51 protein-coding genes (2 of these 51 only partly in view) are annotated in these 56,108 nt (G+C 70.3%); 18 read left to right on the forward strand and 33 right to left on the reverse strand.

Annotated elements, in window-relative coordinates; translation table 11 throughout:
- Window positions 1-822: the 3' portion of an amidohydrolase family protein gene (locus ACIQI8_RS10165; protein ID WP_402346959.1), read on the forward strand. It extends 486 nt beyond the left edge of the window; only the last 822 of its 1,308 coding nucleotides appear in the window; its start codon lies beyond the left edge, outside the window; it ends in the stop codon at window positions 820-822.
- A 72-nt stretch (window positions 823-894) separates the two neighbouring features.
- Window positions 895-2,352: a peptidoglycan D,D-transpeptidase FtsI family protein gene (locus ACIQI8_RS10170; protein ID WP_402346961.1), complete on the forward strand. Its 1,458-nt coding sequence runs from the start codon at window positions 895-897 to the stop codon at window positions 2,350-2,352.
- Between the two features lie 33 nt (window positions 2,353-2,385).
- Here ACIQI8_RS10170 and ACIQI8_RS10175 read toward each other — a convergent pair whose 3' ends face one another.
- The gene (locus tag ACIQI8_RS10175; RefSeq protein ID WP_402346963.1) at window positions 2,386-3,837 is read right to left on the reverse strand and encodes an NCS2 family permease; all 1,452 of its coding nucleotides are present in this window, start codon (window positions 3,835-3,837) and stop codon (window positions 2,386-2,388) included.
- Window positions 3,838-4,031: 194 nt separating this feature from the next.
- Here ACIQI8_RS10175 and ACIQI8_RS10180 point away from each other — a divergent pair, with 194 nt between their 5' ends.
- The 3 genes from ACIQI8_RS10180 to ACIQI8_RS10190 all read left to right on the forward strand — a co-directional run bounded on the left by ACIQI8_RS10180 (window position 4,032) and on the right by ACIQI8_RS10190 (window position 8,000).
- Complete coding sequence (locus ACIQI8_RS10180; protein WP_402346965.1) at window positions 4,032-4,598, forward strand: SigE family RNA polymerase sigma factor; 567 nt, start codon at window positions 4,032-4,034, stop codon at window positions 4,596-4,598.
- Window positions 4,595-5,443 (forward strand): hypothetical protein, encoded by an 849-nt coding sequence (locus ACIQI8_RS10185; protein ID WP_402346967.1) that lies wholly within the window; start codon window positions 4,595-4,597, stop codon window positions 5,441-5,443. The genes ACIQI8_RS10180 and ACIQI8_RS10185 overlap by 4 nt, the downstream gene beginning before the upstream one ends.
- Before the next feature lie 331 nt (window positions 5,444-5,774).
- Window positions 5,775-8,000 carry a family 43 glycosylhydrolase gene (locus tag ACIQI8_RS10190; RefSeq protein WP_402346969.1) on the forward strand — a complete coding sequence of 742 codons (2,226 nt, stop codon included), beginning with the start codon at window positions 5,775-5,777 and terminating at the stop codon, window positions 7,998-8,000.
- On the opposite strand, the gene ACIQI8_RS10195 is transcribed toward ACIQI8_RS10190, so the two are convergent.
- From ACIQI8_RS10195 to ACIQI8_RS10265, 15 genes are all read right to left on the reverse strand, one after another.
- Window positions 7,993-8,790: an HAD family acid phosphatase gene (locus ACIQI8_RS10195; protein WP_402346971.1), complete on the reverse strand. Its 798-nt coding sequence runs from the start codon at window positions 8,788-8,790 to the stop codon at window positions 7,993-7,995. The genes ACIQI8_RS10190 and ACIQI8_RS10195 overlap by 8 nt on opposite strands.
- 79 nt (window positions 8,791-8,869) lie before the next feature.
- Window positions 8,870-9,982, reverse strand: coding sequence for a pectate lyase (locus tag ACIQI8_RS10200; protein ID WP_402346973.1), 1,113 nt, complete (start codon window positions 9,980-9,982; stop codon window positions 8,870-8,872).
- 58 nt (window positions 9,983-10,040) lie between these two features.
- Window positions 10,041-11,105, reverse strand: a complete 1,065-nt coding sequence (locus tag ACIQI8_RS10205; RefSeq protein ID WP_402346974.1) for a pectinesterase family protein — start codon at window positions 11,103-11,105, stop codon at window positions 10,041-10,043.
- Window position 11,106: 1 nt separating this feature from the next.
- Window positions 11,107-12,231: a pectinesterase family protein gene (locus ACIQI8_RS10210; RefSeq protein WP_402346976.1), complete on the reverse strand. Its 1,125-nt coding sequence runs from the start codon at window positions 12,229-12,231 to the stop codon at window positions 11,107-11,109.
- Between the two features lie 114 nt (window positions 12,232-12,345).
- Entirely contained in the window at window positions 12,346-13,638 is a 1,293-nt protein-coding gene (locus ACIQI8_RS10215; RefSeq protein WP_402346978.1) for a polysaccharide lyase family 1 protein, read from the reverse strand.
- 47 nt (window positions 13,639-13,685) lie between these two features.
- The gene (locus ACIQI8_RS10220) at window positions 13,686-14,456 is read right to left on the reverse strand and encodes a rhamnogalacturonan acetylesterase (protein WP_402346980.1); all 771 of its coding nucleotides are present in this window, start codon (window positions 14,454-14,456) and stop codon (window positions 13,686-13,688) included.
- Between the two features lie 94 nt (window positions 14,457-14,550).
- A complete protein-coding gene (locus ACIQI8_RS10225) occupies window positions 14,551-15,888 on the reverse strand; it encodes an ABC transporter substrate-binding protein (RefSeq protein ID WP_402346982.1) in 1,338 nt (445 codons plus the stop codon).
- Window positions 15,889-15,987: 99 nt separating this feature from the next.
- On the reverse strand, window positions 15,988-17,496 hold the full coding sequence (locus ACIQI8_RS10230; protein WP_402346984.1) for a family 43 glycosylhydrolase: 1,509 nt from the start codon (window positions 17,494-17,496) through the stop codon (window positions 15,988-15,990).
- Window positions 17,493-18,338, reverse strand: coding sequence for a PmoA family protein (locus ACIQI8_RS10235; RefSeq protein ID WP_402346986.1), 846 nt, complete (start codon window positions 18,336-18,338; stop codon window positions 17,493-17,495). The genes ACIQI8_RS10230 and ACIQI8_RS10235 overlap by 4 nt, the downstream gene beginning before the upstream one ends.
- Entirely contained in the window at window positions 18,335-19,489 is a 1,155-nt protein-coding gene (locus ACIQI8_RS10240) for a Gfo/Idh/MocA family protein (RefSeq protein WP_402346988.1), read from the reverse strand. Before ACIQI8_RS10240 ends, ACIQI8_RS10235 begins: the two co-directional genes overlap by 4 nt.
- A gap of 49 nt (window positions 19,490-19,538) precedes the next feature.
- Complete coding sequence (locus ACIQI8_RS10245; protein ID WP_402346990.1) at window positions 19,539-20,423, reverse strand: carbohydrate ABC transporter permease; 885 nt, start codon at window positions 20,421-20,423, stop codon at window positions 19,539-19,541.
- On the reverse strand, window positions 20,420-21,355 hold the full coding sequence (locus ACIQI8_RS10250) for a carbohydrate ABC transporter permease (protein ID WP_402346992.1): 936 nt from the start codon (window positions 21,353-21,355) through the stop codon (window positions 20,420-20,422). The genes ACIQI8_RS10245 and ACIQI8_RS10250 overlap by 4 nt, the downstream gene beginning before the upstream one ends.
- 92 nt (window positions 21,356-21,447) lie before the next feature.
- Window positions 21,448-23,196, reverse strand: coding sequence for an L-arabinonate dehydratase (gene araD / locus ACIQI8_RS10255; protein WP_402346994.1), 1,749 nt, complete (start codon window positions 23,194-23,196; stop codon window positions 21,448-21,450).
- Window positions 23,193-24,101, reverse strand: coding sequence for a dihydrodipicolinate synthase family protein (locus ACIQI8_RS10260; RefSeq protein WP_402346995.1), 909 nt, complete (start codon window positions 24,099-24,101; stop codon window positions 23,193-23,195). Before ACIQI8_RS10260 ends, araD begins: the two co-directional genes overlap by 4 nt.
- Window positions 24,098-24,766 carry a GntR family transcriptional regulator gene (locus ACIQI8_RS10265; RefSeq protein WP_402346997.1) on the reverse strand — a complete coding sequence of 223 codons (669 nt, stop codon included), beginning with the start codon at window positions 24,764-24,766 and terminating at the stop codon, window positions 24,098-24,100. The genes ACIQI8_RS10260 and ACIQI8_RS10265 overlap by 4 nt, the downstream gene beginning before the upstream one ends.
- A 161-nt stretch (window positions 24,767-24,927) precedes the next feature.
- On the opposite strand from ACIQI8_RS10265, the gene ACIQI8_RS10270 reads away from it, so the two are divergent.
- Window positions 24,928-25,587 (forward strand): hypothetical protein, encoded by a 660-nt coding sequence (locus ACIQI8_RS10270; RefSeq protein ID WP_402346999.1) that lies wholly within the window; start codon window positions 24,928-24,930, stop codon window positions 25,585-25,587.
- Window positions 25,588-25,731: 144 nt separating this feature from the next.
- Here ACIQI8_RS10270 and ACIQI8_RS10275 read toward each other — a convergent pair whose 3' ends face one another.
- The gene (locus ACIQI8_RS10275) at window positions 25,732-26,319 is read right to left on the reverse strand and encodes a TIGR03086 family metal-binding protein (protein ID WP_402347001.1); all 588 of its coding nucleotides are present in this window, start codon (window positions 26,317-26,319) and stop codon (window positions 25,732-25,734) included.
- 180 nt (window positions 26,320-26,499) lie between these two features.
- Here ACIQI8_RS10275 and ACIQI8_RS10280 point away from each other — a divergent pair, with 180 nt between their 5' ends.
- A complete protein-coding gene (locus ACIQI8_RS10280) occupies window positions 26,500-27,735 on the forward strand; it encodes an MFS transporter (RefSeq protein ID WP_402347003.1) in 1,236 nt (411 codons plus the stop codon).
- A gap of 1 nt (window position 27,736) precedes the next feature.
- On the opposite strand, the gene ACIQI8_RS10285 is transcribed toward ACIQI8_RS10280, so the two are convergent.
- A complete protein-coding gene (locus tag ACIQI8_RS10285; protein WP_402347005.1) occupies window positions 27,737-28,903 on the reverse strand; it encodes a hypothetical protein in 1,167 nt (388 codons plus the stop codon).
- Window positions 28,900-29,841 (reverse strand): 5-dehydro-4-deoxyglucarate dehydratase, encoded by a 942-nt coding sequence (locus tag ACIQI8_RS10290; protein ID WP_402347007.1) that lies wholly within the window; start codon window positions 29,839-29,841, stop codon window positions 28,900-28,902. The genes ACIQI8_RS10285 and ACIQI8_RS10290 overlap by 4 nt, the downstream gene beginning before the upstream one ends.
- 243 nt (window positions 29,842-30,084) lie before the next feature.
- Here ACIQI8_RS10290 and ACIQI8_RS10295 point away from each other — a divergent pair, with 243 nt between their 5' ends.
- Complete coding sequence (locus tag ACIQI8_RS10295; RefSeq protein WP_402347009.1) at window positions 30,085-30,909, forward strand: NAD-dependent epimerase/dehydratase family protein; 825 nt, start codon at window positions 30,085-30,087, stop codon at window positions 30,907-30,909.
- A 19-nt stretch (window positions 30,910-30,928) separates the two neighbouring features.
- Here ACIQI8_RS10295 and ACIQI8_RS10300 read toward each other — a convergent pair whose 3' ends face one another.
- Entirely contained in the window at window positions 30,929-31,564 is a 636-nt protein-coding gene (locus tag ACIQI8_RS10300; RefSeq protein WP_402347011.1) for a TetR/AcrR family transcriptional regulator, read from the reverse strand.
- Window positions 31,565-31,666: 102 nt separating this feature from the next.
- Here ACIQI8_RS10300 and ACIQI8_RS10305 point away from each other — a divergent pair, with 102 nt between their 5' ends.
- The 7 genes from ACIQI8_RS10305 to ACIQI8_RS10335 all read left to right on the forward strand — a co-directional run bounded on the left by ACIQI8_RS10305 (window position 31,667) and on the right by ACIQI8_RS10335 (window position 38,985).
- Complete coding sequence (locus tag ACIQI8_RS10305) at window positions 31,667-32,353, forward strand: O-methyltransferase (protein ID WP_402347013.1); 687 nt, start codon at window positions 31,667-31,669, stop codon at window positions 32,351-32,353.
- Between the two features lie 273 nt (window positions 32,354-32,626).
- On the forward strand, window positions 32,627-33,397 hold the full coding sequence (locus ACIQI8_RS10310; RefSeq protein WP_402347015.1) for a DeoR/GlpR family DNA-binding transcription regulator: 771 nt from the start codon (window positions 32,627-32,629) through the stop codon (window positions 33,395-33,397).
- A 123-nt stretch (window positions 33,398-33,520) separates the two neighbouring features.
- Entirely contained in the window at window positions 33,521-34,894 is a 1,374-nt protein-coding gene (locus ACIQI8_RS10315) for an ABC transporter substrate-binding protein (RefSeq protein WP_402347017.1), read from the forward strand.
- Entirely contained in the window at window positions 34,891-35,829 is a 939-nt protein-coding gene (locus ACIQI8_RS10320) for a carbohydrate ABC transporter permease (RefSeq protein ID WP_402347019.1), read from the forward strand. Before ACIQI8_RS10315 ends, ACIQI8_RS10320 begins: the two co-directional genes overlap by 4 nt.
- Window positions 35,826-36,674, forward strand: a complete 849-nt coding sequence (locus ACIQI8_RS10325) for a carbohydrate ABC transporter permease (protein WP_402347021.1) — start codon at window positions 35,826-35,828, stop codon at window positions 36,672-36,674. The genes ACIQI8_RS10320 and ACIQI8_RS10325 overlap by 4 nt, the downstream gene beginning before the upstream one ends.
- Window positions 36,671-37,660, forward strand: a complete 990-nt coding sequence (locus ACIQI8_RS10330; RefSeq protein WP_402347023.1) for a zinc-dependent alcohol dehydrogenase family protein — start codon at window positions 36,671-36,673, stop codon at window positions 37,658-37,660. Before ACIQI8_RS10325 ends, ACIQI8_RS10330 begins: the two co-directional genes overlap by 4 nt.
- 116 nt (window positions 37,661-37,776) lie before the next feature.
- Window positions 37,777-38,985 (forward strand): TerD family protein, encoded by a 1,209-nt coding sequence (locus ACIQI8_RS10335; RefSeq protein WP_402350342.1) that lies wholly within the window; start codon window positions 37,777-37,779, stop codon window positions 38,983-38,985.
- Window positions 38,986-39,034: 49 nt separating this feature from the next.
- Here the strand turns inward: ACIQI8_RS10335 and ACIQI8_RS10340 are convergent, their stop codons facing one another.
- Window positions 39,035-39,613: a TetR/AcrR family transcriptional regulator gene (locus ACIQI8_RS10340; RefSeq protein ID WP_402347025.1), complete on the reverse strand. Its 579-nt coding sequence runs from the start codon at window positions 39,611-39,613 to the stop codon at window positions 39,035-39,037.
- A 153-nt stretch (window positions 39,614-39,766) separates the two neighbouring features.
- On the opposite strand from ACIQI8_RS10340, the gene ACIQI8_RS10345 reads away from it, so the two are divergent.
- Window positions 39,767-41,212, forward strand: coding sequence for an MFS transporter (locus ACIQI8_RS10345; protein WP_402347027.1), 1,446 nt, complete (start codon window positions 39,767-39,769; stop codon window positions 41,210-41,212).
- Here the strand turns inward: ACIQI8_RS10345 and ACIQI8_RS10350 are convergent.
- From ACIQI8_RS10350 to ACIQI8_RS10370, 5 genes are all read right to left on the reverse strand, one after another.
- On the reverse strand, window positions 41,209-42,225 hold the full coding sequence (locus ACIQI8_RS10350) for a 1-aminocyclopropane-1-carboxylate deaminase (protein ID WP_402347029.1): 1,017 nt from the start codon (window positions 42,223-42,225) through the stop codon (window positions 41,209-41,211). The genes ACIQI8_RS10345 and ACIQI8_RS10350 overlap by 4 nt on opposite strands.
- A 13-nt stretch (window positions 42,226-42,238) precedes the next feature.
- Complete coding sequence (locus ACIQI8_RS10355) at window positions 42,239-42,895, reverse strand: GntR family transcriptional regulator (RefSeq protein ID WP_402347031.1); 657 nt, start codon at window positions 42,893-42,895, stop codon at window positions 42,239-42,241.
- A 126-nt stretch (window positions 42,896-43,021) separates the two neighbouring features.
- A complete protein-coding gene (locus ACIQI8_RS10360; protein WP_402347033.1) occupies window positions 43,022-44,602 on the reverse strand; it encodes a TROVE domain-containing protein in 1,581 nt (526 codons plus the stop codon).
- A gap of 353 nt (window positions 44,603-44,955) precedes the next feature.
- Entirely contained in the window at window positions 44,956-46,416 is a 1,461-nt protein-coding gene (locus ACIQI8_RS10365; RefSeq protein ID WP_402347035.1) for an alkaline phosphatase PhoX, read from the reverse strand.
- A 378-nt stretch (window positions 46,417-46,794) separates the two neighbouring features.
- A complete protein-coding gene (locus ACIQI8_RS10370) occupies window positions 46,795-48,222 on the reverse strand; it encodes a hypothetical protein (RefSeq protein WP_402347037.1) in 1,428 nt (475 codons plus the stop codon).
- Between the two features lie 278 nt (window positions 48,223-48,500).
- Here ACIQI8_RS10370 and ACIQI8_RS10375 point away from each other — a divergent pair, with 278 nt between their 5' ends.
- Window positions 48,501-50,327 (forward strand): endonuclease/exonuclease/phosphatase family protein, encoded by a 1,827-nt coding sequence (locus tag ACIQI8_RS10375; protein WP_402347039.1) that lies wholly within the window; start codon window positions 48,501-48,503, stop codon window positions 50,325-50,327.
- A gap of 40 nt (window positions 50,328-50,367) precedes the next feature.
- On the opposite strand, the gene ACIQI8_RS10380 is transcribed toward ACIQI8_RS10375, so the two are convergent.
- The 5 genes from ACIQI8_RS10380 to ACIQI8_RS10400 all read right to left on the reverse strand — a co-directional run bounded on the left by ACIQI8_RS10380 (window position 50,368) and on the right by ACIQI8_RS10400 (window position 53,389).
- Window positions 50,368-51,096: an SRPBCC domain-containing protein gene (locus tag ACIQI8_RS10380; protein ID WP_402347041.1), complete on the reverse strand. Its 729-nt coding sequence runs from the start codon at window positions 51,094-51,096 to the stop codon at window positions 50,368-50,370.
- 3 nt (window positions 51,097-51,099) lie between these two features.
- Window positions 51,100-51,696 carry an ArsR/SmtB family transcription factor gene (locus tag ACIQI8_RS10385; RefSeq protein ID WP_402347043.1) on the reverse strand — a complete coding sequence of 199 codons (597 nt, stop codon included), beginning with the start codon at window positions 51,694-51,696 and terminating at the stop codon, window positions 51,100-51,102.
- Between the two features lie 103 nt (window positions 51,697-51,799).
- Window positions 51,800-52,504 carry an antibiotic biosynthesis monooxygenase family protein gene (locus tag ACIQI8_RS10390; RefSeq protein ID WP_402347045.1) on the reverse strand — a complete coding sequence of 235 codons (705 nt, stop codon included), beginning with the start codon at window positions 52,502-52,504 and terminating at the stop codon, window positions 51,800-51,802.
- Window positions 52,505-52,553: 49 nt separating this feature from the next.
- Window positions 52,554-53,249, reverse strand: coding sequence for a hypothetical protein (locus tag ACIQI8_RS10395; RefSeq protein ID WP_402347046.1), 696 nt, complete (start codon window positions 53,247-53,249; stop codon window positions 52,554-52,556).
- Window positions 53,246-53,389: a hypothetical protein gene (locus tag ACIQI8_RS10400; RefSeq protein WP_402347048.1), complete on the reverse strand. Its 144-nt coding sequence runs from the start codon at window positions 53,387-53,389 to the stop codon at window positions 53,246-53,248. Before ACIQI8_RS10400 ends, ACIQI8_RS10395 begins: the two co-directional genes overlap by 4 nt.
- A 174-nt stretch (window positions 53,390-53,563) precedes the next feature.
- Here ACIQI8_RS10400 and dapA point away from each other — a divergent pair, with 174 nt between their 5' ends.
- Window positions 53,564-54,469: a 4-hydroxy-tetrahydrodipicolinate synthase gene (dapA, locus tag ACIQI8_RS10405; protein WP_402347050.1), complete on the forward strand. Its 906-nt coding sequence runs from the start codon at window positions 53,564-53,566 to the stop codon at window positions 54,467-54,469.
- Window positions 54,470-54,479: 10 nt separating this feature from the next.
- Here dapA and ACIQI8_RS10410 read toward each other — a convergent pair whose 3' ends face one another.
- Together ACIQI8_RS10410 and ACIQI8_RS10415 are read right to left on the reverse strand one after the other, a co-directional pair.
- Window positions 54,480-55,685 (reverse strand): YncE family protein, encoded by a 1,206-nt coding sequence (locus ACIQI8_RS10410; protein ID WP_402347052.1) that lies wholly within the window; start codon window positions 55,683-55,685, stop codon window positions 54,480-54,482.
- Window positions 55,682-56,108 carry the 3' portion of a SigE family RNA polymerase sigma factor gene (locus ACIQI8_RS10415; RefSeq protein WP_402347054.1) on the reverse strand. Its footprint extends 137 nt past the window's final position, so 427 of the gene's 564 nt are visible here — the last part of the coding sequence; the start codon falls outside the window, past its right edge; the stop codon is at window positions 55,682-55,684. Before ACIQI8_RS10415 ends, ACIQI8_RS10410 begins: the two co-directional genes overlap by 4 nt.

Genomic DNA, 56,108 nt, shown 5'->3' on the forward strand with positions numbered 1-56,108 from the left:
GCCGACATCCGCCGCGTTCGCAACGACCTGCCCGGCGACGGTCCGGTCACCATGGCGCTGGGGCTGCGCGGCGCCGACGACACCGGCATGGACACCGTCGCCCGGGAGCTGAAGCTGGCGGCCGAACTCGGCCTGCGCACCAGCCTGCACGTCGACGGAGACGGCGCGAGCGGCGGCGACGGCACACGGCACCCGGTCGCCGATCTGCACGAGCACGGCCTGCTGCGGGACACCACCACGTTCGTGCACGCCAACGGGCTCGGCGACGAAGAGCTGCGCATGCTCGCCGACGCGGGGGCCTCGGTGTCGATCAGCCCGGACGTCGAACTGAAGATGGGCTTCGGCTGGCCGATGACCGGCCGGGTACTGGCCGCGGGCCTGCGCCCGACGCTGTCCGTCGACGACGTCCCGTCGGTCGGCGGCGACCTGTTCTCCACGATGCGTACGGCCCTCGCCGTGCAGCGCGGTCTGGACGGCGGCCTGCGCTGCCGGGACCTGCTGGAGTTCACCACCGTCGACGCCGCCCGCTCCTGCGGTCTGGACACCCGCACGGGCAGCCTCACCCCCGGCAAGGACGCCGACGTCATCCTGCTGCGCACCGACGACCTGACCGTCTTCCCGGTCACCGACCCGATCGGCACGATCGTCAGCGCCGGCCACCCCGGACTGGTCGACACCGTCCTCGTCGCCGGCCGCGTGGTCAAGCGCGACGGCGTCCTGGTGGGCGTGGACCTGCCGGCTTTCCGGACCCGGCTGCTCGACTCCCGCGACCGCGTCGCGGCCGCCGCCGGCATCCCCCTGGACGGTACGTGGCGCCCGTAACAACCTGAGAAAGATGAGAAATACGGTCGGAGGGGAACGATTCGCCCGCTCCCGCTCGTCCTCCACAGCAGCATGAACAGGACGATCAGGCGAACGTCCGTCTTCGTGCTGCTCCTGGTGTTCGCCCTGCTGGTCAGGGCGACCTGGGTGCAGTTCTACGACGGCCAGGCGCTCGCGGACGACAAGGACAACCGGCGCAACGCGATCGAGACGTACGCGGACCCGCTCGGGAACATCATCGTGGGCGGGGACTCGATCACCGGCTCCGCGCGGACCAAGGGCGGAGACCTCGCGTACAAGCGGACGTACAAGGACGGCTCGCTGTACGCGGCGGTGACGGGGTACGCCTCGCAGGCCTACGCGCCGACGCAGTTGGAGGGGATCTACCAGGATCTCCTCAACGGCACGGACACCCGGCTGAAGACCGTGATGGACACGGTCACCGGCCAGCGGGCCGCCCCGGGCAACGTGGTCACGACGATCGACCCGGACGTGCAGAAGGCCGCGTACGACGCGCTCGGCGACAAGAAGGGCGCCGCCGTCGCGATCGATCCGAAGACCGGAAAGATCCTGGCGGTCGTGTCGACACCGTCGTACGACCCGACCTCGCTGACCGATGCCAACACGGCCGGGACGGCGTGGAAGAAGCTGAACGCGGACCCGGACAAGCCACTGACCAACCGCGCGCTGCGGCAACCGCTGCCGCCCGGTTCGACGTTCAAGCTGGTCGTGGCGGCGGCCGCGCTGGAGGACGGTCTGTACCCGAACGTGGACACGAAGACCGACAGCGAGGATCCGTACACGCTGCCGGGCACGACCAGGGTCCTGGCGAACGAGAACACGTCCGCGCCCTGCGAGAACGCCACCATCCGCACCGCGCTGCGCTACTCCTGCAACAACGTCTTCGCGAAGATGGCCGTCGATCTCGGCCAGGACAAACTGCGGGCGATGGCCGAGAAGTTCGGCTTCAACGACGACCAACTGGACGTCCCCGTACGGGCGTACACCAGCGTCTACCCCTCCGACATGGACAAGTCGTCCACGGCCCTGACGGGCATCGGCCAGTTCGACGTGACGGCGACGCCGCTCCAGATGGCCATGGTGTCGGCCGCGATCGCCAACGGCGGCAAGCTCGTCTCGCCGCACATGGTCTCGCAGATCACCGACAGCGGCGGTGACGTGCTGGAGAACTACGACGACAGCACCGATACGAAGCAGATCGTCAGCTCCACCACCGCCGAGCAGCTGCAGTCGGCGATGCAGACGGTCGTCGAGGACGGCACGGGGACGAACGCGCGGATCGACGGCGTCACCGTGGGCGGCAAGACGGGCACGGCCCAGCACGGCGAGAACAACAGCCAGACGCCGTACGCCTGGTTCACCTCGTACGGCAAGTCCGACTCGGGCGGCAAGGAGGTCGCCGTGGCGGTCGTCGTCGAGCAGTCCGACGCGGCCCGCTCGGAGGTCAGCGGAAACGGGCTCGCCGCCCCCGTGGCCAAGGCCGTGATGGAGGCGGCGCTCAAGAACTGACCTGCCCGTAGGGCTGCTTCACGCCGACCGGCGCTACTTCACGCCCAGGATCTGCTCCACCGGATCGATCGCGAAGTACACCAGGAACAGGGCCGAGACGCCCCACAGCAGCCAGTGCACCTCCTTGGCCTTGCCGAGGACCGCCTTGATGAGGACGTAGGCGAGGAAGCCCGCGCCGATGCCGTCCGTGATGGAGTACGTGAACGGCATCGCGGCGATGGTCAGGAACGCCGGGATGGCGATCTCGTACTTGTCCCAGTCGATGTGCTTGACGTGGGTCATCATCAGGAAGCCCACGGCGATCAGCGCGGGGGCCGCGGCCTGCAGCGGGACGATCGTGAGCAGCGGTGTGAGGAAGAGCGCGAGACCGAACAGGCCGCCGGTGATCAGGTTGGCGAAGCCGGTGCGGGCGCCCTCGCCGACGCCGGCCGCGGACTCGATGTAGGCGGTGTTGGAGGACGCGGAGCCGAGGCCGCCGGCCACCGCCGCCGCGCCGTCGATGAACAGCACGCGCCCGATGCCGGGCACCTTGCCGTCGTCGTCGAGCAGTCCGGCCTCCGCGCTGATGCCGACGATCGTGCCCATGGCGTCGAAGAAGTCCGACAGGACCAGGGTGAAGACGAGCAGGACGGCGGTGATGACGCCGGCCTGCGCGAAGCCGCCGAACAGGCTGAAGTGACCGACGAGTCCGAAGTCGGGGGTGTCGACGATCTTGTCGGGGACCTTGGGTGTGGTCAGGCCCCAACTCTTGATGTCGGCGATCTCGTTGATGATGATCGCGACGATCGTCATGGTGACGATGCTGATCAGGATCGCGCCCTTCACCTTGCGCGCGATGAGCGCGATGGTGAGCAGCACGCCCACGCAGAACACCAGCACCGGCCAGCCGGTGAGCCGGCCGACCGCGCCCAACTGCACCGGCACGGTGGTGTTCGCGGCGTCCGGGATCCGGCTGACGAACCCGGCGTCGACGAAGCCGATGAAGGCGATGAACAGGCCGATGCCGACACCGATGGCCTGCTTGAGCTGTTGCGGGATGGCGTTCATGATCGCCTCGCGCAGCCCGGTGAGGACCAGGACGCAGATCAGGATGCCTTCGAGGACGACGAGGCCCATCGCGTCGTCCCAGCTCATCAGCGGGGCCAACTGGAAGGCGACGACGGCGTTGAGGCCGAGTCCGGCGGCGATGGCGAGCGGGAGGTTGCCGCCGACGCCCATGATGATCGTCATCACACAGGCCACCAGGGCGGTGGCGGTGACCAGTTGACCGGTGTCGAGCTGGTGGCCGAACTTGTCCTTCGCGCTGCCGAGGATGATCGGGTTGAGGACGAGGATGTAGGCCATCGTGAAGAAGGTGGCGAAACCGCCGCGAACCTCGCGGCCGAAGCTGGATCCCCGTTCGGAGATCCGGAAGTACCTGTCGACGCTGTTCCCGGGTGGTGGTGCGGCACTCGGCCGGTCGGCCACCTGCTGCGCTTCGGACATGGCGGAACTCCTCGTTGCCTGATGATCTGTGTGCGGATGCTGGCTGGATTGTTCCCGCGTCCCACCTGTTACAGGTTTTCTCCGTGTTACGGAATCAAAGTTGCGCAAGTGGCGTCATGGAAGCGGTTACCATCGCGTGTCAGCGCCATGACACACGAAGATCGTCAGGGTATACACCGCCAGAAGAGGTCACCGTGGGGACAGTCGTCGACGACGCGGCCTCCGCGGAGTTCCACGCCTTCTTCGAACGGCACTACGCCGAATTCGCCCGTCTGGCCCACCTGTTGACCGGCGAGGCCGACGCCGCCGACGATCTCGCGGCGGACGCGCTGCTCGCCCTGTGGCACCGCTGGGACCGGGTCCGCGCCGCCGACCACCCGGTGGCGTACGCCCGTGGGGTCGTCGCCAACCTGGCCAGGTCCCGGATCCGCGGCGCGGTGCGCGAGCGCCGGCGGATCTCCCTGTTCTGGTCGCAGCGCGCGGAACAGACCGAGAACCCCGATGTGGCCGGCGTCGTCGATGTCCAGGAGGCGCTGCGCAGACTGCCGTTCCGCAAGCGGGCGTGCGTGGTGCTGCGGCACGCGTTCGACCTCTCGGAGAAGGACACCGCGCTCGCGCTCGGGGTGTCCGTGGGTACGGTGAAGAGCCAGACGTCCAAGGGGATGGCCGAGCTGCAGCGACTGCTGGGCGCGCGGGACGTGCCACAGAAGGTGCAGGCGGCGATGGTGCGCGGCGGCGAGAGCGGAGGACGGGCGCGATGAGGCAGCGGGACGTGCACGACGAGCTGCGCGCCCGGCTGCACGAGGCGGCCGAGGCGCACGAGCCGGACCGGGCGGGCATGCTGGCCCGGATCGAGCGGGGCATGAGCGAGCGGGACCGCCCGGGCCACCGGTCGACCCGCCCGCCGGTGTGGAGTTGGGCGCGGGTGGTGGGCGCGACGGCCGCGGTGGCCGGCCTGCTGGCGGTCGGCGGGTACGCGGTGGCGTCCGCGGTGAAGGACGACGCCGCTCCGCAGCAGCGGGAGACGGTCACGGTCTCGCCGACGCCCACGCCGTCGCCCGACGCCACGAGCCGGGTGCCCGTGCCGCCGGTGAAGCAGACGCCGAGCGGGCCGTCGCAGTCGCACCGGGCGAGCGGTACCCCTTCTCCCACGCCCACTTCCTCCTCCCCCGTGCTGCCGGACACGGCCGGCGAGAGCGACGGCCCGGTGCGGTCGGACGGCTCGGTGGACCCGCACAGCAACGACTTCTGGGCGCAGAGCGACATCACGCTCAGGACCTCCGCGCAACTGACCTCGCTCACCGTGCGGTTGAAGGTCGCGCAGACCGGTGGGGTGTCGACGACGGGTTCCTGGCGGTCGCTGCCGGAACAGGACTTCACCGTGACGGTCGCCGAGCGGGGCGGCTTCCTCGTCTACACCTGGGTGCTCAAGGAGGGGCGTACGGTCCCCAAGGGCGAGTGGGTGTTCGCCGGGCAGTACAACCACGAGCGCGGCGACCGTGATGCGAAGGACGACGCTTACACGGTCGAGGGCACGGCCTCGGGCCAACTGCGGTCCGTGGGCGGCGACTTCGCGAGTCATTCGAGTGATGAGGGCGACTCGTGAGAACTTCCGGGAACGACGCAACCTTTGACAGGTTCTGGGCATCTGATAACACGTAGACACGCACAACTGAGCGAATCTGCTACATCCCTCGCCCATAAGAGGGACAGTGGACCTGCTGACCTGAGCCCCCCTCGGTCAGCAGCAGAGCGCCCCGCCGGTGACGACCGGCGGGGCGCTCGACCTTTCCGGGGTGTCTCGCCGCACCGAAAGCAACCGAAACTTTCGCCGCCCCGCTTCCCCCGTCTACCGATTGACGTGCTGTTTCCCACTGGTGACACTCCCAGGGCGCGCAACACCCAACAGAAACCCCCACACTCAGACAGGATTGCCGATGCGTCCCAGAGCCGTGGTCGTCGCCTGCCTCACCCTCCTGCTCGCCCTGTTCACCGCGCCGCCCGGCAGCGCCCACTCAGGAGCCCCGTCCGTGAACCACCCCAAGTACGCCGGCTACCTCTTCGCCTACTTCACCGGCGAGGGCACCGCCGACGGCGAACAGATCCGCTACGCCCTCAGCCGGGGCAACGACCCCCTTCACTGGCGCGAGTTGAACCAGGGCAAGCCGGTCCTGACCTCGACGATCGGCGAGAAGGGCCTGCGCGACCCGTTCGTGATCCGCTCCCCCAAGGGCGACAAGTTCTTCCTGATCGCCACCGACCTGCGCATGTACCAGAGCAGCAGCGGCAGTTGGGACGACGTCCAGCGGCACGGCAGCAAGTCGATCATGATCTGGGAGTCCACCGACCTGGTCCACTGGACCGACCAGCGCCTGGTGAAGGTGGCCCCGGACAGCGCGGGCAACACCTGGGCGCCGGAGGCCTATTGGGACGACTCGCTCGGTGCGTACGTCGTCTTCTGGGCGTCGAAGCTGTACGCCGACGACGACCCCGGGCACACGGGGTCGACGTACAACAAGATGCTCTACGCGACCACGAAGGACTTCCGCACCTTCAGCGAGCCGAAGGTCTGGGACGACCCCGGTTACTCGGTGATCGACTCGACGGTCGTGAAGTACAGGGACACCTACTACCGCTACACCAAGGACGAGCGCGATCCGTCCTCCAGCTCGCCCTGCTCGAAGTTCATCACCGGCGAGAAGTCGACGAGCCTGACCTCGACCTCGTACGACTTCGTCGCCGACTGCATCGGCAGCGGTGCGATCGACCGCGGTGAGGGTCCGACGGTGTTCAAGTCCAACACCGAGAAGAAGTGGTACCTGTTCATCGACGAGTACGGCGGTCGCGGGTACGTCCCCTTCGAGACCACCGACCTCGACTCCGGCAACTGGACGCCGTCCACCGACTACCAGTTGCCCGCGAGTCCCCGGCACGGCACGGTGCTTCCGGTGACGCGGAAGGAGTACGACCGGCTGCTCGCCGCCTACCCGAGCACGCCGACGTCGATCGTGGACGCGACGGCCAAGGGCCAGAAGGGCTACGCCGTCGTCACCGAGAGCGCCTCGAAGGTCGTGCTGCCGATGCGGCCCGGCGCCGAACTCGGTCGCCTCGCGCCGGAGTTCGCCGTCGGCGAGGGCGCGCGGATCAGCCCCAGGTCCGGCACCCGGCGCGACTTCCGGGGGCCGCAGCGGTACACGGTGACGGCCGCCGACGGCACGAGCCGGGTCTGGACGGTGGAGGCGGTGCCGACCAGGAGCCCGTCCCTGCCGGGCTTCAACGCCGACCCCGATGTGCACTATCTCGACGGCCAGTACTGGATCTACCCGACGACGGACGGCAACCAGGGCTGGAGCAGCACGAGTTTCAAGGCGTACTCGTCGCGGGACCTGGTCCACTGGAAGGACCACGGGGTCATCCTCGACCTCGGCCCGGACGTGTCGTGGGCGGACAAGTACGCGTGGGCGCCGGCGATCGCCGAGCGTGACGGCACGTACTACTTCTACTTCTGCGCCGAGCAGCAGATCGGGGTCGCGGTCGCCGACTCACCGGCGGGCCCGTTCAAGGACGCGCTGGGCAAACCCCTGGTGGCCAAGGGCGGTTCGCTGAGCGGCCAGATGATCGACCCGGCCGTCTTCACGGACGACGACGGGACGTCGTATCTCTACTGGGGCAACGGCCACGGATACGTGGTCCCGCTGAACGCCGACATGACGTCGTACGACCCGGCAAAGGTGAAGGACATCACCACGGACAACTTCCGCGAGGGCTCCTTCGTGGTGAAGCGCAAGGGCACGTACTACTTCATGTGGTCCGAGGACGACACCCGCAGCGAGAACTACCACGTGGCCTACGCGACGGGACCGTCCCCGCTCGGCCCGTGGACCAAGCGGGGGACGATCCTGTCGAAGCGACCCGAGTACGGCATCCTCGGCACCGGTCACCACTCGGTGGTGAACGCCCCCGGCACGGACGACTGGTACATCGTCTACCACCGGTTCGGCATCAACGGGCCAGGGAAGGCGGGCGGCGACGGTATGCACCGGGAGACCACGATCGACCGTCTGGAGTTCGCCCCGGACGGGACGATCAAGCCGGTGGTGCCGACCCTGGAGTCGGTCCGGCCGGTGCGCCCGGTCGACCGACCCGCGGCTGACCTCAGCTGACGAAGTACGTCGGGTTCGGGATCTTGTACGTCTTGTCGGCGTAGCCGCCGTCGAGGTCCGAGTACTGGTCGCCGAAGTTGGCGACGATCTCGTACCCGAGGTCCTTCTCGATGTGCTTGCGGGTGCCGGACTTGTACTGCACGGTGGTGCAGGTCCAGGCACCCGGCGTGGCACAACCGCTCAGGTACGACGGCGGGTTGGCCGTGTTCTTGAGGAACATGTGGTCGGCGTCGAGGTTCACATCGGCGCCGATCTTCTTCAGGTTGTCGACGGCCGCGGTGCGCTGCGCCTCGCTCAGACCCGAGTTGTAGAAGACCTCGACGCCCTTGGACTTCGCGTACGTCACCAGCTCCGCGCTGCCGAAGACGCCCGGGCGGTCGGCCTTGTTGACGTAGGCGGCCCAAGTGGCGGAGTTGTAGGTGTAGTTGTACCGCTTCTCGTAGTCCAGGCTGAGCAGCAGCGTGTCGTCGATGTCGAAGACGACCGCGGGCTTCTCGCCCTTGTGGTGCGCCTTGTGGGCGGCCTGGTCGATGTACTTCCTCGCGGCCGAGTCGATCCGCGCCAGATCCTTGGCGTACGGGCTGGTCGCGGACGCCTGGTAGACGCCGTTCGCGTCGGCCGTGGTGCCGTAGTAGGCGTCGATGTCCTTCACCAGGAGCCCGATGTTGTAGGGCTCGTGGGTGGAGTTGGCCGTGGACTGTCCGGCCGTGGCGGCACCGGCTCCGTAGAGGCCGGCGCCGGCGAGGGCACAGGCGGCGGCGAGGGCCGCGAAACGCAGTGGCTTATGCATGACAGGTAGTTCTACGCGCGTCACCCGTACGGGCGCGAGACCCGTCGGGTAAAAAACGGGTCAAGCACCCCCAGGCGGCTCAATTCATGGTCGCGCCGATGGTCGTGCTGCCCGTGGTGAGGAAGGTCGTCGCGGGCAGCGTGCCGCTCGAACCGCGGGCGTTGTACGTGCTCGACGCGTCCGTGGAGACGAACGCCGGCGTACCGATCCCGCTGTCCCAGTTGTTGCCGGCCGAGGTGACCGAGGAACCCTTGCTCACCGCGCCCCCGCCGTTGCTCACGGCGAGGTTCCTGCCGAGCTTGGCGGCGCTGGTGGCGAAGTAGTAGCCCCACTTGCTGTTGGCGTACGCCGTCGTCCGGTTGATGACGAGCGCGCCGGTGTTGGAGTTCTCGGTGAACCCGTTGCCCGCGTTGCCCCAAGCCGCCGAGTTGTTGACGACGTGCGCGACGACCTCGCCGTCGCCGCCCAGCTTGTAGCCGTTGCCGTCCCCCGCGAAGGCCGAGTCGGACCAGCGGTTGTAGCCGTTGCCGAAGGACCAGGTGTGCTCGACGGTGACCGGGGTGGAGAAGGACCAGAAGTCGATCCCGTCGTCCGAGTTGTTGTAGAGGCGGGCCCCGGTGACCAGGTTCCCGCTCCCCGACCCGAACTTGATGGCGACGCCGTCCGCGTTCTCGCCATGAGTGGCGGCGTCGTAGTTGCCGTACGAGTCGAGGTTCTTGACGGTGTTGTTCACGGTCCCGTCTCCGGTGAGCGTGAAGCCGGAGTCGCCGCCGTTGACGGTCTTGACGTTGTTCCAGTTGGTACCGGTGCAGGACTGGCAGACGACCGCGCTGTCCGGGGAGTTCTGGAAGGTGAGGTTGGAGACGTTCCAGTAGTCGGCGGTCAGCTTGAAGATCCACGATCCGGACGGCAGCGACGAGCCGTCGATCTTCACGGTCTCCGAACCGTACGCGGTGAGCGTGACCGGCGCGGACGACGTGCCGTTCGTCGTGGACTGGAGGGTGGCCGTCGGGTAGTACGTGCCGCCGCGCACCTGAATCACCGTGCCGGCGCCGGCACTTGAGATGGCGGCGGTCAGCTCGGCGGTCGTGTCGACGACGACCGTGGCCGCGTGGGCCTGGGTGGGGAGCACGGCGAGCCCTGCGCCCACGGCGAGGGCCGTGCCGAGGGTGAGAGCGGTACGACGAGACATAGGAGTGCGGTCCTTTCGTCGTTCTGTCGCGGACGAGGGGGTGTCGGGGGTGGGGATTTCAGGGACGCCAGTCACCGAGGTAGGCCTCCGGGGTGTGCAACCTGGCCTCGGTGCGGGTGAGTTGGGGCCGGTTCTCGGCAACGGTGATGGTCGAGCCCGGCCCGGTGTTGCGGTACTCGTGGAAGCGCATGGACTGCCAGGGGTAGGCGTCGCGCATGTTGGTGTACGGGGCCACGGCGTCGATGCCGGGCCCGATCCGGGTGTCCCGGACGACCAGGGACGGCCAGGCGGTCGTCTCGTACGACGGCACCCAGGGCCGCGCCAGCTTGTACGCGGCGTCCTCGGCGCCGGAGGTGATCCGGGAGCGGACGGCGAGGATGCCGTGCGGGTTGGCCCGGGCGGTGGAGGGAGCGAAGACCATGCCCTTGGGGGTGAAGGTCACCTCTCGCTGGAGGGTGTGGAAGTGACACTCCTCGAACACCGCCGTCGCCCGCCCGAAGACGAAGTCGACGTCTCCCTCGATGTAACACCGGTGGAAGTACTGCCGGTCGAAGACGTCCAGTGCGCTCGTGTCGACGAAGAGCGTGTCCTGGTGGGCCAGGAGCCGGACGTTCTCGAAGCGCGTGCGGTCGCCGTAGGTGCAGGCGGCCACCGCCTGGGTCCCGGTGATCTCGGGATGGTCGGCGCGCAGCCAGTCGTTTGCGATCGTCAGATCCCGGACGGTCAGCCCGGGGGCGGCCGAGGTGAAGGTGGCGGAGCCGGCGGTGCCGTAGGTCGTGCCGTCGGGCTTCGGGGTGCCGTTGGCGTGGTCGAAGACGATGACGGCGTCGCGGGGGTCGCGGGTGGCACCGCGAAGGGTCAACTCCCGTTTGTCGACAGGCACGTTGATCACTTCGCGGTACGTCCCCGGATGCACGACGATCGTCCGTCCCGGCCCGTCCACCGCGTCGACGGCCGCCTGGACGGAGTCTCCGGGACGGACGTGCAGGATCCGGCGGGCGGAGTTCGAAGAGGCGGCGGCGCGGACGGGGGCGGCGAGCGCGTGGCCGGTGCCGGCACCCACCCCCGCACCGACACCCGCCACACCACCGGCGATGGCCGTCAGCAGAGTGCGTCGGCGCATCTCAGCAGCCCTCCCGCCAGGGCGTCCAGTCGCCCAGATAGGCCTCGCGGGTCGCCGACGCGGCCTCGGCGGGGGCGAGTTGGGGCCGGTTCGCGGGGACGGTGATCCGGGCGCCGGGGCCGGTGTTGCGGTACTCGGCGAAGCGCTGGCTCTGCCACGGGTAGGCGTCCGACATGTTGGTGTAGGGCGCGACCGCGTCGATGCCGGGGCCGAGGTGGGTGTCCCGGACGATGAGCATCGGCCGGGCCGAGGTGTCGGAACTGGGCACCCAGGGGCGGGCCAACTTGTAGGCGGCGGAAGGGGCTTCACTGCTGACCCGCCCTCGCGTCACCAGGTAGCCGTGCGGGTTGGCGACCGCGGTGGAGGGCGCGAAGACGAAGCCGTACGGTGCCGAGGCGAGGTCGGTGCGGTTCAGGGTCCGGAAGTGGCAGTCCTCGTAGACCGCGGTGGCCCGCCCGAAGACGAAGTCGACGTCGCCCTCGGCATGGCAGTGCGCGTAGTACTGGCGGGCGAAGGTGCCGAGCGCGAGCGTGTCGGCGTACAGGGTGTCCTGGTGGCCGAGGAAGCGGCAGCGGGTGAACGAACTCCGGTCGCCCTGCACCTTGATGGCCACCGCCTGCGTCGCGGTGATCTCGGGGTGGTCGGCGCGCAGCCAGTCGTTGGCGAAGGTGATCCAGCGGGCGGTGAACCCGTCGGCCTGGACGGTCGTGGTGGCCGAGCCGGTGGTCCCGTAGGTGCCGCCGCCCGGCTTGGGGGTGCCGGCCGCGTTGTCGTGGACGATCACGACGTCCCGGGGGTCCTCCGAGGCGCCAATCCAGGTGGCCTCGGTACGGGTGACGTCGACGGCGACCGTCTCCCGGTAGGTGCCGGGGGCGATGACGAGGGTCCGGCCGCTGCCGGTCGCCGCGGTCACCGCGGCCTGGACGGTGGTGTGGTCGCCGCGGCCGAGCGGGTCGACGTACAGGGTCTCCGGGGTGAGGCGGCGGTCGGGGGAGCCGAACCGGCCGAAGGGGCGGGGCCGGCCGGTGACCGCGTGTGCGGGCACAGCGACGAGGCCGGCTCCGATGCCGACGGCGCCGGCGATGAACCGCCTTCTCGGCAGGGGGCGTTGGTGAGGCGAGGGCATTCGGGTGCTCCTTCGCGGTACTGAGTGACGTCGAGGGGGTGCTGAGCCGTGCCTGGGAGTGACCGGGGCGGAGCAGGGCGCGCCGCCCCGGCCGGTGGCCGTACGAAGGTCCGATCAGCCCAGGCGTCCCGAACCGGCGCCGCAGTCGACGATGCGCGGCACGGCCCTGGCCGGGTCGACCTTCGTCCGCAGGGTCGGCGTCCAACCCGCCCCGGACTCCAGGACCTCGGCGGGGATCTCGGCGTTGTGGACGGTGATCAGGTCCGTTTTCACGCCGTTGACGTAGTTGTCGTCGGCGGTCAGCGGCGAGACGTTCCACCGCTTCAGGATCTTGCCCGCGCTGACGCCTTCGGCCAGCGTGAACGCGTTGTGCTCGGCGACGAGTCGGGACTCCTTGCCGATGCCGAAGCTGTAGGAGTAGCCGGCGTTCGCGACGAAGTGGTTGTTGTAGGAGTCCACTTGGCCGAACCGGACGCGGGGCGCGCGCTCGACGATGTTCGAGAACAGGTTGTGATGGAAGGTGACCTTGAGATGTCCCCGGTCACCGACGGCCGTCGACTCGCTGTCACTGTTGCCCACGAGGATCGTCTTGTCGTGGTCCTCGAAGACGTTCCAGGAAGCGGTGACGTAGTCGGCACCCCGGACGACGTCGAGTTCACCGTCGTGCTGTTCGTAGATGCGGCCGTAGTAGGACGGCAGGGTGCTGTCCGGGTGGTCGCCGTCGGTGAAGGTGTTGTGGTCCATCCAGACATGCGTCGAGCCGTAGATCACCGCGCTGTCGTACTCGGAGTTCCAGTTGCCGTCGGCGGTGTCGGTCGGATCCCACTGCGGGAAGCAGTCGAGGGGGCTCTCGAAGCTCAGGTTGCGGACGATGACGTTGTCGACGCCCTTGATCTGCAGGCTGGCACCGCTGAAACCGGCGTTACCGCCGATGCCGACGATGGTGGTGTTGGCCGGCACGGACGCCTTGATGTAGGCGTCCTGGTTCGCGGCGGAGGCACGGCGCAGACCCTCGGGGCTGTCGTCGGCCTCACCGTCCAGGTTCTTGTCGCGACCCCAGACGGCAGGATCGTACGTCGCCAGGTACCCGGCGAAGTCGTACCCCGCGGCCTCGAACGAGGCACAGCTCGGCCCGTCGGCGTCGATGACGCCCTTCACCTTGATGATCTTCGGCGCGCTGCCGGCGGCGGCGAGCGCGGCCTTGAAGCCGTCCCAGTCGCGGACGGTGTAGACGTGCGCGGCATCGGCGGCGGCACCACCGGTGGTGCCGGTGCCCGCGGCGGCCCAGCCGTCGTTCGCGGGCAGCACCTGCCGGTCGAGGGCGGGCCGGTAGGCGGCCTGGGCCGTCCCGGTCCCGGTCCCGGTGACGGCGAGCACGAGAGCCGTGCAGCCCACGGCCGCGATCATGACGCGTGCATGACATCTCACTATATGCATCGTTCAGGTCTCCTCAGCTATGCGGGTGGCCAGGTGATCCAGGAGGTGGGGATGTCCTCGTCCAGCCGGACGACATCACGCCGGGCCAGCACTCGGGTACGCACCAACTCCCGCGCCACGAGCCGCGCCACGGCGATGGCCCCCGGCGGATTGAAGTGCGTGTTGTCCTGCTCGGTGTCGGTCCAGTTGAAGTAGGCCTTCGTCGCCTCGACCCCGAGCGCCTGCCAGAGCGCGAGCGACAGCGCCTCGATGTCGAGCTGAGCGACCCGTTCCGCGACGGCGAGCGCACGCATGGCCGCCGGATACTCGCCGTGGGTCGGCAGGGCATTGCCGCCGGCGTCAAACCGGCGTCGCTCGACGGGAGTTGCGAGAACCGGCCGGGCACCTTTGGCTCTGGCGCCCTCGATGTAGAGCCGCAGATAGTCCTGATACGTGGACCACGGCTCGGTGTAGCGGGTGGGATCGTCACTCTTCTCGTCGTTGTGCGCAAACTGCACGAGCAGGAAGTCCCCAGGCCGAATCAGCCCAAGAATCACATCAAGCCGACCCTCATCGACAAAACTCTTCGAACTACGCCCGTTCACGGCGTGATTGGCAACGGTCAGCCCTTTCCGTACAAAGAACGGAAGCGCCATTCCCCACCCGGTCTCTGGCGCGGCATCGGCATATTTCTGAGCGGCGGTGGAATCACCGGCGATATAGAGAGTCCGCCCCCGCTGCGGCCGCCGCCCCACGAGAGGAACGGCACCAAGAGCGGCGACGCCAAGCTGTCTACGGCTAACTACCAAACCCGTCCACCTTCCCGACCCCAGGGGCGCGGGGAACTGCGCGACCAGCCACAACGGACCCGCAGTCCCCCACAGACCGAAACCACCCACACCCTCAGTGGTTCTTCTTCCAATCCACCTGCGCCGCGTTCAACTGCTCGGCCAACGTGTCCAGAAACTCCTTCGCCGTCATCTTCCCGAGCAACACCTTCTGATAGTTCGGCTCGTTGTCGGCCTTGGAGATCGTGTTCCAGTCCGGCAGGTAGTACGGCAGCTGCACAATCTTCGTGCCGTCGCCGTTCAACGCCTCCGCCGCCAGCTTCGTAGGCTCCGCCGACTGGATCCACGCATCCTGCGCGGCCTCCGTGTTGGCCGGTATCTGCCCCGCCGACTTGTTGAACTTGGAGTTCTCCTCGTGCGAGAGGGCGAACTCGACGAACTTCCAGGAAGCCGCCTTGTTCTTGCTGGACTTGAACACGCTCAGCCCGTCGACGGGGTTGGAGATCTGCACCCGACTGCCGTCGTCCTGCGTCGGGTTGGGCAGGCCTCGGAACTTCCCCGCGCCCAGCGCCTTCAAGTGGTCCTGGTACGAACCGAGGTTGTGGCTCAGCATTCCGATCGTGCCGCTGTCCCACTGCGCGACCATCTTGGTGAAGTCGTTGTTGACGTCGGCGGACGGCGTGTCCTTCTTGTACAGCGCGACGTACTTCTCCAACGCGGCAACGTTCCTGGGGTCATTGACCGTCGTCCTGTCGCCGTTCCAGAACGAGGTGATCCCGCTCTGGCCGTACGCCGCGTCCAGGGCCGGCGCGATGGAGCCCTCGCCGCCGCGAATGGTGAACCCGAACTCGTTCTTGCCCTTGTCCGTGAGCTTGTCGGCGGCCGCGTAGAAGTTCGACCAGGTCGTCGGCGCCTCCAGCCCGGCGTTCTCGAACAGGTCGGTCCGGTACCACAGCGTGCCGTTGTTGGACGAGGTCGGGATCTGGTAGAGCTTGTCGCCGCCGCCCGCGGCCCGGCTGCCGTCCACCAGGTTCTGGCTCAGCTTGCCCTTGAGCGGGCTCTTCGCCAGCCGGCTGTCCAGCGGCTCCAGGGCGCCCTGCACGGCGACCTCGGCGAGCATCGCGGTGCCCACGCCGCCGACGTCGGGCAGACCGCCGCCCTGGATGGCGGTGTCGTACTTGGACTGGGCGCTGGCGGCGGGGATCCCGACGTACTTGACCTTGATGTCGGGGTTCTTCTTCTCGAAGTCGGCGATGATCTCCTTCCAGATGTCGGTGCGGACACCGCCGTTGTTGTCCCAGAAGGTGATCTCGCCCTTGCCTGAGCCCTCGTCGCCCTTGTCCCCCGCGCTCCCGCTGCCGTCGTCGCCACAGGCGGTGGCGGTCAGCGCGAGCACGGAACCCAGGGCGACGGCGACGGCGAGGCGCCTGCTTCTGCGGATGCTGATCTTCATCGGTCGGCTCTCTTCTTGAGGGGGTCGAGGTCTGGGCAAGCGCTTGCCATGGAGGTACTGCGTCATTGCGGCTCCCAACAGGACTACGGGTGCGGTGAGTTACAAGGAGTCGATGCCGAAGTGCGCGAAGGTTGCCGCACCGGCGTGGCCGCCGCCGGTGGGCGCGAGGGCGAAGAGGCCCAACAGGGCGCCGCCCCAGCCCCAGGGGGTGGCGGCGAACACGGGACCGGAGGGATGCGGGCCCGCGCCGATGTCGTAGAAGAACCGGCAGCGGGCGCCCGCGCCGATCTCGATCCGCAGCCGCACGCGTCCCTCCGGCGCGAGCCGGGCGTGAGCGGCGTCGCGCTCCCTCTCGGCGACCTCCTCGGCGAACCGGTGCACGACATGGACCGCGCCGTCCTCGCCCCGCTGGAGCCCGATCCAGCCGAACGCGTCGCCGAGCACCGCGAGTCCCGCTCGCGCGCCCGACTCCTCGCTGTGCAGGCGCAGTTCGACCTCGGCGGCGGACGGCGTGCCGGGCAGCCGTTGGGTGAGCAGGTTCGGCAGCCTGCGTAAGTCGTGCGCGTCGGCCGTGCGCACGCAGGCCAGCCGCAGGCCGTCGCCGGAGTGCTGCGTGGCCCACCCGGGCTGCGGGTTGGCGGTCCACTGCCACTGCCGGCCGAAGCGACCGCCGGGGAAGTCGTCGTCGGTGGCGGGGGCGGCGGGTGGTTGAGGCGGGAGATCGGGGAGCGTGTGTACGGCGATGGGCGCGCCGTCGTCCCCCAGCACCGGCCAGCCGTCCTCCCCCCACCGCATCGGCTGGAGGTGCACGACACGCCCGTAGGCGCCCCGCTGTTGGAAGTGCAGGAACCAGTCCTCGCCGGACGGCGTGCGCACCCAGCCGCCCTGGTGCGGGCCGTTGACGTCGGTGTCCCGCTGCTCCAGGACGACCTTCGCCTCGTACGGTCCGAAGAAGTCGCGGGCACGGAGGGCGCCCTGCCAGCCGGTCTCCACTCCCCCGGCGGGGGCAAGGATCCAGAACCAGCCGTCGTGCCGGTGGAGCTTGGGGCCTTCGAGGGTGAACCAGCCGGGGATCCGGTCGCCGTCGACGATCACCTTTCCCTCGTCGAGGAGTTCGGTGCCGTCGGGGTGCATACGGTGGCCGGTGAGGCGGTTCTTGATGCCCGAGCGGGACTTGGCCCAGGCGTGCACGAGGTATGCCTCGCCGGTCTCCTCGTCCCACAGCGGGCAGGGGTCGATGAGTCCGCGGCCCGCCTTCAGGAGGTGGGGGCGGGTCCAAGGGCCCCTGATCTCAGGGGTGTTGATCTGGAAGATGCCGTGATCGGGATCGCCCCAGAAGATCCAGAAGCGGTCCTGGTGGTGTCGGAGGGAGGGCGCCCAGACCCCGCCGTCCGGTCGTGGTGTCCTGAACTCCCCGGCGGGCTGGAGGCGTTCGAGGGCGTGGCCGATCAGCGTCCAGTTGACGAGGTCGCCGGAGTGCAGAAGGGGCAGTCCGGGGACGCGGCCGAAGCTGGACGCGGTGAGGTAGAAGTCGTCGCCGACGCGGATGACGTCGGGGTCGGACCAGTCGGCGTTCAGGACGGGGTTGGTGTACGTCTCCGAGGTCATCGGCTCACCGCCTTGCGGACCAGCGCGGCGGCATCGGCCCGGTCCGGGCGGCCGTCGGCGACGACGGTGACGACCCGGCGTACGACGGTCTCGCCGGAGGGGACCGGCAGCCGGTCGGTGTGCGCCAACGACGAGCCGACGCCTGGGTATTCGGCCGCGCGGACGAACCACGGGTCGCGGCGGGTCCGCTCGGTGGCTCCGGCGAAGATCAGCGTCCAGCCCGCCCCCGCCAGGGCGAGCCAGTCGGCGCGCGTGCCGTGGACCTCCGGCTCGCCCTCGCGGTCGGCGGTGAAGACGTCCGGGGCGGTGGACTCCTTGCGGGCCCGCCAGAAGAAGCCGCCGTAGGCCGCGCCGGGGCGGCCGTTGGTGGCGGGGCTGCCGATCGACAGCGGGCCCGGGGTGACGTTGGTGAGGGAGAAGGTGAAGTCCAACGCCCAGGCGGTGTCGGTGAGTTCGACCGCGGCGACGGTTCGGCGCTCGCGCAGTAACTCGACGCCTCCGGCGATCCAGCGCAGTTCCTCGACGAAGCCGTCGGGGTCGTGGAGCTGGAAGGAGGCGTGGCGCTGGGCGCCGTGGTTGGCCGGCTCGGTCGGGCCGCGGTCGCGGACGTAGGTACGGCCGCCCCAGAAGTTGTGCCCCTCGACGTCGGGAACGGCGACACCGACGCCGAGGTGGTGGAGGTGGTCCGCGGGGCTCAGTTCGGTGACCGCCGTGCCGGCCAGGGTGGTGACGGGGTGCAGACAAGGGCGCGGGGCAAGGCCGGCCGGCAGTTCGGGGCGGGTGACGTAGCGGCCGACCGGGCGGCCCGCGACGCGCAGGACCAGGGGGTCGTCGGTCGTCATGTGCTCACCTCTTTCGGTGGCGCCCAGGAGGCGCCCAGCTCGGAGTAGAGGGCGAGGGAGTCGGCCGAGGCGGCGACCAGGCCGTCGATGCCGCGCACCACCCGGCGCTCCTCGTCGGGCAGGAAGTACCAGGCATCAGAGGGGAGTTGAGCCGGGTCGGCGGCCAGTCGGATCGCTTCAACGACCTTCATGAAGGCGCCCGTCGCATCCGGTGCGACCAGCAGGGCGGCGCCGGTGGTGAGGTGGTCGACCAGGTTCTCCAACAGGTCGGTGCTGCCGTACTCGCTCTCCCGCGGACCGTGGTCGGCCCGCTGCACCAGCACCCGGTCGAGCTTGTACCAGTAGGTGATCCGGCCGCTGTCGCCGTGCACCACGACGTACGGCTCCCCCGACTCCTCGGCGCACAGGGTCGCGGCGACGGTGACCGGACCGTGCGCGGTGTTCACGCGGACGCACGACGTGTCGTCGGACTCGATGTCGTTGGCGCGCAGCAGTTCGGTCTCGATGCCGGTGACGTCCTCGGCGCGGGTGGTGCCGAGCAGGGCGAGCCCGGTGGCGACGGCGTGCGCGAGGGGGTTGGTGAGCACCCCGTCCACCACGTCGACGCCGTTCAGGCGGCGCTTCCCGGCCCAGGGAGCCCGCCGGTAGTACGACTCCGCGCGTGCCCAGGCACCGGCCCCGCCGACGCCCACGACCTCCCCGATCGCGCCCTCCGCGAGCAGCTTGCGGATCGCGGGCACGGCGTGCGAGCCCAGCGACTGGAAGCCGATCTGGCAGGCCACACCGGCCGCGGCGACCCCGTCGGCCATCCGCCGGAACTCGGCGTACGAGGGCGCGGGCGGCTTCTCCAGGAGCAGGTGCACGCCCCGCTCGGCCGCGATCAGGGCCAGGTCGGTGTGGGTCGGGATCGGCGTGCAGATCACGGCGAGTCGGGCGCCGGTGGAGTCGAGCAGAGCGGCGAAGTCGGCGGACTGCTCGGGCAGTTCGCCCCCGAACCCGCCCCCGAGCTCCTCCTCGGTCAGCGGTGTCAGCTCGCAGATCCCCACGAGTCGTACGAGCCCCTTGTCCTGGAGCCTGCGGATGTTCTCGACGTGCCAGCGGCCGTGGCCGCGCGCACCCGCGAGAACGACGGGAACGGGAATGCTGCTCATGGGATTCTCCCTGCGCTGTCGATCTTTGCGTGCAGGGTAAGTCGTCGGCTCATCCCTTCACCGCCCCCGCGCTGAAGCCGGTGATCAGCCACTTCTGGATGAAGGCGAACACGATCACGACGGGTACGGCCGCGATGATGCCGCCCGCGGCGAGCGCGCCGAGGTCGACGCTGTCCGCGCTCATCAGGGTGTTGAGCCCGACCGGAATCGTCTGCTTGCCCTGGTCGGAGAGGAACATCAGGGCGAACAGGAAGTGGTTCCAGGCGTGCACGAAGGCGAAGGAGCCGACGGCGATCAACCCGGGCCGCAGCAGCGGGAGTACGACGATCCGGAAGGCGGTGAAGCGGTTGCAGCCGTCGACCCAGGCGGCCTCCTCCAGGGAGTAGGGCACGTTCCGGATGAACCCGCTGATGAGGATCATCGACAGCGGCAGCTGGAAGACGGTCTCCGCGATGACCACGCTGGACAGCGAGTTGATCATCCGCAGGTTGGCGAAGATCTCGAAGAGCGGGACAAGGAGCAGGGCGCCCGGCACGAACTGCGTGCACAGCAGCGCGAGCATGAAGGTCCGCTTGATCCGGAAGTCGAACCGGGCGAGGGCGTAGCCGCCGGCGAGGGCGACCAGGGTCGTCATCACCAGCGTGGAGACGCCCACCAGCACGCTGTTCTGGAAGTAGGTGCCGAACGCCCGCTCGTTCCAGACCTTTTCGAAGTGCTCGAAGGTCATCGGCCACGACACCAGGGAGGTCGAGCCGGCCGGGCGCAGGGCGAAGAGGAGGATCCAGTAGAACGGGATCAGAGTGAAGACCAGGTAGATCGACAAGGGGACGTAGATCTGCCAGCGGGGTGCCTCGTCCCAGGCGCGGCGGCGGCCACGCGGGCCGACCGGCGGGGGCTCCACACGCTCGGGAGCGGGTGCGATCTCGGTGATCACTTCTGGCCACCTCCGAACTTGCTCAGCCGCAGATAGACGATCGAGCAGAAGAGCAGGATCACGAACGCGACCGTGGTCAGGGCCGAGGCGTAGCCGAAGTTGTGGGCGTCCACGCTGGTGTTGGCGATGTAGAGCGGCAGGGTCGTGGTCTCGCCGGCCGGTCCGCCGCCGGTGAGGGTGTACAGCAGGTCGACGTTGTTGAACTCCCACACCGCGCGCAGCAGCGTCGACAGCACGATGGCGTCCTTGAGGTGGGGCAGCGTGATGTGCCAGAACTGCTGGAGGCGGCGCGCCCCGTCGACCTCGGCGGCCTCGTACAGGTCCTTCGAGACGGACTGGAGGTCGGCGAGGATGAGGATCGCGAAGAAGGGCACCCCGCGCCACAGGTCGGCGACCACGGCTGCCGGGAAGACCGTCGAGGTGTCCGAGAGCCAACTCGTGCCGTAGGAGCCGATGCCCAGGTCCGCGAGGTAACGGGTCACTCCTGTCTGGGAGTTGTAGAGCAGCACCCAGATCGCGGAGGTCAGCACGCCGGAGACGGCCCACGGGGAGAACACCAGCGCGCGGCCGACGGCCCGCCCGACGAAGGTCTGGTTGACGATCAGCGCCAGCGCCAGGCCGAAGAGCAGTTGGAGTCCCACCTCGACGACGACCCATTTGGCGCTGAAGGTCAGGGTGTCCCAGAACTGCGGGTCGTCGGTGAAGGCGTGCACGAAGTTGTCGAGGCCCGCGTAGCCGTTGCGCCACGGCTTGGTGGGGTTGTAGTTCTGCAGGCTGTAGTAGAAGACGCTGATCACCGGGTAGGCGATGAAGCCCAGCATCAGCAGCGCGGCCGGGGCGATCAGCAGGTAGGGCAGCCTGCGGGGCGTGGCGGAGGCACGGCGTCGCCGGGGTGGCCCGGGCGGTTTCGCCACGGCTGCGGCTTGGGCCATGACTGTTCTCCGTTCCAGTGGGGCGGGTGCAGCGGGTACAGGAAGCGCTTGCTCGACGGGCATGCGAAACGGGCGTGCGGGAGATGGGGTGCTCAACCGGCGTACGGGTCCGGCACCTGGCCCGGCCGGGCCAGGAACTCGAAGTCGCAGCCGGTGTCGGCCTGGGTGATCTGCTCGTTGTAGAGCGCGCCGTAGCCGCGCTCGTAACGGGTCGGCGGCGGTGTCCAGTCCGCCCGGCGCCGCGCCAACTCCTCGTCGTCCACATGGAGATGGAGGGTGCGTGCCTCGACATCGAGGGTGATCGGATCCCCGGTGCGGACCAGCGCCAGCGGCCCGCCGACGTACGACTCGGGCGCCACGTGCAGCACGCAGGCGCCGTAACTCGTGCCGCTCATGCGGGCGTCGGAGATCCGGACCATGTCCCGGACACCCTGCTTGAGCAGATGGTCGGGGATCGGCAGCATGCCGTACTCGGGCATACCGGGGCCGCCCTTGGGACCTGAGCCGCGCAGCACGAGCACGCTGTCGGCGGTGATGCCCAACTCCGGGTCGTTGATGGTGCGTTGCAGGGTGCGGTAGTCGTCGAAGACGACCGCGGGACCGGTGTGCTTGAGCAGGTGCGGTTCGGCGGCGATGTGCTTGATGACGGCGCCGTCCGGGCAGAGGTTGCCCCGCAGCACGGCCACCCCGCCCTCGCTCGCGACCGGGTTGTCGCGCGGCCGGATGACGTCGTCGTCGTGCACCCGGGCGCCTTCCAACTGCTCGCGCAGGGTGTCGTACGAGACCGTCGGCCGGTCCAGGTGGAGCAGGTCCGGGATGCGGGAGAGGAAGCCGGGCAGCCCGCCGGCGAAGTGGAAGTCCTCCATGAGGTACGTCCGTCCGCCGGGCCGTACGTTGGCCAGCACCGGCACCGTGCGGGCGACGCGGTCGAAGTCGTCGAGGGTGAGCCGGACGCCGGACCGGCCCGCCATCGCGATCAGATGGATCACGGCGTTGGTGGAGCCGCCGAGGCCGAGCACGGTGGTGACGGCGTCCGCGTAGGCGTCCCGGGTGAGGATGTCGCTCAACTTCCGGTCCCGGTGGACCAGTTCGACGATACGGAGGCCCGCGGCGGCGGCCATCCGGTCGTGCCCGGAGTCGACGGCCGGGATGCTGGACGCGCCCGGGACCGTGACGCCGAGCGCCTCGGCGGCGGCGGTGAGCGTGGACGCCGTACCCATCGTCATGCAGTGCCCGGGCGAACGGGCCAGGCCGCTCTCCAGTTCGCTCAGCTCGCAGTCGCCGATGAGGCCTGCGCGCTTGTCGTCCCAGTACTTCCACATGTCGGTGCCGGAGCCGAGGACTTCGCCCCGCCAGTGGCCGGGGAGCATGGGCCCCGCGGGCACGAAGACGGCGGGCAGGTCGACGGAGGCGGCGCCCATGAGGAGGGCGGGCGTGGACTTGTCGCAGCCGCCCATCAGGACGGCGCCGTCGACCGGGTAGGACCGCAGCAGTTCCTCGGTCTCCATCGCGAGGAGGTTGCGGTAGAGCATCGGGGTCGGCTTCTGGAAGGTCTCGCTGAGGGTGGAGACCGGGAACTCCAGCGGGAATCCGCCGGCTTGCCACACCCCGCGCTTCACGGCCTGCGCGCGGTCGCGGAGATGGACGTGGCAGGGGTTGATGTCCGACCAGGTGTTGAGGATCGCGATGACGGGCTTGCCGAGGTGCTCCTCGGGGAGGTAGCCGAGTTGGCGGGTGCGGGCGCGGTGGCTGAAGGAACGCAGGCCGTCGGTGCCGTACCACTGATGGCTTCTGAGGTCCTGCGGCGACTTGGTAAGCGGTGTGCTGACGGGCGCGTTCATATCGACCACCCGGCGGCTATCGCGGCGACCTCGGGGCGCTCGCTCTCGGGCAGGGGTTTGCTGGGAGGCCGTACGTCACGGCGGCACAGGCCGAGGGACGCAAGCGCTTCCTTGACGATCGTGACGTTGTTGGCGGAGCCGTTCTCCGCACGCAGTTCCTCGAACCGGCGGATCTGCTCCCACACCTTCATCGCCCCTGGGTAGTCCCCTGATCGAAGCGCTTCGATCATGTTCAGCGAAACGGCCGGGGCGACGTTCACGAGCCCGGAGGTGAAGCCGGTGGCGCCCGCCGAGAAGTAGGAGGGCGCGTACGGTTCGGCGAGACCGGCCACCCACACGAAGCGTTCGAGTCCCGCGTCCCGGGCGAAGGCGGCGAAGCGGGCCGCGTCCGGGACGGCGTACTTGACGCCGATGACGTTCGGGCAGTGGTCGGCGAGTTCGGCGAGGCGGGCGCCGGGCAGCTGGGCGTTGCGGATGTACGGGACGACGCCCAGGTCGGGCACGGCCTCGGCGATGGCGCGGTGGTAGTCGACCCAGCCGCCCTGGGAGACGTACGGGTGGACGGGCTGGTGGACCATCACCATGTGGGCGCCGCGGTCCCGGGCGTGCCGCGCGGAGGCGATGGCGGTGGGGACGTCGTGGCCGACGCCGACGAGGATCGCGGCCCGTGCGCCCGCCTCGTCGAGGGTCGACTCCGTGACGAGCTGCCGCTCTTGAGGGGACAGGGCGTAGAACTCACCGGTGTTCCCGTTGGGCGTGAGGATACGGACCCCGCCGTCGAGCAGGCGGCGCAGCAGGGCCCGGTGGGCGTCCTGGTCGACGGTGCCGTCCTCGGCGAAGGGGGTCACCGGGATCGCCACGACGTCGGCGAGGGCCGCCCGTTGGATCTCGAACGCCGCCGTCATGCCCGACCGCCCTCTCCCCGGAACTCCGACTCGGCGTCGGGGAAGGCCCGTTGCACGAACGACTCGATGTGGGCGTGCAGCGCGGTCGCCGCGGCGTCCGCGTCACCGTCGAGGGCGAGCCGCAGGATCTCCCGGTGTTCGCCGGCCTCCCGTTCCCAGGAGGGCGAGGCGGCCCAGGCGACCGCCGAGACGAGGGCGGCCTGGTCGCGGACCTCGTCGAGCATCCGGCCGAGCAGCGGGTTGCCGCACGGCAGGTACAGGGCGCGGTGGAACTCCCGGTTGGCGAGGGAGCGTTCGGCGGTGTCGGTGGCCTCGTCGGCGCGGGTCAGGGCGTCGCGCGCTGCGTCCAGGGAGGCACCGAGCCGTACGGCCCGCCGGAGCGCCTCGGGTTCGAGCAGCAGCCGTACGTCGTACACCTCACGCGCCATGTCCGCGTCCACCATGCGCACCGTGACGCCCTTGTACTGGTTCATCACGACGAGCCCGGTACCGGCCAGGGTCTTGAGCGCCTCGCGCACGGGGGTCTTGGACACCCCGAACGACGCGGCCAGCTCCGTCTCGACCAGGGCCTGACCCGGCGTCAACTGCCCGGTGAGGATGCGGCGTTTGATCTCCTCCAGCACGTACTGCGTGCGGGACGGGATCGGGATGGGCACAGAGGTCATGCGCGCCTCTCGGATCTCACATATCGCGTCTCATATATGACGTACGAAGTACGACGCGTTGAAGCTAGGAGCGGCCAGATGTTTCGTCAATGCTTCGGACAAAGGAAGTCGGGATCGCCGGGCTACCCTGCCTCGACCACATCTCGGAGGGGAGGGCGGAAATGACCTTCGCGCCGTTGCCCGGTCGGCCGCGCGGCCACCGTTCGGCGTTCCATCCGCAACTGGCCGAACTGGCCCGGCTCGTCGACGTCGAACTCCCCGTTCCGATGTCCTACGAGCGGGAGTGGCGCGGGCAGGCGCGGTCAGCTTTCCGGAAGGCCCTGCGCGCCGCGGATACCTTGCCGGAGCAGCTCTTCGACCCGCTGGTACGCACCGCGATCCTCGACCCGGACCCCAGCCACAACCGGATGTTCGTCGAACCCGCCATCACGGCGTTCGGCCGTCGGCGGGTACTGACGGCACTGATCGCGTACTTGCGAACGGGAACGAATCCGGAGCGTGCCGGAGCGGCCCGCGCGTGGTACTGGGCATGGGCGCCGGTGAGGCCCCGCGCCGGGCAGATGCACGTGCCGGCGTCCGAGCTCCGTGCTGACCCCGACGCACTGGCCGACCTCAGCGCCACGTGGCGCGAGGCCGCACTGCGCGAGTTCATCTCGAACGAGGACCTCGACGTGCGCCGCTGCATCCTCCCCCTGCTCTCGCTCACCCCCGCCTCGTATCCCGCCGACCTGCACGACCTGGTGGCCGAGGCGGTGCACATCGCCCGCACGCACCCCGACGAGTACCTGCGCCACCGGGTGGAGATCCAGGTCAGGGACTAGTGCTTCTCCGGCGACCTCGCAGCACCACCGGATCCGGCCGACGTGCTCTCGTCCGCCGTCAGCGCGGCAAGTCGCGCCCGCACCGCCCGTCGGTGTCGCCGTACGCCCAACGGCCGTGACCACGCATCCGGTTGAGCCCTGCGGTCAGCGCTCCCACCCCGGGTCCCGTCCGCTCAGACCCACCGCGCGGTCCAGCAGGGGCGCGTCCGCCGGTACCGGGACCACCGGGCCGAAGATGCCGCCGCCGCGGCTCGGGTCCTCGGCGGCGGCGAGCAGGAAGTCGTGCGCGACCCGGAGCGCGGCCGGGTCGGGCTCGTAGGGCTGACCGGTGGCGCGGGCCAGGTCCCAGCCGTGGATGACCAGTTCGTCGACGGCGACGGCACCGGCGATCTCGCCCGGCAGGTCCAGGCCGCCCGTGCGGGTCATGCCGGTCCACGCGGCCGGATCGCGCCAGGCGTCGGCGAGTTCGTCGAGCGCCTTGGGCAACTCCTCGCGCCAGCCGGGCCCGATGTCCGGCACGGCGTCGTTCGGGTTGGTGTCGGTCGTGGCGCCCAGTTCCTTGCGACCGGCGTCGCGGAAGGCGACGGACAGCCCGGCGACGTGCCCCAGGAGGTTGCGCACGGCACTCTCCGGACAGGGCGTCCGGTCCGCCAGCTGTCCGTCGGTGATGCCGTCGGCGAGCCGGGCGATCACGCGGGCCTGCGGTCCGAGGTCGAGGGGGAGGTCGGTCATGGGCTGCTCCTCACGGTTCACCGGCGATCCACGCGTGGCTCTCGGCGCCCGCTTCGCGGATCTCTTCGTGGGGTGGACCGGTCCCGCCCCCGAAACTCATCGGGCCCCACGCCACCACTCGCGCGGATAGGGCACTTGCCCGATCCCGCCGCCGGCTCCTTAGACCCACGATGGCCAGGCATGACGACATCGAGATGGACGGCGGCTCGGGTCCTGCGGGACCGCTCCGCGGGGCTGTACCTGGCCGGGGTCGTGGTCTCCGGGTTCGGTACCTCCGCGCTGTGGCTGGTGTCGGGCGTGTGGGTCAAGGAGCTGACCGGCTCGGACGGACTGGCCGCGCTCTGCCTGGTCGCGATGTGGCTGCCCACCCTCGCCGGCCCCCTGCTCGGCACGCTCGCCGACCGCACCCGCCGCAAACCCCTGCTGATCGGCGCGAACCTCCTCCTGGCCGCCCTCCTGCCCACCCTTTTCGCCGTCGACTCCCCCGGCCGCCTGTGGCTGCTCTACACGGTCCTCTTCGTCTACGGCGCCACAGGCGTCGTCCACGACGCGGCCGAGTCGGCACTCGTCGCGGCCGCGGTCCCACCGTCCCTGCTCGGCGACTTCAACGGCCTGCGCATGACGGCGAACGAGGGCATGAAGCTGGTCGCCCCACTGGCCGGCGCGGGCCTGTTCGCGGTGTACGGCGGCCCTGCCGTCGCCCTCCTCGACGCGCTCACGTTCGTCCTGGCCGCGGGCGTGTACGCACGCGTGCCGGTCCGCGAGGACAAGCCCCGCCGCCCCAGCGCCGACTGGCGCGAGCGCACGGCAGAGGGCACCCGCCACCTCTGGACGCACCTCAGGCTGCGCCCGCTGGTCCTGGCGGGCGGCGCCACGATGTTCTGCGCGGGCCTCGGCGGGTCACTCCTCTACGCCGTCATCGACGACCTCGGCCGGCCGCCCTCCTACGCCGGTGTCCTGTACGCCGTCCAGGGCGCCGGCTCGGTCGCCGTGGGGCTGGCCGGCGGGCCGCTCATGCGCCGGCTCGGCGAGCGCCGGTTCGCGGTGGCCGGCATCGCCCTCACAGGGCTCGCGGTGGCGGCCCGGGCGGTCCCGGCCGACGCGGTGGTCCTGGCGAGCAGCGCGGCGAGCGGGGCGGGGCTGCCCTGCGTGCTGATCGCCGCGCTGACCCTCGTACAGCGCGAGACACCGGACGCCCTGCTGGGCCGCACGACCGCGACCGCCAACACCCTGATGTTCACGCCGAACGTGCTCGGGCTGGCGCTGGGCGCGGCCCTGGTCGAAGTGACCGACCACCGGATGGTGCTGGCGATCCTTGGCGTGGCGCTGCTGACGACGGCCGGCTGTCTGACTCGCACCCGACGGACACCGAAGGCGCCCCTTTCAGATCACCTTCCGACGTCGACAACCACCTGACTCACGACCCGGCGAGCACCGACCGCACGGCCTCCAGGTCACCGTCCGACCCCAACCCCGCGTGATACAGCCGCAGTTCCGTAGCCCCCAGCTCACGCGCGCGTGCCGCGTCGGAGGCGAGCTTCCCCGGACTGCCGCCCATCCCCGACACGACGGTGAAGTTCGCGGCGATCACCGCGTCCTCGCGGCCCTGCTCGGCGAACGGGGTCAGCAGGCCCGTGCCGCCCGCGCAGGGCACGACCACGCCGTCGGTGACCGAGAGAATGTGCGCGGGGTCGACGCCCACGTTCGCGCCGACGTGGTACGTCACCGGGTCGGCGTGCAGCAGGACCTGGAAGCCGTCGGGAGCGGCGGCGCGGACCGCCTCGACCGCCGTCTCCTGGAGCGTGCGGGCCCGTTCGTCGCGCCACGCGCGCGTGGCCACCGCCTTCTCCTCGCCGAGCAGCTTCTCGACGCCCGTCCAGCCTCCGTCGTCCGGCGCACCCCGCCACAGCGGCTCCAGTGACTCCCGTACCGCAGCGGCCAGTTCGTCGGCGTCCAGGCCGCCCCGATCGCCGTAGCCCTCCCGGCACGTGGGGCAGAAGCAGAGCGACATCAGGTACTGGCCGGCGTCGCCGAGGCCGACCCCGGCGGTCTTGTCGTGGGCGTGCAGGTGCTGGAGGCCGTACCAGCCGAGGGATTCGAGTTCGGTGCCGTGCGCGCCGGGCCGGACGGCCGCCTCGGCGGCCAGGTGGACGAGGTACGCGCGCGTGGCGGGCTGGGCGATGCAGGGGGCCCAGGGGTAGCGGTCGCCGTAGGCGTTGACGACCGAGGTGTCCGGATGGTCCGCGCCCAGGCGGGAGTTGTGCGCGAGGACGACCCAGGTGTGCACTTCCAGGCCGGCGTCCGCGAGGGCGGTGGCGGCCTCGCCGTACGCGTCTCCTGGCGCCCAGTCGCCGGCCGGGTACGGCCGCAACTCCCGTCCCTGCCAGCGGTCGTCGGTCGGGTACAGCACGGCCGCGTGTTCCGCGGTGACGATGCGGTGGCGCGGGTGGCGTGGGGTCAGCGCGCGCGTGGAGTGGTACGCGGAGGCCAGCGTCGCCTGCCGTACCCCGAGCCCGGCGATGAACTCGGCGGCCTGCGGGTCCCCGTTGACGTCCCAGGGGTAGACGAACGCCGACGCCTTCACATGTCCTCCTCGACGAGCGCGTACCCGCGCTCGATCAGCTGGGCGAGCTGCTTCACATGTTCCTCCGCCGGTTCGTGCAGCGGCGGGCGGACCTCCCCCACGTCGAGCCCGCGCATCCGGACCCCGGCCTTGACCAGCGAGACGGCGTAACCGCGGCCCTGGGCACGCAGTTCGACGAACGGCCGGTAGAAGCCGTCGAGGAGGCGGTTGGCGGTGGCGTCATCGCCCGAGGCGAGCGCCTGATGGAAGGCGAGGGCGATCTCGGGGACGAAGCAGAAGACGGCGGAGGAGTAGAGCGTGATGCCGATGCCCCGGTAGGCGAGCTGGGTCTGTTCGGCGGTCGGCAGTCCGTTGAAGTAGAGGAATTCGCCGGGCACTTCGGTGCGTACGGTGCTCACGATCCGCTGCATGAGGTCGAGGTCGCCGAGCCCGTCCTTGAAGCCGATGATCCCGTCCGTACGGGCCAGTTCGACCACCGAGTCGGGCGTGAACACGGCGTTGTCGCGCTGGTAGACGATCACCGGCAGTTCGGTGGCGGCGGCCACCTCCCGGTAGTGCCGCAGCAGCCCCTCCTGCCCGGCGACCACGAGGTAGGGCGGCATGGCGAGCAGCCCGTCCGCGCCGGCCCCGGCCGCGAGACGCGCGTAGCGGACGGCGAGGGCGGTGCCGTACCCGGCGCCCGCGACGACCGGCACGCGCCTGTCCGTCGCCTCGACGGCGGCCCGTACGCAGGCCTCGAACTCCTCGGGTGTCAGCGCGTGGAACTCGCCGGTGCCGCAGCAGGCGAAGACGGCCGCGGCCCCCGCCTCGACCCCGCGCCGCACGTGCGCGCGGTACACGTCGAGGTCGACCGAGCCGTCCGGTCCGTAGGCGGTGACGGGGAAGAACAGCGGCCCGCTGGGGATGCTGAGTCGAGCGGCGAGAGGGGCTGGCGTCACGGGCTCTCCCTGGGACAGGCGCGTACGTTCTTCTGATCGATGTCTACATCCCTGAACATCGTCACACTATGGAGCCTGCTCCGGGCCGGTCAAGCGCGCAACCGGGCAACACGGGAACGGGAAAGAGGCAGAAAGAGAGTGGATTCGCCGACTCCGCGCAACACTTGACGAAGCACGTGAGCGATCCTTAGCGTGTCCATGAATGTGAATGCCGTCCATACATGCGCCCGAGGAGATCCGAGGATGCCCGCTCCCCGCACCGTTCTGCTGACCGGCGCCGCCGGCGGACTAGGCACCCTGATGCGGGAGCTGCTCCCGGCCTACGGCTACGAACTGCGCCCGCTCGACGTGCGCCCCGTCGAGGGCGCGCCGGACGCGATCACCGCGGACCTCGCCGACACGGTGGCCCTGCGCGAGGCGGTGCGGGGCGTCGACGCGATCATCCACCTCGCGGGGATCTCCCTGGAAGCCCCCTTCGAGAAGATCCTCAAGGCGAACATCGAGGGGACCTACAACCTGTACGAGGCCGCGCGGGCGGAGGGCGTGGAGCGGGTCGTCTTCGCCTCCTCCAACCACGCGGTGGGCTTCACCCCGCGCCCCGAGGGCGAGGCGCCGCACGAACCGGGCGCGCTGATCCCGATCGACACCCCGCGCCGCCCGGACACCTTCTACGGTCTGTCCAAGTCCTTCGGCGAGGATCTCGCGCAGCTCTACTGGGACCGGCACGGCCTGGAGACGGTGTCGGTGCGCATCGGCTCCTGCTTCCCCGAGCCGTCCAGCGTGCGCATGCTGTCGGTGTGGATGAGCCCGGCCGACGGCGCCCGGCTCTTCCACGCGGCCCTCACCGCGGAGAACGTCGGACACACCGTCGTCTACGGGTCCTCCGCCAACACCCGCCTGTGGTGGGACCTTTCGACCGCGCGGGCGCTGGGCTACGACCCGCAGGACGACTCGGAGCCGTACGCGGAGAAGCTGATCGCCGAACAGGGCGATCTGGACCCGGAGAACGAGGCGCACGCCTACCTGGGCGGCCACTTCGTCAACGACCCGCCGATCTGGCCCTATTGAGCACCCATGAGCACCCGCGTCAGACGAGCCCGTGCCGGCGCAGGAACGCGTCGGCCAGGCCGTCGGTGAACGCCTCGCCGATCGGCTCGTCACTCACCAGCACGCGGTAGTAGAGCGGACCCACGAGCCGGCCCGTCTCCGCCTCGATGTCGAGGTCGGCGGGCAACAGGCCCGCGTCCAGGGCGCGTTGCAGCACCTCCTGATCGCGGAGGCGCTGCGGGCCCAAGCACCTGGAACGGAAGTCGCGGGCGAACGCCGGATCCAGCTGGGCCTGCGCGATCAGCGCCCGGAAGACAGCGCCGGGGTCCGACTCGCCCAGGAACCAGGCCAGTTGGCGCAGGTAGTCACGCAGGTCGCGGGCGAGGTCGCCGGTGTGGGGCGGGGTCAGATCCTCGACGGCATCCTGGAGCAGCGCGTCCATGAGGATGTCCGTCTTGGCGCTCCACCACCGGTAGAGGGTCTGCTTGGCCACCCCGGCCCGTGCCGCGATGCCCTCCATCGTGACGCCCGCGAAGCCCTTCTCGACCAGCAGGTCGTCGGCCGCCTCCAGCACCGCCCGCCGGGCCTCCTCGCTGCGCCCGTGCCGGTTGCCGTGGTGCCGCCGCCCGGGCCCGCCGGTGCCGCCCGCCTCATCGGCGCGCGCAACAGACGCCATCTCGCCTCCTTCGCCCTGGCGATTCCCCACCCCATCGGCCGATCGCCCCGCTGAGGATATTCCCTCTAGAGTTGACGCAACGTTGCGTCTACTCTAGCGCCCATGACACCGACGAACTCCACGACACCCACATCCACCCACTCCCTCGCCGACCCCCGCGTCACGGCCGTCCTCGACCGCCTCTTCGAGGGCGCCGAGCGGGACGGCACCACCGCCGCCCGTATGGACGAGGCCCTCCCCGACGATTTCGGGTCCCTGTCGCCCCAGCAGCAGGCCGACGCGGCGGCCGGCATCTACATGCCGATCTCCGCCGCGGCCGGCACGCTGCTCTACAGCCTGGTCAGGGCCGTGCGTCCGGCCACGGTGGTCGAGTTCGGCATGTCCTTCGGGATCTCCACGCTGTATCTGGCCGCGGCCGTCCGGGACAACGGCACCGGGCGCGTCGTGACCACGGAGCTCAGCGCGGACAAGATCGCCGCGGCCCGCGCGACCTTCGCCGAGGCGGGCCTGGACGACCTGATCACCGTGCTGCCGGGCGACGCCCGCCACACCCTCGGCGCCCTGGACGCTCCCCCGGACCTCCTGCTGCTGGACGGCTGGAAGGACCTGTGCCTGCCCGTTCTGCGCCTGCTGGAGCCGCGCCTGCGCCCCGGCACGCTGGTCGTGGCCGACGATGTCGACCTGCCGAACCTGCGCCCGTATCTCGACCACGTACGTGATCCGGCGAACGGCTACGAGAGCGTCACGTTTCCCGTCGAGGACGGCATGGAGATCAGCTGCCGGCTCTGACCGGCGGCGCGAAAAGGACCCTCTTCGCTGGCGGGCGGGCACCGAACGGGCCCGCCCGCCGGGGCGTTCGGGCAGTCGGCGTGCCCGTTCCCACGCCCTCGGCGGCTGCCGCGCAGGTCCGAGGCGGGCACTCCGCCCGGTAAACGGGCACACACGGGCAGCATCGGACCCGCAACAGACCTGGTCAGTGCCGGACTGCCGCTGTACAACTTCCTCCAAGGGCCGCACCGGGCCCGAACGGGCAAAGGCGCGCGTGGAGAGCAGGTGTCGGCCATGGAAGCGAGAACGGCGGAAGAACGCCAGCGGGAGATCGTGCGGGCCGCGCGTGCCGGCGGATCCGTCGACGTCACCGCGCTCGCCGCCGAGCTGGGCGTGGCCAAGGAGACCGTACGACGGGATCTGCGCGCCCTTGAGGACCACGGTCTGGTCCGCCGTACGCACGGCGGGGCGTATCCCGTGGAGAGCGCCGGGTTCGAGACGACGCTCGCCTTCCGCGCCACCAGTCACGTACCCGAGAAGCGCCGGATCGCGGCCGCCGCGGCCGAGCTGCTCGGGGACGCCGAGACCGTCTTCGTCGACGAGGGCTTCACCCCCCAGCTCATCGCCGAGGCACTGCCCAGGGACCGGCCGCTGACCGTGGTCACCGCGTCCCTGCCGGTCGCGGGCGTGCTCGCCGAGTCGGAGAACACCTCGGTCCTGCTGCTCGGCGGCCGGGTGCGGCACGGCACCCTCGCCACCGTCGACCACTGGACCACCAAGATGCTGGCCGGATTCGTCATCGACCTGGCCTACATCGGCGCCAACGGCATCTCCCGCGAACACGGCCTGACCACGCCCGACCCCGCGGTCAGCGAGGTCAAGGCGCAGGCCATCCGCGCCTCCCGCCGCACGGTCTTCGCGGGCGTGCACACCAAGTTCGGGGCGGTCAGCTTCTGCCGGTTCGCGGAGATCGGCGCACTGGAGACGATCGTCACGAGCACGCTGCTCCCGTCGGCCGAGGCCCACCGCTATTCACTGCTCGGGCCACAGGTCATCCGCGTCTGAAAGCCCCCACCGAAGTCCCCCACCGGTCAGTCACCAGTCAGTCCGAAAGTCCAACTGACACACCTGAGGGCACATCCATGCCCTGATGAACCCTCTTTCTCCCCATACGTCCAGGAGCGATCCATGCGAACCCAGAGCCGACGACGGCCCGCGCGAGCCACGCTCGCCATGGCCGCCGCAGGGACGCTGCTCGCCCCGCTGCTCTCCGGCTGTTGGGTCGGGGCAGGCGGGTCCGGTTCCGGCGGCAACTCCGTCAATGTCCTGATGGTCAACAACCCGCAGATGGTGGAGCTGCAGAAACTCACCGCCTCGCACTTCACCAAGGAGACCGGCATCAAGGTGAACTTCACCGTGCTGCCGGAGAACGACGTCCGCGACAAGATCAGCCAGGACTTCGCCAACCAGGCCGGCCAGTACGACGTGGCGACGCTGAGCAACTACGAGATCCCGATCTACGCCAAGAACGGCTGGCTGCACGAGATGAACTCGTACGTGGCCAAGGACCCCGGCTACGACGAGCAGGACGTCCTCAAGCCGATGCGCCTGTCGCTCACGGCCGACGACGGCAAGCTCTACGGCCAGCCCTTCTACGGCGAGTCGTCCTTCCTGATGTACCGCAAGGACGTGTTCGCCAAGGAGGGGCTGACCATGCCGGCCCACCCCACCTGGACCCAGATCGCCGACCTGGCCGCGAAGGTGGACGGCGCCGAGCCCGACATGAAGGGCATCTGCCTGCGCGGACTGCCCGGTTGGGGCGAGGTGATGGCTCCGCTCACCACGGTCGTGAACACCTTCGGCGGCACCTGGTTCACCAAGGACTGGAAGGCGCAGCTGAACTCCCCCGCCTTCGAGAAGGCGACGAAGTTCTATGTCGACCTCGTCCGCAAGCACGGTGAGTCCGGCGCGGCCCAGTCCGGCTTCGCCGAGTGCCTGAACAACATGACCCAGGGCAAGGTCGCCATGTGGTACGACGCCACCAGCGCGGCCGGCTCCCTGGAGGCCGCGGACTCCCCCGTCAAGGGCAAGCTCGGCTACGCCCCCGCGCCGGTCGAGAAGACCGACTCCTCCGGCTGGCTCTACACCTGGGCCTGGGGCATCCAGAAGGCCTCCCGCAACCCCGACAAGGCCTGGAAGTTCGTCTCCTGGGCGTCCAGCAAGCAGTACGAGGAACTGGTCGGCGAGACCAGCGGCTGGCCCAACGTGCCCGCCGGCAAGCGTGCTTCGACGTACGCGAACGCCGACTACCGCAAGTCCGCCGCCTCCTTCCAGGAGATGACCAAGGAGGCCATCGAGGGCGCCAAGCCCGATGATCCGGGGGTGCAGCCGCGCCCCGCGCCCGGCATCCAGTTCGTCGGCATCCCCGAGTTCACCGACCTCGGCACCAAGGTCTCCCAGGAGATCAGCGCGGCCATCGCCGGACGCCAGTCCGTCGACTCGGCCCTGAAGAAGGCCCAGAAACTCGCCGAGAAGATCTCGAAGGAGTACGAGGGGCGATGAGCGCAACGACAACGGCCCCCCTGGCCGCAACTCCCGTACGCACCACCCACCAACCGCCCGCCCGGCTGCGCGCCTGGGCCACCCGGGCCCCACTGCTGCCCGCCCTGGTCTTCATGATCGTGGTGACCCAGCTGCCGTTCGTGGCGACCCTGGTCATCTCGTTCTTCGACTGGAACGCGCTGTACCCGGACGCCCGCAAGTTCACCGGCGTCGACAACTATCAGGAGGTGCTGACCGACCCGGACCTGCGCCACTCGGTGTGGACGACGGTCCTGCTGACTGTCGCGGTCGTGCTGGTCAGCCTGATCCTCGGGCTGCTGCTCGCACTGCTCCTCGACCGCAAGTTCCGCGGCCGGGGCTTCGTCCGCACGCTGCTGATCGCGCCCTTCCTGGTCGTCCCGGTGGCCGCCGCGCTGCTGTGGAAGCACGTGCTCTACAACCCCGAATACGGGCTCCTGAACGGCCTGTTGCACTACGTCGGCGGGCCGCAGCCGGACTGGATCTCCAACACCCCGCTGCTGGCCGTGGAGGCCTCGCTGGTCTGGCAGTGGACGCCGTTCATGATGCTGATCCTGCTGGCCGGCCTGCAGAGCCGGGACAACGAGCAGATGGAGGCGGCCCGGGTCGACGGCGCGAGCGACTGGCAGGTCTTCCGCTATCTGACGCTGCCGCACCTGCGCCGCTACCTCGAACTCGGCGCGCTGCTGGGCTCGATCTACATCGTGCAGAACTTCGACGCGGTCTTCACCATCACGTCCGGCGGCCTGGGCACCGCCAACCTGCCCTACACCGTCTACCAGACCTTCTACCAGGCCCACGAGAACGGCCTCGCCTCGGCCGCCGGTGTCCTGGTGGTCATCGGTTCGATCATCATCGCGACCTTCGCGCTGCGTGTCGTGTCGTCGCTGTTCCGCGAGGAGGTGTCCCGCGCATGAGTTCCGTCGCCGTACGAACCCCCGCCCGCCGCAAGGGAGTCGGGCTCGGCCTGGTCGCCTGGGTGCTCGGCATCGTCTTCTTCCTGCCCATCGCCTGGATGGCGCTGACGTCCTTCCACTCGGAGACGGACGCGGCGAAGAACCCGCCCGCCTTCGGCGCCTCGCTCACCCTGGACGGCTACCGCGACTTCTTCGGCACCGGCGGCGGCGCGAGCCCCTGGCCGGCGCTGGCCAACTCGGTCGTGGCGTCGGTGGCGTCGACGCTCTTCGTCCTGGTGCTCGCGCTCCCGGCGGCGTACGCGCTGTCGCTGCGGCCGGTGAAGAAGTGGACCGACGTCCTGTTCTTCTTCCTGTCGACCAAGATGCTGCCGGTGGTGGCGGGTCTGCTGCCGATCTACCTGTTCGCCAAGAACACCGACATGCTGGACAACATCTGGCTGCTGGTCATCCTCTACACGTCGATGAACCTGCCGATCGCGGTGTGGATGATGCAGTCGTTCCTGGCCGAGGTCCCGGTCGCGGTGATCGAGGCCGCGCGCGTGGACGGTGCCCGGCTGCCGACGATCCTCACGCGCGTGGTGGCGCCGATCGCCCTGCCGGGCATCGCGGCGACGGCCCTGATCTGCTTCATCTTCAGCTGGAACGAACTCCTCTTCGCCCGAGTCCTCACGGGGGTGGTGGCGGAGACCGCGCCCGTCTTCCTGACCGGCTTCATCACCAGCCAGGGCCTGTTCCTGGCGAAGGTGTGCGCCGCGTCGCTCGTGATCTCCCTGCCGGTGCTCGCCGCGGGGTTCGCCGCCCAGGACAAGCTGGTCCAGGGCCTGTCGCTGGGAGCCGTCAAATGAAGGCCGCCGTCATCGAGTCCGTGGGCCGCGCCGTCGTCACCGAGGTCCCCGACCCGACACCCGGCCCGCGCGAGGTCGTCGTGGAGGTCGCCGCGTGCGGCCTCTGCGGTACCGATCTGCACATCCTCCAGGGCGAGTTCGCGCCCAAGCTGCCGATCGTGCCGGGCCACGAGTTCGCCGGCCAGGTGGTCGGGGTCGGCACCCAGGTCACCGAGCTCGCGATCGGCGACCGGGTCGCGGTCGACCCCTCGCTCTACTGCCACGAGTGCCGTTACTGCCGCGACGGACACAACAACCTGTGCGAGCGGTGGGCCGCGATCGGCGTCACCACGGCGGGCGGCGCCGCCCAGTTCGCGGTGGCGCCCGTCGCGAACTGCGTGAAGCTGCCCGAGCACGTGCGCACCCAGGACGCGGCTCTGGTGGAGCCCCTGTCGTGCGCGGTGCGCGGCTATGACGTCCTCAAGTCGCGCCTGGGCGCACACGTGTTGATCTACGGCTCCGGGACCATGGGCCTGATGATGCTGGAGCTCGCCAAGCGGACCGGCGCGGCCAGTGTCGACGTCGTGGACCTGAACGCGGCCCGCCTGGAGACGGCCGTACGCCTCGGGGTGTCGGGGTCGGCGGCGAACCCGGACGAGCTGGACCGGCCGCAGGGCTGGGACGTCGTGATCGACGCCACGGGCAACGCGGCGGCCATCCAGGACGGCCTGGACCGGGTGTCCAAGGCGGGCACGTTCCTGCAGTTCGGCGTCGCCGACTACGCGACGCGCGTGACCATCGACCCGTACCGCATCTACAACCAGGAGATCACGATCACGGGTTCGATGGCCGTGCTCCACAGCTTCGAGCGGGCGGCGGAGCTGTTCGCCAACGGGGTCCTGGATCCGGAGATCTTCATCAGTGACCGGATCCCGCTGGAGCGGTATCCGCAGGCGCTGGAGCAGTTCGCGGCGGGGGTGGGGCGCAAGATCGTCGTCGTCCCGTAGGGGCCGGTAAAGGACCTGGTGAGGGATCCGAGCCGGGATTTTCGGGGATCGGGCGGATTGGCCGCTTGGTAAGGGAACAGTAAAGCGGCCTCGCTCGTTCTCCGGGCATGACAGCTATGACCCCCGGCTCGAACATCCCTCTCTCCGCCGCCCGCGTCGCGGTGGACGTCGCCGCCCCGGTGCGGCTCGACGTTTCGGGCCTGCTGCTCACCGCCGACGGCAAGGTGCGCTCGGACGACGACTTCATCTTCTACAACCAGCCGACGGGACCGGGTGTGACGTACCGGTCGGGCGGCGGTACGGCACCGGACGCGATCGTCGTCGACACGGCGGCGGTCCCGCCCGGCATCGAGAAGATCGTGGTCACCGCCAGCCCGGACGCCCAGGGCCAGACCTTCCAGGGCATCGAGCCGACGGCCACGATCCGCGGCGCGGACGACAACAGCGTGCTGGCCACGTTCACGCCCCCGCAGCTCGGCAGCGAGACGGCACTGGTGATCGTGGAGATCTACCTGCGCAACGGCGCGTGGAAGGCCCGCGCGGTCGGCCAGGGCTACGCCAACGGCCTCGCCGGCATCGCCACCGACTTCGGCGTCTCGGTGGAGGAGCCGGCCCCGGCGCCGGCCGCCCCGCCGCAGCCGACGCCCACGCTCCAGACGCCGGTGGCCCCGCCGGCCCCGTCGCTGTCCCGCACCCCGCCGCCCCCGGCCGCGCCGCCCGCCGCCGCGGCCCCCGCGCCGGGCACCGGGAAGATCAATCTCGACAAGGGCCGCGTCAGCCTCCAGAAGAACCAGACGGTCTCCCTGGTCAAGGGCGGTCGCCCACTGCTCTCGCAGGTCAAGATGGGCCTCGGCTGGGAGCCGGCCTACCGAGGCAAGGACATCGACCTCGACGCCTCGGTCATCGCCTACGGCCCGCAGCGCAACCACATCGACAGCTGCTACTTCGGCAAGCTGTCGATCCTGAACGGCGCGATCAAGCACTCCGGCGACAACCTCACGGGCGAGGGCGGTGGCGACGACGAGGTGATCGTGGTCGACCTCGGCCGCATCCCCCAGGAGGTCAGCGGCCTGGTCTTCACGGTCAACTCCTTCACCGGCCAGAAGTTCACCGAGGTCGCCAAGGCCTACTGCCGTCTGATCGACGCCGCCACCGGCGAGGAGCTCGTCCGCTTCGACCTCACCAACGCCGAGGCCCAGACGGGCGTCATGATGGCGAAGCTGGTCCGCCAGTTCTCCGGCGAGTGGGACATGACGGCGATGGGCAACTTCGTGAAGTCGCGCACGGTACGCGGGATGGTGAAGCCGGCGGCGCAGTCGCTGTAGGCGGCCCTACGATCGCTGCGGGCGCCCCTTCCGAGGGGCGCCCGGCGTTTCAGTCCCCGGCCGAGGGCCGCAGCCCGTCCGTCAGCAGCGACAGATACCGGCGGATGAACTTCCCCTGGCCGTCGGCCAGTTCGGAAGCCGTGGACACGCCGTGGGCCAGCCGCAGGATCTCGATCGGCTCGACGTCCTGACGCAGTGTTCCCTCCCGCTGGGCCGCCTCGACCAGCCGCTGCGCCGCGCTCTTCATCGAGCCCGCGCAGGCCGTCAACGCGGCCTGGCTGCCGTCCATGACCGCGGAGCCCAACAGGGCCTTCATGCCCCGCACTTGGATCATGCCAAGGCCGACCCAGTACAGCCACTCGACCAGCGCCTCGCCCGGCGGGAGTTCCTTCGCGATCTCGTCCGCGCGGGACGCGAGCGCCTCGATCCGCTCGACGTAGGCAGCCTCAAGGAGCGCCTGCCGGGTCGGGAAGTGCCGGTACAGGGTCCCCGAGCCGACCCCCGCGCGCTTGGCGATGTCGTCGAGCGACGCGTTCTCCCCGCGCTCGGCGAAAGCCTCGGCCGCCACCTTCAGCAGCCTGTCGTAGTTGCGCCGAGCGTCCGCACGCATGGGCCTGACCTGCGTCATCCAGATACTCCTTGCGAACCGGGGACTCTCTCCGTATCTTACCGGGTACTAAACGGAGACAGTCCCCGCTTATCACTGTGTCTGCGCCGGGCAGTCCGTGCTGCCCGGAACGCTATTGCGCCACGCCCGGGGACACCAGACAGGGAGCACCCCATGTCCACCCCGTCCACCACCACGTCCGCTCCACTCTCTTCGCCGCCCCGAGCCGCCCGGCCGGGTTCCGTCCTGCTCGTCGTGGTCACGGCCTACCTGATGGTCGGCGTCGACTCCACCGTCGTCAACGTCGCCCTCCCCGACATCCAGCGCGACCTCAACTTCAGTCCGACCGGACTGTCCTGGGTCCTCAACGCCTACACGCTGGCCTTCGGCGGGCTGCTGCTGCTCGGCGGGCGCGTCGGCGACATCCTCGGCCGGCGCCGGGCCCTCACCGTCGGCGCCCTGCTCTTCGCCCTCTCCTCCCTGCTCGGCGGGCTCGCCGGTGCCGGCGGCTGGCTGCTCGTGGCCCGCGCGGCCCAGGGCGTCGGGGCCGCGCTGATCGCGCCGAGCACCCTCGCGCTGATCACCACCAACTTCCCCGAGGGACCGCGCCGCCACCACGCCCTGAGCATCTACACCTCCATGGCGGCCACCGGCGCCTCCGTCGGCCTGGTGCTCGGCGGCGCGCTCACCACCTGGGCCTCCTGGCGCGGGTCCCTGCTGATCAACGTGCCCATCGGCATGGCCGTCGCCCTCGCCCTGCCCCGCTTCGTCGCCGAGACCCCGCGCCACGCGGGCCGGTTCGACGCGGCGGGCGCACTCACCGGCACGGCCGGGACGAGCTCACTGGTCTACGCGTTCATCCGGGTCTCGGAGAGCGGCTGGACCGACACCCAGGCGCTGCTCGGCTTCAGTACCTCGGCCGCCCTGCTCGCCGGCTTCGTGCTGATCGAGTCCCGCGCCGTCCAGCCGATCATGCCCCTGCGCCTGCTCGCCGACCGCAACCGCGCGGGCGGCTACGCGGGCGTCCTGCTGCTGCCCGCCGGCATGTTCGGCGCCTTCTACTTCCTCACCCTGATCGGCCAACAGGTCCTGGGATTCAGCCCGTTGCGCGCCGGGTTCGCCTTCTTGCCGATGACCGTGGTGATGTTCACGGTCGTGCGCTACGTGCCCCGCCTGCTGGCTCGCTTCGGCGCCAAGCCGGTGCTGCTGACCGGCATGACCCTGCTCGTCACGGCGAGCGCGTGGCTGTGGCGGCTGGAGCCCGGCGACGGATACGCCGCCGGACTGCTGGGCCCGCTGCTGCTGATCGGCCTGGGCGTCGGCCTCAGCTTCATGCCGCTCAACGCCACGATCCTGGCCCGCGTCGAGCCCCGCGAGGCCGGCGCCGCCTCCGGGCTGCTGCAGACCCTGCAGTGGCTCGGCGGCACCCTCGGACTCTCCGTCCTGGTCACGGTGTTCGGCACGGCGACCCGGCACGCCACCGGATCACCGGCCGACATCCTCACCCACGGCGCGGCCCGCGCGTTCGGCGTGGGCGCGCTGATCGCCCTGACCGCCTTGCTGGTGTCGGCGTTCGTGATCACCGGCAGAAAGGCCGAGGTGGCCGCGGAGGCTCCCTAGAACAGCGCGCTGTACGCGTTCAGCGCGGGCTGTCCGCCCAGGTGGGCGTAGAGCACGGTGGAGTCCCGGTCGATCTCTCCGCGCGCGACGAGGTCGACCATCCCGGCCATCGACTTTCCCTCGTACACGGGGTCGGTGACCATGCCCTCGGTGCGGGCCGCGAGGCGCATCGCCTCCAGGGTGGTCTCGTCCGGGATGCCGTAGATCCCGGCGTGGTAGCGGTCGTCGAGTTCGACGTCGTCGATGGTCAACTCGCGCTCGACCCCGATCAGTTGGCCCGTCCGCTGGGCGATGCGGGCCACCTGCTCGCGGGTCTCGGCGGGCTTGGCCGAGGCGTCGATGCCGAGCACGCGACGCTCGCGCCCGCCGGCCTCCTCGATCGCCCGGCACCCGGCGACCATGCCGGCCTGGGTGGAACCGGTCACCGAGCACACCACCACGGTGTCGAAGAAGACGCCCAGCTCCCGCTCCTGCTCGGCGACTTCGTGGGCCCAGTTGGCGAAACCGAGGCCGCCGAGCGGGTGGTCGGAGGCGCCGGCCGGGATGGCGTAGGGCGTGCCGCCGGACTCCTCGACCTCGCGCAGCGCCTGCTCCCAGCTCTCCTTGAAGCCGATACCGAACCCGGCCTTCACCAGTCGTACGTCCGCACCGGCCAGACGGCTGATCAGGATGTTGCCCACCTTGTCGTAGACGGAGTCGGGCCACTCCACCCAGCTCTCCTGTATCAGCACGCACTTGAGCCCGGCGCGGGCGGCGCAGGCGGCGACCTGACGGGTGTGGTTGGACTGCACCCCGCCGATCGAGACAAGGGTGTCGCAGCCCTTGGCGATCGCGTCGGCGACCAGGTACTCCAGCTTGCGGGTCTTGTTCCCGCCGTACGCCACACCGGAGTTGCAGTCCTCGCGCTTGGCCCACAGGGAGGCGCCGCCGAGGTGGGCGGTGAGGCGCTCCAGCGGGTGCACCGGGGAGGGACCGAAGAGGAGCGGGTAACGGTCGTACGAGGAGAGGGACATGCTGCCTCCGGGGTCAGGCGGGATCTACCGGGTCGGCCAGGTCGGCCAGCGTGTGCCAGATGGCGACCGTGACCCGGACCGCGCCCTCGGTGTCACCGTCGGCGCAGGCCTCGATCAGCCGCTCGTGCAGTCCGGCCGAACGACACGAGCCGCCCTCGCCGAAGCGCCGCCGCTCAAGGCGGCGGATGAGCGGGGTGTAGCGGGCGACGGTGGCGGCGGCGGCGCGATTGCCGCTCACCCGCACCAGGACGTCGTGCAGTTCGTCGTCGGCGCGCAGGGCCGCGTCCACGTCACCGCCGGTCACGGCGAGGGCGAACCGGCCGTTGGCCGCGCGCATCTCGTCAAGGTCCGCCGCCCGCAGGCGGGGTACGGCGACCCGGGTCACCAACTCGTGCATGGCGCCGACCACGGCGGCGGCGTCCCGCACCTCGGCGGCCACGACGGGCGTCACCCGCGTATAGCTCTGCGGCTTGCTCTCCAGCAGCCCTTCGTCCACCAGCCGCGAGAACGCCTCCCGCACCGGCGCCCGGGACAGCCCGAGCCGCTCGGCGAGATCGGCATCGCGCACCACGGTGCCGGGCTCGATCTCCCCGGCGACGATGGCGTCACGGATCACTTCGTAGGCGCGGTCCCTGAGGAGGGTGCGCGGAACGGGTCGTAGAGCCTCCATGCACTGAAATGTTAGATGTCAATCTTCCCGAGGGCAAGAGGGGCCTGGGGAGGGCAAGGGAGGGCAAGGGGAGGACATGGAAGTGGCCCGCACCCCCCGTATGAAGTGCGGGCCACGCTCGGGTGCTCAGGCCGTCCAGGGCCAGTCGGCGTCCTGGGCCGCTTCGAGCAGCGGAACCATCCGGAAGGCCGCGTCGCCGAGGCCCCCGAAGGTGTGCCGGTTCGCCTTGCCCGACGGGCCGTGGCCCGCCCGGTACCCGGCGAGGTTCCAGGTGTAGACCGGGACGTGCGCCGGTACCTGCCCGGTCGGGTCACCGTGCCGGTTGTAGGCGTACTGCTCGTCGGTGACGATCAGCACCCGGTCCTGCCCCCGGTAGTGCGCGCGGATCGCCGAGGTGGTGTCGGTGCCGCCCAGGCTGCCGAAGCGGTCCAGGATCTTCAGCACCGACTCGCCCCTGCGGAAGTCCAGCCTCCGGTTGCCGGTGCCGAACTCGACGAGATCCGCGTCCGCCGCCCGCAGCGCGAGCGCCGTACCGAAGATCGCCGCCGCGTCCGCACGGTTGAGCTCCGAACGGTCGGACAGCCGCGCCCACATCGAGCCCGAACGGTCCACAAGGACCAGCGTCCGGCCGGGCAGCGCGGGCACGTTGGCCAGCGAGTGGCCGAGCGCCCGCTCCAGCGGGTACGCCCAGCGCAGCGAGGGCGCGTGGCGGTACGCCGCCAGGTACCGGAAGGGGAACTGCCGCGAGCGCGCGACCTCCGCCGGGTCGCTGATCCGCGCGGCGACCCGCTCCGCGACCTCGTCGGACACACCGGCCTGGTCGAAGTTGCGCAGGTTGCGGACGAGCGCCATGGCGCCCATGGACGGAATGACCGCCTCCCAGGCCGCCTTGTCCATCGGGCCCTGGAGCCAGCCGGCCAGCGCCTCCCACGTCACCCCGGCCTCGGCGAGCCGCTCGGCCCCGCCCTCGGACATGACGACGGCACGCCGGTCCTCGACCGGCAGGCCCATCAGCTCGCGGTGCGCGACCAGCGTCCTGCTGGACGCGGGCGGCACCGCGGTGTCCGGGTGGTGCCGGCGGTCGAGGGCGTACCGGAACAGCTCGCCCTGCCACGGCTTGTCCGGGTCCGGGGCCGCGTGCACGAGGTTGAGGATGTCGCCGAAGCGGTAGCCCTTGGACGCGGTGTCGTACTTCAGCAGCGACGTGCCGCTGTAGAGCCGCTGTACGGCGTCGGCGATCCCGCGCTTGACGGGCTTCGGCACGGCTCGGCCGTACTGGGAGGTCCAGTACGCGAGCAGTTCGCCGGGCTCGTCGGGGCGGCGCACTACGGAGGCCACGACCTGACGGTTCGCCGGGCCGTCGGTGACGCCGGCGTCGAGGCGTGCCTTGACGTACTCGGCGGCGCCCACGATCGAGGCGGTACGCAGGTTGCCCTCGCCGCGCAGCCAGCCGAGCAGGCCCGCGGTCCAGGCCGGGTCCTCGACGGCGAGCCGGCGCACGAGTCGCGCGTAGCGGTCGTCGCGGTCGGTGCCGGTCTCGTAAAAGGTCTGCTGGGACACGAAGTTGGCGATCGCGAGCAGAAAGAGCTCGGAGCGCGCGTCCCGCTCACGGCCACGGCCGCCCTCGTAGGTGCGGAGCACCCGGCCGGTGGAGGTGACGCGGGATACGGGCTGCGCGCGGGCGGCCTTCCTGTTGAATCGAGACATGCTGAATTCCCCCGAAGTCACTGCGGTTTCGGAGGGAGTGCGCGGCAATGGTGGGCGCCCGAGATCGGAGTCGGCGACGGGACTTATCAACCAGCGCGTCTGCCGTTCCGCCACATCGGCCCTTGGCCGATGACGGGATTTGAACCCGCACCCGTATCGCTACGGACTGGATCCCTGAAGTATCCGCTGCCTGCGCACCGGGCACCCACCATGAGCTGCGCCTCCCGAGATCAAGTCGGCCGCGGTGTTGGATTCTTTTTCGAGAAGAAGTAACCGCGTCCTTCGCACCGGGAGGTGCGTGCTGTTGTGATCTCAGAGTAGGAGGCACAGCAGATGGTGGGCGAACGAATTAACTAGCCGCGCTTCTGCCGCTTCCAGGGTCCGGTGATCGCCAGCATGATGCCGGGCGTCTGGATGTTGGCGTACAGCGTCTTTCCGTCGGGCGAGAAGGTGACGCCGGTGAACTCGCTGTACTCGGGCTTCTCCGCGGTGCCGATGTTGAGTTCGTTGCGGGCGATCGGGTAGGTGCGGCCGCTGTCGGTCGCGCCGAACAGGTGCTGGACGCCCTCGCCGTCCTCGGCGATGACGAGGCCGCCGTACGGGGAGACGGTGATGTTGTCCGGGCCGTCGAAGTCGCCGTCCTTGGCGGGGTCCGGGTTGACGCCGATGAGCACCTTCAGCGTCAGGGTGCGGCGCTTGGGGTCGTAGAACCAGACGGCGCCGTCGTGCTGGACGGGGCTCTCGGTGCGGGCGTACGAGGAGACGATGTACGTGCCGCCGTCACCCCACCACATGCCCTCCAGCTTGCGGGCGCGGGTGACCTCGCCGGCGGCGAACTGCTTGCGCACGGAGGTGGTCCTGGCGTCGCGGTCGGGGACGTCGACCCAGTCGACGCCGTAGACCGTGCCGATCTTCGTGGCGCGGGAGAGGTCGTCGATGAACGTGCCGCCGGAGTCGAAGCACTTGAAGGCCTGGAGCGCGCCCGCGTCGTCGGTGAGGGTGCGCAGCTTGCCGCGGCCGTGGTGGAAGTGCTCGGGCGGGGTCCAGCGGTAGAGGAGGCCGTTCGGGTTGGACGCATCCTCGGTCAGGTAGAGGTGGCCGCGCTTGGGGTCGACGACGACGGCCTCGTGGGCGTAGCGGCCAAGTGCCTTGATCGGCTTGGGGTTTCTGTTGGCCCGCCGGTCGGCGGGGTCGACCTCGAAGACGTAACCGTGGTCCTTGGTGAAGCCGTTGGTGCCGGTCTTGTCCTCGGTCTCCTCGCAGGTGAGCCAGGTGTCCCAAGGGGTGTTGCCGCCCGCGCAGTTGGTGGCGGTGCCGGCGATGCCGACCCACTCGGCGACATGGCCGCCGGGGCGGACCTCGACGACCGTGCAGCCGCCGGCCGCGGCCGGGTCGTAGACCAGTCCGTCGATGAGCGGGACCGGGTGCGGCCACTGGGCGCGGGGGCCGGCCAGTTCGTGGTTGTTGACCAGGAGGGTGGTGCCGCGAGGGCCGTCGAAGGTGGACGTGCCGTCGTGGTTGGAGGGCGTGAACTCGCCGGACTCCAGCGTGGTCCGGCCGCTGTAGGTGATGACGCGGTACTTGAAGCCGGCGGGCAGCGCGAGCAGGCCCTTGGGGTCGGCGATCAACGCTCCGTAGCCGACTCCGCCGTGCCCGTGGCCGTGTCCGTTCGCCGACACTCCCTCCGCGTCCTCGACGTCCGTGGACGCGAGGGCGTTCGGTGCCGTGGCCAGCGCGCCGACGGTGCCGGCGAGCGCGACACCGGCACCGGTGACCGCGGATTTGGTGGCGAAGTCCCTGCGACTGAGCGACATGGTGTCTCCTGTGACGGTGAGTATGCCGTGGAGGGTGGCGGACCTCGGGTCGGCGCCACGCTCCCGGCCACGGCTGAACAGGAGTTGAACACCGGGCGTCTGCGCGGAACACGCTTCCATGACTCCGTACGCACCGGCCCACGGGCGTCAAAAATCCTTGCCGTCCAGCTCGCCCTGGTCTCCCCGTCGTCCTGCTCGGCGGACTGAGGCGTCAGCCCGCTTCTCTCAGCCCGTTGGGGGTCCCCCCTCTGGGGGAGTTTGAGGACGAGGCCGTTCAGGCCGAAGCGGGGGTCTGGGGGCGCAGCCCCCAGTGGGGTCGAAGGGGCAACGCCCCTGGGGATGGGACGGGTAGGGGCGGCGGGGGCGAGAAACGCCCCGTCAATCCCCCCGCTGCGACCGCGCCTTGAACGCCGCCCGCTTCGCTTCCTTCGCGATCCGCTTGTCCGGATGCAGCCGCCCCATCGCCTCCAGCACATCGGCCGTGGCGGGATGCTCCACCCGCCAGGCCGCCGCGAAGAACCCACCGTGCTGCGCGGCCAACCCCTGCACCAGGGCCTGGAGTTCGTCCGAGTTCCCCTCCGCGGCCAGCTGCGCGGCAATCGTGTCGATCGTCAGCCAGAAGATCATCGCCTCGGACGGGGCAGGCACATCCGCCGCCCCGTGCTCCGCCAGCCAGACCCGGGCAAGCCCCCCGAGCTCCGGATCGTCGAGCACCTCCCGCAGCGCGGGCCCGGCCTCGATCCCCACCAACGACAACGCCTGCTGACAGCGCAGCCGCCGCAGCGGCGCACCGGCGTCCAGTCCACGCGCCGCGGCCAGCAGCTCCCGCGCCGCGCCCAGCGGTTCACGCCGGGCCAGCCACTGCTCGGTCTCCGCCTGTGCGGCACCCTGCGGAAACGTCGCCGTCCCGTCGAGCAGCGCGTCGGCCCCCTTGTCCGCGAGGTCCCCGACCGCGGGCGCCTCAAGACCGGCCTCAAGCAGCCGAGCCCGCAGCCCGAACAGCCCGAGCGGGGTGAGCCGCACCATCCCGTACCGGGAGACGTCGATGTCGTCGACGGGCGCCGCGGGCTCCTCGTCGGCGTCTGCCATCAGCGCCTCGTCGACCGGCTGGTACTCGATCAGGCCGACCGGCTCAAGGACCCGGAACTGGTCGTCCAGCCGCATCATCGCGTCGGACACCTGCTCCAGCACGTCGTTGGTGGGCTCCCCCATGTCGCTGGGCACGATCATCGAGGCGGCCAGCGCCGGCAGCGGCACCGGGGAGTCGCCGGGGCCCTCCTCGCTGACCGTCAGGAGATAGAGGTTGCCGAGCACGCCGTCGAGGAAGTCGGCCTCCGCCTCCGGGTCCCATTCGAGGCGCGAGAAGTCGACCTCGCCGCTCTCGTCGAGCGCGTCCTCCAGGCCCTCCAGGTCGGGCACGCTCGCGTCGGCCAGCACGGTGTCCAGCGCGCCGAGCCACACCCCGAGCACGTCCTGCGGCGAGCCGCCGGTGAGCAGCGCCAGGTCCGCGCCGGCGGCGACGGTGCCCTCCTCCTCGTCGACGATCTCGACGAGCCCGGTGTCGACGGCCACCCGCCAGGCCTCGCTCGCGTCGGCCGCCGCGTCGTCGCCGGTCAGCCCGAGGGCCTCGGCGGCGGTGGGCAGTTGCTCGTCGACGAGTCCGCCCCCGGCGTCGACCCTGGTGTCCGCACCGGCCCAGCGGGCCAGCCGGGCGGCCCGGCCGAGCAGCGGCGTGGACAACGCGGCCCGCGCCAGCTCCGCTTCGGGAGACAACCGCACCGGCGGCAGGGGGGAGCTGTCTGACATCGGCTGCTTCTCCTAGGGGGCGTGTCGTACCACTCGATCGCTCAGCCTAGACGGATTTCGACCCATGCCGCCCGGTTCATCTCCCCGTCGGCCGCTGTACATGGCTGAATCCTTGACAACCCATATGAGCAGGCAGGAGATTGACGCGCGTAGAAATCTGCTGGACACCTGTTCACTGTATTTTCTACGCGCGTCGCCACCGCCCCACCGGTCGCGGCCCCAGGCGTTCCAGCACCACCCTCGTCCCGGCGCCCACGCATGTCCCCGGAGGGATCACGTTGCCGAGCAAGTCTTCCGCGCGCCTCGCCGCGCTCACCGTCGCCGCCGTATGTTCCGCGGCGTCCACCGTCGCCCTGACCTCGCCCGCACACGCCGACGGCCTGCGCGTCCACGACGTCCAGGGCACCACCCGGACCTCCCCGTACGCCGGCCAGAAGGTCACCGACGTGCCCGGCATAGTCACCGGCACGCGCACGTACGGTTCCTCCAAAGGCTTCTGGCTGCAGGACCCGACCCCGGACGACAACCCGGCCACCAGTGAAGGCGTGTTCGTCTTCACCAGCTCCACGCCGAAGGTCGCCGTCGGTGACTCCGTCACGGTCACCGGCACGGTCTCCGAGTACGTGCCGGGCGGCACTTCGACCGGAAACCAGTCGTTGACCGAGCTCACCAAGCCCACCGTCACCACCCTCTCCACGGGCAACGCGGTCCCGGCCCCGACGGTGATCGACTCGAAGTCGGTGCCGCGCCGGTACACCCCGGCGGGCGACACCGCCGCGAACGGCTCGCTGGCCGGCCTGACCCTCCAGCCCAAGAAGTACGCCCTGGACTACTACGAGTCCCTTGAGGGCATGAACGTCCAGGTCAGGAACGCCCGCGTGGTCACCGCCACCGACCCGTACGCCGAGCTGTGGGTCACGGTGAAGCCGCACGAGAACCCGACCCGCCGCGGCGGCACGCTCTACGGCTCCTACGACTCGCAGAACACCGGCCGGCTGCAGATCCAGTCGCTGGGCGCGGTCGCCGACTTCCCGGTGGCGAACGTCGGCGACACGCTGGCCGGCACCACGACCGGTCCGCTGGACTTCAACCAGTTCGGCGGCTACACGCTGGTCGCGAGCGAGCTGGGCACGCTCAAGAGCGGTGGCCTCAAGCGCGAGACGACGCAGAAGCAGTCGCGGGACGAGCTGGCGGTCGCGACGTACAACGTCGAGAACCTCGACCCGACCGACGCCACCTTCGACGCGCACGCCGCCGCGATCGTGAACAACCTGAAGTCGCCCGACATCGTGTCCCTGGAGGAGATCCAGGACAACAACGGCGCGAAGGACGACGGCACGGTCGCCGCCGACGTGACGGTGAACAAGCTGATCGACGCGATCGTCGCGGCCGGCGGCCCCACGTACCAGTGGCGCTCCATCGACCCGACCAACGACACCGACGGCGGCGAGCCGGGCGGCAACATCCGCCAGGTGTTCCTCTTCAACCCGGAGCGGGTCTCCTTCACCGACCGCGCGGGCGGCGACGCCACCACGGCGGTCGGGGTCACGAAGGTGCACGGCAAGGCGGCCCTGACGGCCTCCCCGGGCCGGGTCGACCCGACGAACGAGGCCTGGACCACCAGCCGCAAGCCGCTGGCCGGCGAGTTCGTCTTCCGCGGGAAGACGGTCTTCGTGATCGCCAACCACCTCAACTCCAAGGGCGGCGACTACGGGTTGACCTCGCAGTACCAGCCGGTGCCGCGCAGCTCGGAGGTCCAGCGCCACAAGCAGGCGACCCTGGTCAACGCGTTCGTGAAGTCGATCCTCGACGTCCAGAAGAACGCCGACGTCATCGCACTCGGCGACATCAACGACTTCGAGTTCTCCGGCACCGCGCAGATCCTGGAGGGTGACGGCGAGCTCTGGTCGGCGATCAAGTCGCTGCCCAGGAGCGAGCGTTACACCTACGACTACCAGGGCAACCAGCAGGTCCTGGACCAGATCCTGATCAGCCCGTCGATCCGGCGGGACTGCGACTTCGAGTACGACAGCGTGCACATCAACTCGGAGTTCAACGACCAGATCAGCGACCACGACCCGCAGGTGCTGCGCTTCCGCCCGTGACGCCGCAGTCGTAACTCCCTTTTGGCCAGGGCTGGTTGACCTAGCCGAACACGCTGTTCAGCCAGCCCTGCCACTCGGCCTCGCACTCCTTGATGGGCGAGCCCGGCGTGAAGTCGTGCAGCGAGATGCCGACCGGGTAACCCCAGTGGTTGCGCCCGAAGATGCGGGTGAGCCCCCGGTCGGTGCGCAGCCCGATGAAGTACGCGTTGCGGAAGTCGACGACGGCCTCGAACTCGTCGGGCCCGCTGACCGTCACCCGCGCGCCGGCTGCCACGTCGTCCGCGAGACCCAGCGCCCTTCCCACGGCGGCCAGCGCGTCCGGAGCCTTCGACGCCTCGGGCCCGTCGAAGGTCGCGAAGGCGGCAGGCCTGGGCGCGAAGTGGGTCAGGTACTCGCGCAGGGTGTGCAGATAGAAGTCGGTGTGCCTGGCGGCACCGTCGTACTGGTTGTCCCAGTCGTCGACGAAGATCCCGCTGTGCACGTACCGCACCCAGGCCCGGCGTCCCTCGTCGCGGGCCTCGATGGTGTAGTCGAGCTGGTTCATCGTCTGCTCGGCGATGCCGTCGACGTTCTCGACCCGGTTGGTGTAGCGGTGGGGCGGGTCCCAGGCGGTGACGGTGGAGCCGAAGGGCCCCGTGCCGCCGACCTTGGGCTCCGGCGGCTCCATCGGCCACAGATAGCCGTCGGTGCCGGTGGTGACGGCGTCCCACACCTGCTGCGGGGTGGCGTCGACCTCGAACTCGCGGGCGATCTCGAACTCTTTGGGCATGATCTACTCCAACTCGGTCTGCTTGAGGGTGGGGTGGACGGCCACCACGATCCGGTGGTCCCGGCCGCCGTCGACGCCCGGAGCGTCGTACTTGCGGATCAGGCCGGTTACTCCGGCCGTCAACTCCTCGATGAACGCGGCCCGTTCGGCGGCCGAGGCGAAGCGCACCTCACCGTCCAGCGCGTAGGTGGCGAGCCCCTTGCGGGCCTTCGCCGCGCCGGTGATCAGCGCGCCGACGTCCCGCACGAGACGGGCGCCGACCGCGAGCAGCCAGCGCGCGGACAGCTGGTCCCGGAAGCGGTCCGGGTCGGGCTGCACGGCGGCGAGCGCGAGCGGTGAGATGACGTACGACGCGGCGGTCGCCCGCATCAGCCGCTCGGTGACGTTGCCCTTGCGGCGCTCGCCGGCCAGCTCGACCAGGCCGTGCCGCTCCAGGGCCTTGAGGTGGTAGTTCACCCTCTGCCGGGGCAGCCCGACCCGGCCGGCCAGCATGGCGGCCGACGCGGGGCCGACCGCCAGCTCGGCCAGCAGCCGGGCCCTTATGGGGTCCAGGGAGACGGCTGCGGCCTCGGGGTCTTCGATCACGGTGACGTCCAGCATGGATCCACCGTCTCACCGAAAACTTTTTTTGTCCAGGAGAGAGAAGTATTCGGTGAACGCTGCCGAGATCCTGCGGGAACCCGTCGTCGAGCGGCCGTCCGGTTCAGCCCGGCAGCAGGCCCAGGGCATGGTCGTACCGGCTGACCGTGCTGCTCTTCAGCCCCGGCCAGGTCTGCACACGCGTCCACAGCTCGCTCCCCGAGCCGATCCCGTCGCCCGGCGCGGCGAGGGCGTCGAGGTGGGCCTGGGCGCTCTCCCACTCGGCGTAGTTGAGGACGCGGGTGCCGTCGGTGGAGAGGTGGAAGTGGGCGGAGATGCCGCCGGGGTGCGGGACGGGCTCGCTCGCCAGCGCCTCCGCGACGGCGTCCACCCAGGCGCGCTGCCGTTCGGGGTCGGGCCCCTCGAACTCGATGTCCACGATCACCACGCACCCGGGGACGCGCCCGCCCCGGTCGGCCGGGCCGAGGCTGCGGTAGTGCCGGTACCGGGTCAGACCCACCCGGTCGATGCCCGGTACGGCGGTGTCGATCTCGTCGACGCGCTCCTGCCGGTGCGTCTTGACGAAGGCCTCGTAGGCCGCCTCGCCCGTCCACTGCGAGTAGTGCAGGAGGGTGGAGGCGTCGTGGCCGGTGTAGACGTGGTAACCGAGCAGGTCGGCGGCCGGCCAGGGGCGGCGCTGCCAGGTGTCGGCGACCGCCTCGACGGTCTGCCGCTGGCGCAGGGGGGTGCCCACGCGCCAGGTGCTGAAGAAGGGGGCGCCGATACGGGGGTCGGCGAGGTCGGGGTGTGTGTCGGTGCGCTGTGTCATGCCGCAACTCTTCAATCTCGACCAAGGTTGAGGTCAAGCACGCACAGCACTACGGGGCTTGGCCCTCCTCCCCCGGCCCGCGCTCGCCGAGCCGCGCCAACTGCGTCTGGAACCAGTCGAGCCGCGCCTGCAACAGGGCTGCCTCCGCGGTGAGTTCGGGTACGCCGAGCCCTTCGACGCCGGTGAGTTCGGCCACCCGGCGGGCGCTCGCGCTGCCCGCGGCGACCCGCAGTCCCTCGCCGGCCAGCCGGGCGAAGGCGGCGAGCGAGACGGACGTACGGCCTCGGACGCAGCCCGCGCAGGACGGCGCGAGGGCCAGCCAGCCCGGGCGGCCGCGGCCCGCGTCGGCGAGGGCGGCGGCGACGGCGCCGCAGGAACACGGTCCGACCGTGGCCGTGCGCACGCGCTGACGGGCATAGCGGAAGCCGCGTTCGAAGCGGATGTAGGCGCCCAGCACGGTGACTTCGAGCAGGACGGCGCTGCGGTGCTCGGCGGTGCACAGCAGCCCCTCGGCCACCGTGCGGTCGTGCACGCAGTGGAAGCCGCAGTCGCAGCGGCGGTGCGGTGCCCGGTGCCGCAGGCCGTAGACGCAGGACGCGTCGGCCAGGACTCCGTACGGCAGCGCTCCGCCCAGCGACACACCGGTGAACCCGGCCCGGGTGCCGTCCTGGGACAGCACCGGGTGGGCGATCTTGTATCCGGTCGGCGGCTCCGTCGGGCGTTCCGCCGGAAGCCGCAGCCTCATCGGGCCGCGGGGGCCTCTTCGGGGGCCTTCAATTCCTTGATCTCCTCGGGGAGTTCGAGTCCGAGCTCCTCGGGTTCTCGGTCGTGCTCCTGCGGCCGCTCTGCCGCGATTCCGGTGGCGAGTGCCTTGCCGAGTTTCATGACGCCTCCATGGGCCGATGCCGATGACCGTCCAGACCATGGTGACCCATGGAGGGCGAAAGGGACACAGGGCCTGGCCTGTGCCCCGACCGATGCCACAGCGCAGCAGTTCTTACCAATACCTGGTAGAAGAATTAAGTAGAGCTTCACGATGGTCCCGCCGACACTACTCCCATGACGACCATCTCCGCCCGCCCCACCCCACCCTTCGGCCGTGCCCTCTGCGCGATGATCACGCCCTTCACCGAGGAGGGCGCGCTGGATCTCGACGGGACGCAGCGGCTCGCCGACCGTCTGGTGACCCATGGCTGCGACGGGCTGGTGCTCTCCGGGACGACGGGTGAGTCGCCGACGACCACGGACGCCGAGAAGTCGGCGCTGGTGACGGCGGTGCGGGAGGCGGTGGGTGAGCGGGCGTCGGTCGTGGCGGGGGTCGGCACCTTCGACACCCGGCACACCGTGGAGCTGGCCCGGGCGGCCGAAAAGGCGGGCGCGGACGGCCTGTTGGTGGTGAGCCCGTACTACAGCAGGCCTCCCCAGGACGCCCTGGAGGAGCACTTCCGCACGGTCGCGGACGCGACGGGGCTGCCGGTGGCCGTGTACGACATCCCGGCCCGCACCGGCACCAGGATCGAGCCGGACACGATGCTCCGTCTCGCCGAGCACCCCCGGATCGTCGCGGTCAAGGACTGCTCCTACGACTTCCTCGCCGCCCAGAAGGTGCTCGCCCGCACGGAGTTGGCGTACTACGCGGGCTGCGACGAGCACAATCTCGCGCTGTACGCGGTCGGCGGCGCGGGGTATGTCAGCACGGTCGCGAACGTGGTCCCGGCACAGCTCCGGGCGGTGATCGACGCGTTCGAGGCGGGCGACACCCCCGTGGCCGCCCGCCTCCAGCAACGCGCGACGCCGCTCATCGAGGCGATGATGGCGGCGGGACTGCCCGGCTCGGTCACCGCCAAGGCACTCCTGCGCGAACTCGGCCTGCCCGCGGGCCCGGTGCGTGCCCCGCTGCGGCCCGCCGGCCGCGAGGCGGTCGACGGGCTGCGGACGGCGTACGAGGAACTCGTGGGCGGCTGAGGCCGGTTGATCAGTGCGGTCCGCGCTGGGCGAAAACGGGCGTCCAGACGCTGTCGTCCTCCACGACGGTCGGTCGTGGACCACTGAGCGGTACGACCTTGTCACTGCCGACGGTGAGCAGCACGAGCGGTTGCCCGGGCGGGACGGCGCCGTCGGGCGCGCCCCAGGCGATGAGCTGCTTGTCGCCGACCCAGGCGAGTAGTTGCTGCCCCTGCACCTCGGTCCGCTCGCCGGTCCTGGTGTCGACCACCCAGGAGGAGTACTTCCACTTCTTGCCCGGGAAGTCGGTGGCGGCGAATCTGCCGCTCGGGGACAGCCCCGCCGGGATGCTCCACTTCCGATACCGTTCGTTCCTCGGTTCCGGGACCTCGGTGCCGGAGAGGTCGAAGTACTGTTCCTCGCCGTCGCCTTGGGCGACCCCGATCCAGACACGCGTTCCGTCGTTGCTGAACGCGAAGTGCTCCTCGGCGTCGAAGAGACTGTCGACGCGGGGCGGTGCCACCTCGCTCCAGGAGCCCTTGCCGGAGGCGACGTCGAGGACGTAGAAGCCGGTACGGTCCGACTGCGCCTTCCGCTCCCAGACATGGCCCTCCACGACCAGCTGGTCCGGATCGCCCGCGTACGTCGTCGCGACGAGCCTGCGCCCGTCGGGTGAGTAGGCGAGCGCGCCGACCCCGTGGTCCACCGGGATCCACCGCTCGACCTTGCCGGTGCTCAGGTCGAGCAGACCGATCCGCGAGGCCGGCAGGCCCCGTTCCAGGACGGCCGCGCTCCTCATGCCGGGGTCGACGGCGACGAAGGACCACTTGGGGGCCTTCACGTACCTGCCGGTCCGCTGGTCGAGCAGCCAGTAGGTGCGGACCGTGGAGCCGCTCGTGGCCGTCCGCTCGACGAACTTCGAGGTCGCGTAGGCGGCGAGCACCGTGTTCCCGGCAGAGATCTGGTCGCGCGGAGGCGACTGGTCGGGACGGGCCTTGATCTCGTCCGGCCGGAGGACACCCCCGGGACGAATGTCGTCGCCGCCTCCCGAGTCCAGCAGCGGTACCGCCACGGCGACGGCCACCACGGCGGCGGTGACGGCGGCGACCGTCGCGAACCGGCGGGCGCGGCGGCGGTGCTGCAGGGCGACCACTCGATCGGCCAACCCCGGTCCCGCCGAGGCCTGTTCGGCGGCCTGCTCACGCAGGGTGGCACGCAGGACTTCGTCGACGTTCACGGACGCACCTCCAAGGGCGAGTAATCACGGGACGGCGGCCGCTCGGCGTCGGCCAGGCCCAGGGCCGCCAACTCCGGTGCCAGGCTGCGCAGTCGGGCGAGCGAGCGGTGGGTGGTGGACCGTACGGTGCCCACCGAGCACCCGAGCAGCCGGGCCACGTCGGCCTCGGGCAGGTCCTCGAAGTAGCGCAGCACCAGCACGGTGCGCTGCCGCGCGGTCAACCGTCCCAGAGCCGTACGCATCACGACCCGCAACTCGGCGGCGGCCGCGGAGTCACCCGCCGCCCGTTCACCGCCCTCGGGCGGCTCGGCGACACTGACCTCGCTGCGGCCCCACTTCAGCCGCCAGCGACTGACCTGCTGCCGGTACAGGATCCGCCGTACATACGCTTCGGGTTCGTCGATCCGCTGCCACCTGCCCGCC

Origin of the sequence: Streptomyces sp. NPDC092369 (assembly GCF_044755245.1) — a bacterium.
In the GTDB taxonomy this organism is placed as follows: domain Bacteria; phylum Actinomycetota; class Actinomycetes; order Streptomycetales; family Streptomycetaceae; genus Streptomyces.

Coding starts and splice junctions, on each gene's coding strand:
- ACIQI8_RS10355 (WP_402347031.1), bottom strand. CDS start 42,895: ATGGAGGCTCTACGACCCGTTCCGCGCACCCTCCTCAGGGACCGCGCC.
- ACIQI8_RS10305 (WP_402347013.1), top strand. CDS start 31,667: ATGACACCGACGAACTCCACGACACCCACATCCACCCACTCCCTCGCC.
- ACIQI8_RS10170 (WP_402346961.1), top strand. CDS start 895: ATGAACAGGACGATCAGGCGAACGTCCGTCTTCGTGCTGCTCCTGGTG.
- ACIQI8_RS10275 (WP_402347001.1), bottom strand. CDS start 26,319: ATGACCGACCTCCCCCTCGACCTCGGACCGCAGGCCCGCGTGATCGCC.
- ACIQI8_RS10300 (WP_402347011.1), bottom strand. CDS start 31,564: ATGGCGTCTGTTGCGCGCGCCGATGAGGCGGGCGGCACCGGCGGGCCC.
- ACIQI8_RS10175 (WP_402346963.1), bottom strand. CDS start 3,837: ATGTCCGAAGCGCAGCAGGTGGCCGACCGGCCGAGTGCCGCACCACCA.
- ACIQI8_RS10345 (WP_402347027.1), top strand. CDS start 39,767: ATGTCCACCCCGTCCACCACCACGTCCGCTCCACTCTCTTCGCCGCCC.
- ACIQI8_RS10315 (WP_402347017.1), top strand. CDS start 33,521: ATGCGAACCCAGAGCCGACGACGGCCCGCGCGAGCCACGCTCGCCATG.
- ACIQI8_RS10230 (WP_402346984.1), bottom strand. CDS start 17,496: ATGACCTCGGAGACGTACACCAACCCCGTCCTGAACGCCGACTGGTCC.
- ACIQI8_RS10200 (WP_402346973.1), bottom strand. CDS start 9,982: ATGTCTCGTCGTACCGCTCTCACCCTCGGCACGGCCCTCGCCGTGGGC.
- ACIQI8_RS10240 (WP_402346988.1), bottom strand. CDS start 19,489: ATGAGCAGCATTCCCGTTCCCGTCGTTCTCGCGGGTGCGCGCGGCCAC.
- ACIQI8_RS10215 (WP_402346978.1), bottom strand. CDS start 13,638: ATGATCGCGGCCGTGGGCTGCACGGCTCTCGTGCTCGCCGTCACCGGG.
- ACIQI8_RS10310 (WP_402347015.1), top strand. CDS start 32,627: ATGGAAGCGAGAACGGCGGAAGAACGCCAGCGGGAGATCGTGCGGGCC.
- ACIQI8_RS10225 (WP_402346982.1), bottom strand. CDS start 15,888: ATGAAGATCAGCATCCGCAGAAGCAGGCGCCTCGCCGTCGCCGTCGCC.
- ACIQI8_RS10250 (WP_402346992.1), bottom strand. CDS start 21,355: ATGGCCCAAGCCGCAGCCGTGGCGAAACCGCCCGGGCCACCCCGGCGA.
- ACIQI8_RS10350 (WP_402347029.1), bottom strand. CDS start 42,225: ATGTCCCTCTCCTCGTACGACCGTTACCCGCTCCTCTTCGGTCCCTCC.
- ACIQI8_RS10335 (WP_402350342.1), top strand. CDS start 37,777: ATGACCCCCGGCTCGAACATCCCTCTCTCCGCCGCCCGCGTCGCGGTG.
- ACIQI8_RS10340 (WP_402347025.1), bottom strand. CDS start 39,613: ATGACGCAGGTCAGGCCCATGCGTGCGGACGCTCGGCGCAACTACGAC.
- ACIQI8_RS10385 (WP_402347043.1), bottom strand. CDS start 51,696: ATGCTGGACGTCACCGTGATCGAAGACCCCGAGGCCGCAGCCGTCTCC.
- ACIQI8_RS10210 (WP_402346976.1), bottom strand. CDS start 12,231: ATGCCCTCGCCTCACCAACGCCCCCTGCCGAGAAGGCGGTTCATCGCC.
- ACIQI8_RS10365 (WP_402347035.1), bottom strand. CDS start 46,416: ATGTCGCTCAGTCGCAGGGACTTCGCCACCAAATCCGCGGTCACCGGT.
- ACIQI8_RS10370 (WP_402347037.1), bottom strand. CDS start 48,222: ATGTCAGACAGCTCCCCCCTGCCGCCGGTGCGGTTGTCTCCCGAAGCG.
- ACIQI8_RS10395 (WP_402347046.1), bottom strand. CDS start 53,249: ATGAGGCTGCGGCTTCCGGCGGAACGCCCGACGGAGCCGCCGACCGGA.
- ACIQI8_RS10190 (WP_402346969.1), top strand. CDS start 5,775: ATGCGTCCCAGAGCCGTGGTCGTCGCCTGCCTCACCCTCCTGCTCGCC.
- dapA (WP_402347050.1), top strand. CDS start 53,564: ATGACGACCATCTCCGCCCGCCCCACCCCACCCTTCGGCCGTGCCCTC.
- ACIQI8_RS10380 (WP_402347041.1), bottom strand. CDS start 51,096: ATGCCCAAAGAGTTCGAGATCGCCCGCGAGTTCGAGGTCGACGCCACC.
- ACIQI8_RS10205 (WP_402346974.1), bottom strand. CDS start 11,105: ATGCGCCGACGCACTCTGCTGACGGCCATCGCCGGTGGTGTGGCGGGT.
- ACIQI8_RS10325 (WP_402347021.1), top strand. CDS start 35,826: ATGAGTTCCGTCGCCGTACGAACCCCCGCCCGCCGCAAGGGAGTCGGG.
- ACIQI8_RS10390 (WP_402347045.1), bottom strand. CDS start 52,504: ATGACACAGCGCACCGACACACACCCCGACCTCGCCGACCCCCGTATC.
- ACIQI8_RS10235 (WP_402346986.1), bottom strand. CDS start 18,338: ATGACGACCGACGACCCCCTGGTCCTGCGCGTCGCGGGCCGCCCGGTC.
- ACIQI8_RS10320 (WP_402347019.1), top strand. CDS start 34,891: ATGAGCGCAACGACAACGGCCCCCCTGGCCGCAACTCCCGTACGCACC.
- ACIQI8_RS10295 (WP_402347009.1), top strand. CDS start 30,085: ATGCCCGCTCCCCGCACCGTTCTGCTGACCGGCGCCGCCGGCGGACTA.
- ACIQI8_RS10280 (WP_402347003.1), top strand. CDS start 26,500: ATGACGACATCGAGATGGACGGCGGCTCGGGTCCTGCGGGACCGCTCC.
- araD (WP_402346994.1), bottom strand. CDS start 23,196: ATGAACGCGCCCGTCAGCACACCGCTTACCAAGTCGCCGCAGGACCTC.
- ACIQI8_RS10400 (WP_402347048.1), bottom strand. CDS start 53,389: ATGAAACTCGGCAAGGCACTCGCCACCGGAATCGCGGCAGAGCGGCCG.
- ACIQI8_RS10270 (WP_402346999.1), top strand. CDS start 24,928: ATGACCTTCGCGCCGTTGCCCGGTCGGCCGCGCGGCCACCGTTCGGCG.
- ACIQI8_RS10265 (WP_402346997.1), bottom strand. CDS start 24,766: ATGACCTCTGTGCCCATCCCGATCCCGTCCCGCACGCAGTACGTGCTG.
- ACIQI8_RS10360 (WP_402347033.1), bottom strand. CDS start 44,602: ATGTCTCGATTCAACAGGAAGGCCGCCCGCGCGCAGCCCGTATCCCGC.
- ACIQI8_RS10185 (WP_402346967.1), top strand. CDS start 4,595: ATGAGGCAGCGGGACGTGCACGACGAGCTGCGCGCCCGGCTGCACGAG.
- ACIQI8_RS10195 (WP_402346971.1), bottom strand. CDS start 8,790: ATGCATAAGCCACTGCGTTTCGCGGCCCTCGCCGCCGCCTGTGCCCTC.
- ACIQI8_RS10260 (WP_402346995.1), bottom strand. CDS start 24,101: ATGACGGCGGCGTTCGAGATCCAACGGGCGGCCCTCGCCGACGTCGTG.
- ACIQI8_RS10330 (WP_402347023.1), top strand. CDS start 36,671: ATGAAGGCCGCCGTCATCGAGTCCGTGGGCCGCGCCGTCGTCACCGAG.